The organism is Azospirillum sp. A1-3, assembly GCF_023806445.1.
Taxonomy (GTDB): domain Bacteria; phylum Pseudomonadota; class Alphaproteobacteria; order Azospirillales; family Azospirillaceae; genus Azospirillum.
The window spans coordinates 171275-228945 of record NZ_JAMSLU010000003.1 but is presented as its reverse complement, the minus strand read 5'-3'; the positions used below and the strand labels follow the sequence as shown (position 1 = coordinate 228945).

Genomic DNA, 57671 nt, shown 5'->3' with positions numbered 1-57671 from the left:
GGGGTGGCCGAAGATCGGTGCATCGCGTCGGAATCTCTCACATCGGTGTCGCCGGGGATCGGGGCGGGAATCGGAGTGTCGTGGAACGGCTGGAGGCTGATCGCCATCGTAATCGGCACCGGCACCGGATAGACCGTCGGACAGTTTCGAAATGCCCGCAGAGAATAAACGGACAAAGCGACTTCCGAAATCACACGATGGCTCTACTCCCTTCCTATGCGGAAGGTGCAGGCCGCGGCCGCCGCATCAGATGATCCTCCACGAAGTATTTCCGACGCAGAAGCGCCATCAGCCGGGTTTTCAGGACATCCATCTCCTGCGCCTTGCCAACGAAATCGTCGGCACCGGCGTTCAAACTGATCATCAGCTGTTCCTCGTCGTCCTGGCTGGTCAGGATGACGATTTGGAAGAACAGGCCGCGCTGGCGCCGGAACCTGTCGAATCGTTCGCAGAGCTGGGTGCCGCTGGTGCCCGGCATCACGAGGTCGAGGATGACGCAGTCGAGCCCGCCGCCGGCCAGCGCCGCCACCGCCTCGTCGGCGTTGCGGGCGGCGGTGACGGTGCAGCCCTCCTGCTCCAGTTCGGCGCGCAGGAACTCGCGGTAGGTCGCGCTGTCGTCGACGATCAGGATATGGGCGCGGCGGAAGATTTCCGGCACGGTCGGCGGGGCGCTGCGCCGCTCCAGCAGCACGCAGGCCTCCTCCACCAGCGCCTTGGGGTCGGAGGAGTCGTGCTCGCCATCGCCGCGGCCGAGCACCATGACGGCGGCGTCGCTGCGCGCGCGCAGGTCGGCGAGGCCGGTGGGGCCGGCAAGCTCGCCCTCGACGATCAGCAGATCCTGCGGATTGCCGGCGATCTCGGCCAGGGCCGGTTCCACGCCGTCGACGCAGACGGTCTCGACGCCTCGTTCCTCCAACAGAAGCTTCAGCAGAAGCCCCTGCGTCTGGGAACCCATGACCACCAGGCTGCGGAGTCCGTTCATGGCGCCATCTTCTCGTCGGAGGTCAGTTGCAGCAGCCGTCCGGCCACCCGGTCGAGAGGCAGTTCCTCCACGGCGCCGCCCAGGCGCACGGCGGTGCCCGGCATGCTGTGGATCACCGCCGTGGAGGCGTGTTCGGCAATCGTGTAGGCCCCCGCCCGATGCATGTCCACCAGTCCCCTCGCTCCATCCTCTCCCATGCCGGTCAGCAGCACGCCGATGCCGGAGGCGCCATAGGCGCGCGCCATCGACTGGAACAGCACCTCGCCCGACGGGCGCTGGCCGCACACCATCGGGTCGCCGGACAGGCGGATGGCGCCGTTGTCCACCAGCATGTGCCGGTCGCCCGGCGCCACATAGACCGTGCCGGGCCGCGGCTTCACCCCCGCCTCGCCCAACTGCACCGGCAGCGGGGAGACGGTGCCCAGCCAGTTGGCGAAGCCCTCCATGAAGGGAGCGCCCATATGCTGGACCACGAAGACCGGCAGCGGAAAGCCGGTCGGCAGCTCCTTCAGGACTTTCGCCAGCGCCGCCGGCCCGCCGGTGGAGGCGACGAGGCCCAGCCCGCGGAAACGGCGGATGCGGCCGTCGGCCGTCACCGCCGCCTCCGGCAGGCCGCCGTCGGGGGATGGGATTTCGCCGGAGGCATTGGAAGAGCGGGCGGCCCGCGCTGTGATGCGGTGGCGGATGACCTTCACCTGGCTCATGATGACCAGTTGGGTGCAGAGATGGTGCGCCACCGTCTGGTAGTCGGCGCGCGCCATGCTGCCCGGCTTTTCCACCACCGCTAGCGCGCCGGCCTGCAGCGCCCGCATCGGGATGTCGAGGTCGCGCACGTCGGACGCCACCACCACGATCGGCAGCGGATTCTGCCGCATGATGCGGCTGGTCACCTCGAAGCCGTCGATGCCCGGCAGGCGGATGTCGAGCGACACCACGTCGGGGGCGTTCTTCTCGATCATGCGCAGAGCCTGCTCGCCGCTGGAAGCGATGCCCGCCACCTCCAGCCGCGGGTCGGCGCCGATGACGTGGCTGAGAAGCTGCTGGATGACCGGACTGTCCTCCACCACCAGCACACGGATACGACGAGTTCCGACGGTGGGAGGTCCGGAGTGCGCCGCCCCGCTCACAGCAGCCGCCGGATGCCGGCCAGAAGCTCGTTCTGGTCGAACCGCGTCTTGACGATGTAGGCGTCCGCCCCAAGCCGCAGGCCGCGCTCGCGGTCCTCGTCGCTGGCGCGCGAGGTGACGAGGATCACCGGGATCTCCTCCAGCCGCTTGTCGGCCTTCACCGCCTGCAGCAGGGCGAAACCGTCCATCCGGGGCATCTCGACGTCGCTGATGATCAGGCCAACCTCCATCCCTTCGGAAAGGCGCTCCAGGGCCTCGCGCCCGTCCACGCACAGCGTCACCCGATAACCATGGGCTTCGAGGATGCTCTTTTCCAGCGTGCGGGTGGTGATGCTGTCATCGACGACCAGGATATGCGCCCGGGCAGGGGTAGCCTCTTCCGCCGGGCGTGCCGGGGGCGGCAGGACGCTGCCGGGCAGCGGCATCAGGCCGGAGATGTTCAGCACCAGCGCCGGCCCGCCATCGTCCATCAGCACGGTGCCGAGATAGCGGCCGCTGTCGAGCCCGGTTTCCTCCGCCGCCGTCACCACCGTTTCGCGCGTCGCGACGAAGCGGTCGACCGCCAGCGCCAGCCGCCGGTCGGCCGCGCGGACGACCACCAGGGCCAGCGAGCGTTCGGCGGTGGGCACCACCGGCGCCTCCATGCCCAGCAGGGCGGCCAGCGAGGTGACGGGAGTCTCCTCCTCGCCGATGCGGATCATCGGGGTGCCGACGCCGGAGAACAGCGATTCGGCGGTGGCGGTGCGCAGCCGGACCACGTCGGCGGACGGGATCGCCAGGATCTGATCCTGCACGGCGACGAAGACCAGACGCTGGCTGAGCAGGCTCAGCGGCACCTCGATGGTGACGGCGGTGCCGCCCTCCGGCCGGTCGGCGATGGTCAGGTTGCCCTGCAGCCGCTCCACCTCCCGCCGGGCGATGGGGAGGCCCATGCCGCGCCCGGCCAGTTCGGTGGTGCGCGAGGCGGTGGAGAAGCCGGGATGGAACAGGAACTCGGTCAGCCGCTCCAGCGGTATCTCCTCGGCGCCGGACAGCTCGTCGGCGTCGATCAGGCCGCGTTCGGCCGCCTTGCGCAGGATCGCCGCGCGGTCCAGCCCGCGGCCGTCATCCTCGATGCGCAGGTGCAGGCGCGCCCCCTCCACCGAGGCGGCGATGGTGACGCGCGCCGCCGGCCGCTTGCCCAGCGCCAGCCGTTCCGCCGGCGTTTCGATACCGTGGCTGATGGCGTTGCGGGCGATGTGGAGGATGGGGTCCTTCAGCCGCTGCAGGACGTTGCGGTCGGCCTCCACCTCCAGGCCGCGGACGTCGACCTCGACCTCCTTGCCCTCGGCCCGGCTGATGTCGCGGACCATACGGCCGAGGCCGCTCAGCTGGTTTTCGGCCGGCAGCATGCGCAGGCGCCGCATGTCCTGCTGGAAGCCGCCGCCCCAGCGCCGCATCGACCACAGCAGCCGGTCATGGCTGCGGTGCGCGCTGTCGAGCGCGCCGCCCAGCGACCGGAAGCGGCGCTCGAAAGCCATCAGGGCGGGAAGAGCGCCGCGGCCGTCGAGCGCGTCGGCTCCATCCTCCGGCCGGGCCTCCAGCCGGGCGCCGCGGCCGAGCTGCACGCGCAGATGGCGCCATGCGCGGTCGAGCGCCCGCCATTCCTGGCGCATCGCCCGGAGCTGCTCGCCGAGCCCCGCCTGCGCCTCCACCTCCGGCAGCAGGGCCGACGCGGTCTCGGACAGGCGCTCCAGCCCCTGGGCGGCGATGCGGACAAGGGCGGCGGAATCGGCGTCGACGGTGCGCTCGCGCTGGCGGGGAGGCCGGCTGCCGGCGGTACGGGCGGGGGAGGCCGGAGCGGGGGCCGGAGCGGGGCCGCCGCTGCGACCGGCGGCCAGCGCGTCGAGATCGGCGAGCACGCCGGCCGTCTCCACCTCGCCGCCGCCCTGGAGCGACCAGGCGACCAGATCCTCGATGGCGTCGAGCGCGCGGCGGAACACGCCGACATTGGCGGCATCGAGCGGGATCTCACCCTTCTGCACGGCGATGAAGGCGGCTTCCAGCCGGTGGGAGATCGCCTCCACCTCCGGCAGGTCGACGGCGCGGGCGGCGCCCTTCAGGCTGTGGGCGCGCCGGTGGATGTCGACGAGATCCGGCGCGTCGCCCGTCGCCTCCGCATCGCGGAGCGCGTTGCGGATCGCGGCGAGGTGCTCCTTGTGCTCCAGGTCGAAGGCGGCGAGCAGGCGCTGGCGGATGTCCATCAGGGGCTCCGCATCACACCCGGTAGTTCCGCACCGCCTCGACCAGACCCTGGCCGAGGTTGTTCAGGTTGGCGGCGGCGCCTTCCAGCTGGCGGGTGCCGGCCGCCGTCTGGCTGCTGGCCTCGCGGATGTTCTGAAGCGCCTGGATCACCTGCTCCAGGCCGATCTGCTGCTGGTTGGTGCCGGCGACGATCTGCTGGAAGGCCAGCACGCTCTCCTGGATGTTCTCCGCCATGGTGCGGATGGTCGATTGGGTGGCGTCGGTCTGGCGCTTGCCGGCGGCGACGCGCTTCACCGCCTCCTCCGTCAGCATCACCGAGGCGTTGATGCCGTGCTGGATCTCCGACAGGTTGGAGCGGACCTGGGCGGTCGCCTCCTTCGACTGGTCGGCGAGGCTCTTGATCTCGCCCGCCACGATGGAGAAGGTGCGGCCATGCTCGCCGGCCGCCGCCGCCTCGATGGCGGCGTTCAGCGCCAGCAGATGGCAGCGCTCGGCGATGTCGTTGACCGTCACGATGATCTCGCCGATCGCCTGGGTGCGTTCGGACAGCATGACGATGTTCTCGGCCACCGCTTCGGCCTGTTCGCGGATGGCGTCCATCGCCTGGATGGTGTCGTCCACCGCCTTCATGCCGGAATGGCTGGAGGCCGCCACCGTCTGGGCGCCGTGCGAGACGTCCTGGGCGCGGCGGTTGATCTGGGCGCCGGATTCGGTGATCTCCGACAGGGTGGCCGTGGTCTGCTCCACCGCCGCCAGCTGTTCGGCGACGCTGGCCGACTGCTGCTGGGTCGAGGCGCGGATCTGGGCGGTGGCGGCGTGGACGCTCTCCGCCGTTTCGCGGGTGGTGCGGGCCATCGACTTCAGCCGGCCGGCCATCTCGTTCAGATGCTGGCCGAGGATCGCCAGCTCGTCCTTGCCGGCGATGGCGATCTCCTGGGTCAGATCGCCGTGGCCGACCTTGGTGACGAAGTCGATGGCGCGGCCGAGCCGCCGGGTGATCGAGCTGCCGATCAGATAGGCGACCGCCACCGCGATCAGGAAGACGACAACCAGCGCGATGACCGAGGACTGGATGGCGGAGTTGTAGATCGACCGGATTTCGCTGCGGCCGGCCGTGGTCAGGTGGTCGATGGCGGTCTGGGCCTGGGCGATGCGCGCCTCCATGTTCTTGCGCAACTCGTCCACCCGCTGACGGCGCTGCAGCGCGTCGGTGATCTGGTTGCGCTCCAGCATGGTGTAGATGGTCCGTGCCTCGTCGCCGACCAGGGCGATGGCGCGGCTCATCTCGTTGACGGAGGTGTCCAGTTCGACCCAGCCCCGGCGGCGGCTGTCGGTCACGCCGGTCGAGGACCGTTCAGCCACCATCGCCCGCAGCTGGCCCAGCCGGTCGCGCAGTTGGACGCCGACCTCGTCGTAATGGCGGCGCAGCGGCGCCAGCAGGGCCGGGATTTCGGCGACCCGCCCTTCGGCATTGGCGATGGACACGGCGTTCAGCGCCGTCTCGCGCGTGCTGCGCAGTTCCGCCTGCATGTTGCCGACGTCCGTCACCATTTTGGCGGCTTCGTTGTCGTAGGTCGACACCGCCATGATGACGTCCAGCGCGTCGGAGAAGCGCGACATCTGATAGAGCGCCAGCAACGCCGTCAGGACACAGACGACGCCGAATCCCAGGACCAGCTTGTGCGCGACTTTCATGTTCATTCTTGGACTCCAGCCCCGGACGGCTCTTCAGGTGGATCGGTCGGTTTCAGGTCTTCACGAGGTCGAGCAGCGCCGCCATGTCCAGGATCGCCATGCGGTCGGCGGCGATGGCCCTGACCAGCGGCCCGGCCTCCACCGGGGCTGAGCCGCGCGGCGGCACGATGTCGGCCACCCGCTCCACCTCCCGCACGCGCAAGGCCGCCGGACGGCCGGCGCCGGTGCGCAGCACGATGGCGTAGCCGGACGGGTCGGTCCCGGCATCGGCCCTGGACAGCAGGGCGGCGGATACACTGGCCGACGGGCCATTGCACAGCCGGTCGAGGTCGAACAGCCGCATCACCCGGCCGGCAACGGCGATCACCCCCAGCACGGCGGGCGGTGCCCCCGGCACGCGGGCCAGCCGCGGCATCGGCACGATATGGCCGAGATGGCGCAGCTCCAGCCCATAGTGCGTTTCGGCCCCACGGGCGACCAGCATCGGGATGCCGGTGCTCTCCTCCCCGTGGAGCTGCGGGATTTCGGCCAGATCCTCCGCCCGGCGGGCCAGAACGGCGTCGGCCCAGGGGCCGCGGCCGGCGAAGGTCGCCTCCAGGTCGGCGTTGCGGCGGGCCAGCTTCCTGTGCACCTCGTCCCAGTCGACGGCGGCTTGGGCGGCCGCACGGGCGGCGGCACGCTCGGGGGAGGCGCTTTCGAGGGCGGCGATCAGCGGTGCGGCCCCGGCTCCACTCCCTGCGCCGGCAAGCGTGTCGTCCATCAGCCCTCCTCACCGGTCAGCCAGAGGTCCAGCATGCCGCGCAGCTCCTGAACGGTCAGGCCGCCGCCCTCCGCCACCGCCTCGTCGTCGGGACGGCTCTCCAGCGCCTCGCGCGCATTGCGGAAATGGCGTTGCGCCGGGAGCAGCCGGCCGCGCCGCCAATAGGCCAGCGCCAGATGATAGTCGGCCAGAACGAATCGCGGGTCGAGATACAGCGCGCGCTTGAAGGCCGCCACCGGGTCGCCGACGCCCAGCTCCTCCTCCACCAGACCCAGCTGGTAATGGGCGCCGGGGTCGAGCCTGCTCGCCTCCACCCGGGCGAGACAGGCTTCCAGAACGGTCGAGCGCTCGTTGGTCTCGGCGGGGTCCGGCGGGGTCGGTGCGGCGGGAGGCGTCGCGGCCGGCGCGGACTTGCGGGCGCGCGGAGCGGGCGCGGCTTCCGGCGCCGGTCCGGTCGCACGGCGGGACTTGGGCTCGGGGGCCGGCGCCGCCGCTGCCGGACCGGGGGCCGGGCTGCGAACCGCCGCGGCCGGGGCCACCGCTTCGGCCTGCTTGCGGTAGAGGGTGGCGCCGGGGACCGAGACCGGAATGAACAGCTCGTTCATCTGCGGGCCGGCCTCGGCGTGGCCGACCACCAGCCAGCCGCCGTCGGCCAGCGCCTTGTGCAGGTTGCCCAGCAGCCGGTGCCGTGTCGCCTCGTCGAAATAGATCATGACGTTGCGGCACAGGATGATGTCGAAATGCCCGATCCCGTGCGGATAGGAGGGGATCTCGCCATCCACGAGGTTGAAGGGGAGGAAGCTGGTCCATTGCCGGTATTTCGGCTTCACCGACCACAGCTTGTCCTGGCGGTCGAAGCAGGCCTCCAGCGTTTCCGGCGACAGGCCGCGCACCGCCCAGTCGCCATAGGCGCCGCGCCGCGCCTGTTCCAGGAAGGCGCCGTTGATGTCGGTGCCGATGATGTGGACCTGCCATCCTTCCAGCTGGGCGGCGAAATGCTGCTTCAGCAGGATTTCGAGCGTGTAGGCCTCCGGACCGATGGAGCAACCGGCGCTCCAGATCCGCAGCAGGCGGCTCGACTGGTTGCGGCGCAGGCATTCGGGGATGGCGACGGCGCGCAGCGCGTCGAACTGCTCGATGTAGCGGAAGAAGAAGGTCTCCCCCACCGCCAGCTCGTTGATGAGGCCCTGATATTCGGCGCCGGTCGGACCCTCCGCCTCCAGCGCGGCGAGATAGCCGCCGACCGTGGTGATGCGGCCGAAGGGCAGCCGGCGGTTGATCCGCTCGGCGAAGGCGGCATCCTTGTCGGCGTAATAGGCGAGGCCGGTGGCGTCGATCACCATCGACTTCAGGCGCAGGAAATTCGGATCGCGGCGGATCGCCTCGATCCCGGCGGCGACGGCGTTCGGCATCATGCGGCACCGTCCGCGGAAGAGGCCGGGTCCTGAGCGTGCCGCCACTGCGCCAGCCTGCGTTCCGCCACGGCGCGGAAGGCGTCGAGCAGCCGGCCTTCCGCCTCGCTGAGCAGCCGGTCGGGGTCGAGCAGGGTCACGGTGCCGCCGCGGCCGGTCACCCGGTCCGGAAAGGCGCCGGCGGCACAGCCGTTGAAGGTCAGCGACGGGTCGGAGGGGGTGCGCTCGGCGGGATCGACCGCGGTGTCGCCATAAACCCGGTCGGCCAGCAGCGCCGCCGGCCGCCCCTGCCAGGTGACGAGAAACAGCGGCGAATAGAGGTTCGGCTCGGCGGCCCCGGCACCCTCGGCGGCCAGATCCAGCAGCACGTCCAGGCGCAGGACCGGCACCACCTCCCCCTGATAGCGGAAAACGCCCTCCACCGGCAGCGGCGCCGTCGGCAGCCGGTCGAGACGCGGCAACGGCAAAAAACGCCGCACGGACTCCACCGGCAGCGCCAGCGCCCGGCCGGCAACCGAAAACACGACGCAACGGAATGGCGACGGGGTGGAGACAGTTTGCGCTGGGTTTGGTGACATCCGTCCGTCGATGGTCTGGAATCCGACCGGGAACATGCCCCATCACGACCGGAATGCGAATTACGCCAATGGTTTACGCCGTAGGGCCTATGCCCCGGCCGTGATCGTCCCTGCCCTTTGCCGGATGGACCGGGCGGGCTACTCTGTTGCGGCAAGGATAAACCGGGACCAGGGAGAGAAGAGACGATGGCCGGCCGTTATTTCGAGGATTTCCGCATGGGCGACGTGATCGAATCGGAAGGGGCGACCCTGACCGACAGCCAGATCATGGATTTCGCCCAGCGCTTTGACCCGCAGCCCTTCCATATGGACGCGGCGGCGGCGGCCGACGGGCCGTTCCAGGGGCTGATCGCCAGCGGTTTCCACACCCTGTCGCTGACCTTCCGGCTGATCCGCGACACCGGCATCATCACCGGCACCAGCCTGGGCGGGTCCGGCATGGACGAGCTGCGCTGGCTGCGGCCGGTGCGGCCCGGCGACACCATCCGCGCCCGGGTGGAGGTGGTGGAGACCATCCCGTCGCGCCGCGGCGGACGCGGCACGGTGCGGCTGGCCTACACCACGGTGAACCAGCGCGGCGAGCCGGTGATGACCTGCATCATGAACCACATCATCGCCGGACGAAGCGGCCCGCAGACCGTCGAGGTCTGAACGCCGCCTTCAGGCCCGCGCGGCCAGGGTGCGGATCGCCAGCGCGGCGGCGGAGGCGCGGTTTTCCACCCCCAGCTTGGCGAAGACCTGTTCCAGGTGCTTGTTCACCGTGCGCGGGCTGATGCCCAGGATCTCGCCGATGTCGCGGTTCGGCTTGCCGTTGGCGATCCACAGCAGAACCTCCGCCTCGCGCGCGGTCAGGCCGAGCGCGTCGCGCAGGATCGCCTCCTGCCGGCCGGCGGTCGGCTCGCTGAGGCGGAACAGGTACTCGTCGGGGTTGGCCGGGCTGAGATAGGTGAATTCCAGCCGCCGCACGCCCTCGCCGTCCGGCAGCTCCAGCGTGAAGGTCTCCGCCGAGGCGCCAGGGGATGGGGATTGGCGCAGCCGGACCAGACCGGCGGCCAGGGAGGATGCCGCTTCCGGGCGCACGCCGTCGGGGCCGGGCAGCAGGCCGCAGAGCAGCCGCTCCGCCTGCGGGGTGCACCACAGCAGCCTGCCCTCCCCGTCCGTCGCCAGCAGAAAGCGGCCGGTGGCGTCGAGCGCCGCGCGGGCGCCGTAGGCGACGCGGGCGTTGGTCAGATGGACGCGGATGCGGGCGATCAGTTCGTCCACCACGATGGGCTTGGTGACGTAATCGACGCCGCCGGCCTCCAGCCCCTTCACCACATGCTCGGTATCGCTGAGGCCGGTCATGAAGATGACGGGGATGTGCGACAGGTGGGGGATCTGCTTCAGCCTCCGGCAGGTCTCGAAGCCGTCGAGGCCGGGCATCACCGCGTCCATCAGGATCAGGTCCGGGGTGATCTGGCCGACGAGGTCCAGCGCGCTCTCGCCGTCGACGGCGACCAGCACTGTCAGGTCGGCCTGTTCAATGGCCTCCGTCAGGAATCCCAGCGTGTCGGGGGTGTCGTCCACCACCAGGATCATGTCGCGGCGCTTCATCCCGTCACGGCCCCGTCTTCTTCCAGATCATTGTCGCTCTGCGCGGCGTCGCGCTGCGCCGCCGCCTCTTCCACCGCACGCATATAGCCTTTCAGGTCGAAGGCGCGCACCAGCGTTCGCAGCCGCTCGACGAATGGAAGAGCGGCGGCATCCTCCGCCTCGATCTCGCGCAGCTTGGCCTCGATCCCGCGAATATAGCCGATCCGGCCAAGCTGGCGCAGGTCGTCGAGATGACGCAGCGCCGACTCCGGCAGGTGATTGGACGGCGTTTGATTGGATTGCTCGGGTGCTTGATCGGCCGGCGCGGGCGGCGGGGCAAGCGGTTCCGCAGGCTTTTCCGCGGCATGGAGCCATTCCAGGCCGGTCAGCGCCTGCAAGCGGTCGAGCAGCGCGTGGATTTCGATGGGCTTGGCGACGAAGGCATCATGCGGCGCCCGGCCGTCGCCCGGTCCCTGCGCCTCGTAGGCGTTGGCGGAGACCATGATGATGCGGATGCGGTCGGCGAACTGGCGGCGCAGTTCCTCGGCCAGATCCCAGCCGCTCTCGCCGGGCATCGAGATGTCGAGCATGGCGACGTCGGGCTTGCACTGCGCCGCCAGCTCCAGGCAGGTCGCGGCGTCTGACGCGGTGAACAGCACGAATCCCAGCGGACGCAGGATGTCGGTCATCAGCGCCAGATGGTCGCGGTCGTCGTCGGCCAGCAGGATGGTGATCTGCGGCCCGGCATAGCCGGTGATGGCGCGGCGCTCCACCTGCTCGCCCGGCCGGTGCATCGCCTCCGACAGCAGCAGGCGGACGGTGAAGACGCTGCCCCGCCCGGCTTCGCTGCGCACGGCGATGTCGCCGCCCATGATCCGGGTCAGCACCCGCGTGATGGTCAGGCCGAGGCCGGTGCCGGCCACCGCCCGCACCGCCGCGCCCCGCCCGCGCTCGAACGGTTCGAAGACGCGGTCGAGGTCCTCCGCCCGGATGCCGATGCCGCTGTCGGCGATCTCGAACTCGGCGATCTGGCTGCGGTAGCGGACGGTCAGGGCGACATGGCCGCTCTCGGTGTATTTCACCGCGTTGGACAGCAGGTTGATGAGGATCTGACGCAGGATCTTGCTGTCGGTGTGGACCCAGACCGGCAGATGCGGCACGCGGGCATAGCGGAACTCCAGCCCCTTGGCCGAGGCCTGGATGCGGAACATGTCGGCCAACTGGTCGAGGAAGTCGATCAGCTGCACCTTGTCGCGGCTGAGCCGGCGCAGTCCCGATTCGATCTTGGAGATGTCGAGCAGCCCGTCGATCAGGTTCGACAGATGCTCCGCACTGCGGCGGATGACGCGGACGGCATCCTGCGGGCGCTGGGTGCTGTTGCTTTCCAGAAGCTGGGCATAGCCGGAGATGGCGTTGAGCGGCGCGCGAATCTCGTGGCTGACGCCGATGATGTAACGGCTCTTGGCGGCGTTCGCGGCCTCCGCCACCTCCTTGGCCTTCTGCAGGGCGGCGTCGGTGCGTTCGTGGGCGGCGATCTCGTCCATCAGCATGGCGGTCTGGCGGCCGCTCTCCTCCTCCGCCTTGCGGCGGCTTTCATGGGCCAGCACCAGCAGCCAGGCGGCGACGCCGGACAGGATGAACAGGCAGACGAAGACGGTGACCAGCGCGGTGTGGATCGCCGCCCGCTCCGCCGCGTCGGCATTGGCGTACTGGAAGTCGATGACCAGCAGCACCCCGCCCAGCACCAGCGAGAACAGCGTCATCACCCCGATGAAGTGGCCGGTGCGGGTGTGGACCCCGGCGGCCATGCGCCTGGGCAGGATCCGTTGCAGGCTGCGGGCGATCTGGTCGGCGAAGCGGCTGTCGGTCTTGCACAGATCGTGGCAGCGCGCCTCCAGCGTGCAGCAGAGTGAGCAGATCGGCGCGTCGTAGGCCGGGCAGAAGGCCATGTCCGGCCGCTCGAAGTGGTTCTCGCAGATCGAACAGCGGACGGTGGCGCCCTCGCCGGGCAGGGGATCGGACTTGCGGGCGATGTAAAAGCGCCCCCCCGTCCTCCAGGCGATCAGCGGGGCGGCGGCGAAGGCGACGACCAGCCCGATGAAGGGGGCCAGCGCCTGGGCCACCGGACCCAGCAGCCCGAAGAAGGCGGTGGTGGAGCACAGCACCGACAGGCCCATGGCGCCGGTGCCGACCGGGTTGATGTCGTAGAGGTGGGCGCGCTTGAACTCGATCCCCGGCGGGCTGAAACCCAGCGGCTTGTTGACGGCCAGATCGGCGGCGACCGCCCCCAGCCAGCCGACCGCGACGTTGGCGTAAAGGCCGAGGATGCTCTCGATCACGCCGAGGATGCCGATTTCCATCAGCAGCAGGGCCAGCAGCACGTTGAACACCAGCCAGACGACGCGGCCGGGGTGGCTGCGGGTCAGGCGGGAGAAGAAATTCGACCAGGCGATGGAGCCGGCATAGGCGTTGGTGACGTTGATCTTCATCTGGCAGACGACGACGAAGATGCCGGTCAGCGCCAGCGCCGCGACGGGGGAGCCGAACACGTCGAGAAAGGCCATGTGGTACATGCTGTTGGGCTGCACCGCATCCTCCACCGCCAGCCCATGCTTGATGGCGAGGAAGGCCAGCAGCGACCCCGCCGCCAGCTTCAGGCTGCCGATCACCACCCAGCCCGGCCCGCCGGCCAGCAGCGCCGTCCACCAGCGCACCTTGCCGATGCGGGACTGCGAGGGCAGGAAGCGCAGATAGTCCACCTGCTCGCCGATCTGCGGCAGAAGCGAGAGCAGGACCGAGGCGGCCATGCCGAAGGGCAGCAGCGACAACCCGCCGTCGGGGGCATAGACGCCGGGCAGCGAGGTCCATTGCGCCAGGGTTTCGCGGTCGAGCAGGAAGAAATAGGCCAGCGGCACGCATTGCAGCAGGATCCACACCGGCTGCGTCGCCCATTGCATGCGGCTGATGAAGCGGATGCCGTAGACGGCGATGGGGATCACCGCCAGCGAACTGATGACATGGGCGAGAGAGGCCGGGATGCCCAGCACCATGGTCAGCCCGGCCGACATGATGCTGGCCTCGATGGAAAACAGGATGAAGGTGAAGGAGGCGTAGACCAGCGAGGTGATGGTGGAACCGAGATAGCCGAAGCCGGCGCCGCGGGCCAGCAGGTCGATGTCCACCCCGGCCTTCGCCGCGTGATAGGTGATCGGCAGCCCGACCAGGATGCTGAGCAGCGCCACCGCCAGGATGGCGGCCATGGCGTTTTCGAAGCCGTAGGTCAGGGTGACGGCGGCGCCCAGCGCCTCGCAGGCCAGGAAGGAGATGGCGCCGAGCGCGGTGTTGGCGACGCGCCACGCGCTCCAGCGCCGCGCCCGCTCCGCCGTGTAGCGGAGCGCGTAGTCCTCCAGCGTCTGGTCGGCGGCGAGCTGGTTGTATTGCCGGCGTTCACGGACGATCCGTTGCCTCGCGCTCATGCCCGTCCGCCGTTCCCGCCCGTCGCCCCTGCCGGTCCGCATCGTCGGGAGTTTCCCGGCGCTTGGCAAGGTGCAAGCGCGTTGACAGCACCGGACCCGGCCTCTAGCTGTCGACCCCCACGACCCGGACAATCGCTGAAAGCCCAAGCATGACCGTCGAGCTTGTCGTTTGTGAAACCTGCCGCCGGCCGGAAGACCCGCCCGACGCCACTCGGCCGGGGGCGGAGCTGGTGGCGCTGATGGAGCAGGCGCTGGCCGAAGCTCCCGATCTGGCGGCGCTGGTGCGGCTGCGGCCGATGCGCTGCCTGATGAGCTGCCGGCGCCCTTGCGCCGTCGCCGTGCGCTCCGCCGCGCGGATGAGCTATGTGCTGGGCGACTTCGCCCCGGACGAGATGACGGTGGAGACGCTGACCGCCTACCTGCGCGCCTATGCCGCCACCGATGACGGGATCGTTCCGTTCAAGCAATGGCCGCAGGGCGTCAAGGGTCGTTTCGTTTCCCGACTCCCGCCGCTGGAGGAGCCGGACGGTCGGGTTTGACACATCGGGGCCGCGGTCCAATTATTGTTGGCAAGACCAACGATTTTCGCCCTTACGGGCGAGGAGGAGCGCCCGATGAAGGTCGACCCCGAGGTCCTGAACTGCGCCACCGGCCTGCTGCACATGGCACGAGAGGCGGAACGCTCCAACGGCTGGGAAGCCGGCGACCTGCTGCGCACCACGCTGCGTCTGCTGGTGGTTGCCGGCGCCGACGGCCATGGCTGGGACGCCGACGATCTGTCGGAGGAAGTCCGCGATCTGGTCGAGGCGGTGCGGACGACGAACGCGGACGATGGGGCGTTCGGGGGCGCGTTCGGGGATGGGGAGATGGTGGTGCATTGAGGGGGGCGCTTGTCCCTATTTGCCCCCTTAAACCTCTTGCCCCCTCCCTAACCCTCCCCCGCTCACGCGGGAGAGGGGACTGCCGCCGCTTCGCGATTCAGTTCACTCGGACAAGCTTCCTGCCCCATCTCCCGCGAAGCTCTCGCACAAAGCTTCGCTTTGTGCTGACGCGACAGGCGGACCGTAGGTCCGCTGAGAGCGGGGGAGGGATGAGGAGGGGGCATCAAGAGTAAACGCCAAACTCACCCCTCCGAAACCTCCGGGTTCAGCTGGATCAGCACCTTGTCGATGCGGCGGCCGTCCATGTCGACGACCTCGAAACGGATGCCGTTCCAGTGGAAATGCTCCGCCGCGGTCGGAACGTGACCGAAATGATCGAGAAGGAAGCCGGCGATGGTGTGGAAATCGCCCTCCCCCTTCATGTTCTTCACGCCGACCAGCGCCTCGATCTCCTCGACCGGGGTCATGCCGTCGACCAGCCAGCTGCCGTCCTCGCGCTGGACGGCGGCGGTGTCGCCTTCGTGGCTGCTGTCAGGCAGTTCGCCGGCGATCGCCTCCAGGATGTCGGTCATGGTGACCAGACCCTCGACGCTGCCGTACTCGTCCACCACCACCGCCATGTGGACGCTGGCCTGCTTGAACAGGTCGAGCAGGCGGAAGACCGGCGTGCCATCGTGGACGACCAGCGGCTGGACCATCGCCGCCCGGATGTCGAAGGAAACCCCCTTCAGCGACTGGTCGAGCAGCGCCTTGGCCGCGACGATGCCCTGCAGCTCGTCAACGTCGCCGCGGCAGACCGGGAAGCGGGAATAGCCGCTGTCGCAGATCTCGCGGCCGATGGCGTCGGGACTGTCGTCGATGTCGAGCCAGATCAGGTCGGGGCGCGGCGTCATGATCGACCGCACCGTGCGGTCGGACAGATGCATCACCCCCTCGATCATCTGGCGCTCGGCCGGCTCGAAGACGCCGCTCTGGGTGCCTTCGGCGATCAGGGTCTTGACCTCCTCCTCCGTCACCGTCTGCTCGCGCGAGGTCGGCAGGCGCAGAAGCTTCAGCACCGCGTCGCTCGACACGCCGAGAAGCCAGACCACCGGAGCCGACAGGCGCGACACCGTCCGCATCGGGGCGGCGACCATGGCGGCGATCCGCTCCGACGAGATCAGGGCGACGCGCTTTGGCACCAGTTCGCCGATGATGAGGGAGAAATAGGTGATGGCGGCGACCACCAGGGCGAACGCGACGGTGTGGCCGTAGGGGGCGATCCAGGCGACCTGCTCGTCCAGCACGCCGCCGAGCCGTTCGGCCAGGGTGGAGCCGCCATAGGCACCGGCAATGATGCCGGTCAGGCTGATGCCGACCTGCACGGTGGACAGGAAGCGGCTCGGATCCTCCGACAGCTCCAGCGCGGCGCGGGCGCCCGCGCCGCCTTTCTCCTCGGCCATCTGCTGAAGCCGGGCGCGGCGCGCCGACACCAGCGCCATCTCCGACATCGCGAAGAAGGCGTTGAGCAGGATCAGCAGGACGATGACCAACAGTTCCCAGATCATGGCGTTGTGCCCTTAGGGCGCTCCCTCAACCGATCAATTGTTGCGCCACGGCGACCGCCGCCTGCCCGAGACTGAGCAGGACGGCGGCGATGATGGCGATGGACAGAAGGCCGGCGATCAGGCCGGCCGAGACGAAGGCACCGTCGGATTCCATCAGCCCCAGCGCGATCAGCGCGATGGCGAAGGCGGGGGGCTGGTTTCCGAAAACGATGGGAAGGGACAGGATGCCGGCCAGAATCATCACCGCCAGCCCCAGCATCCGTTCGGCGGTGGGACCGGCCAGCGCCGGCATGCGTGGCCGCAGATGGCGCTCCACCCGCTCCACCCAGGGCTTGGCCCGGCGGATCACGCCCAGGAAGGCCTTGCGGTCGAAACTGGCCGCCAGCATGCGGCGCGGCAGCCAGGGGCCATGCCGGCCCAGCGCCATCTGGGCGCCGAGCAGGATCATCGGCACGCCGGTGGCGGTCGACAGGCCGGGAACCGGCAGCACGTTGGGAATGGAAAGGATCAGCAGCAGCGCGCCGAAGGCACGGTCGCCCAGCGCGTCCACAATCTCGCCCAGCGAGATTCGCGAAGATGTCTCGCCGAGAGAGATTCGAGAAGACGTCTCGCCTAGCGGGATGCGGGAGAGGGCGGCCGGATCGTTGGAAAGTGGATCGCCGGTGGCGGCGCCGCGCGTCAGGAAGTCGTCCAGCAGGTCCGAAACGCGCGCACAACTCCCTTCCGCACTGGGATGGGGTGCGTCGTACGACCTGGGGGACGACCCGGGAGGTCGATCTTTGCTCACGGCTCTCCCCGATGCCGGAAACGGGATCGGAGCGGGCCGGGCGAAGGATGGCAGGAACCCATGGACCTTTCGCGTCGCGGCGGTAGCGATCTCCCTTCTACAGGAAGGGCGGCAAAAGCGCCAGCGCCGGTTGAGGTCGGACCGCGGAACGGACAGCAGGGTGGCCCCTGCCCGTCCAGGCTATTGCCGCTTCTGCATGACGAAGGCCAGGCGCTTCGTCAGGTCGGCCTTCGAGACCGGTTTCACCAGATAGCCGGAGATGCCGTAGGCGATGGCGCGCTTCACCACATCCGCCTCGCGGTGGCCGGTCAGCACCAGCACCGGCAGGTCGGCCAGCGGGTTGCCGGTGGCGGTGCGCAGGGCGTGCAGCAGGTCCAGCCCGGTCATCCGCGGCATTTCCAGGTCGCAGATCGCCACGTCGACGTCCTCGCCGTTCTTGCGCAGGATGTCGAGCGCCTGGACGCCGTCCGCCGCCTCGAACACCGTCCGCAGCCCGATGTCGTGCAGCAGCCGGTAGATCAGCTTGCGGGTGAAGTCGTCGTCCTCGACCAGAAGCACACCGAGATCATGTATCGTCCGGACCTGGCGGGTCCGCCCACCTGCCTCCACCACCATGACGCTCTCCGCTCCGCCTGTGTTCACCCGGACGCTGGCCGCGCGACCGGACAACACAGTTTTCTGGATGTATTGTTGCGCAGTCGTTAACGGAATCGCCATTGCCGGACCGCGGACACCCGGATCCCGCCGACGGGGAATGGCAATCCGGCACGCAACGTCCTATCCTTGCCACCCGCCGCAAGGCCAGCCCTTCCGAACCGATCAGGACCGCTCCTCCCTTGACCCCGCCGCCCGCCGCCCCCCTGTCCCCCTTCGGCAGTTCGCCCGACGCGGCGATGCTCGCCGCCGTGGTGGAGGCCAGCGGCGGCGGCATCGCCGTGTCCGACGCCACCCTTCCCAACCACCCCATCGTCTATTGCAACCGCGCCTTCCTGAAAATGGTCGGCTATGCGGCCGACGAGGTGATCGGCCAGGACGGCAGCTTCCTGCAGGGGCCGGCCACCGATCCGGAGACGGCGGCGGCGATCCGCGCCGCGCTGGCCGAGGCGAGGCCACTGTCGGTGGAGGTGCTGAATTACCGCAAGGACGGCACCGCCTTCTGGAACGCGCTGAGCCTGCGGCCGGTGCCGGGGCCAGGGGGAGAGTCCGATGGGCGGGCGCGCTGGATCGCCGCCTCCTGCGCCGACGTCACCCACAGCCGCCGGTCGCAGGAGGAACTGCGCGCCGCCGAGGAGCAGCTGACCAAGCTGGCGGCCGAGACCTTCGCCCTGGCCGAAAAGCTGGACGGCGCGCGGGAGGAGGCGGAGGCCGCCCGCATCGCGGCGGAGAACGCCAGCCGCGCCAAGTCGCGCTTCCTGGCGATGATGAGCCACGAGCTGCGCACACCGATGACCGCGGTGATCGGCATGGGCGACCTGCTGATGGGCAGCGGGCTGAACGACCAGCAGAAGGCCTTCGTCAAGACGCTGCGCTCGTCGGCCGATACGCTGATGACGATCCTGAACGACGTGCTCGACTTCTCCAAGATCGAGGCGGGACAACTGACGCTGGAGGAGATCGACTTCTCGCTGCCCCGGCTGGTGGAGGACGTGGTCCAGCTGTTCCTGGTGCGGGCGGCGGCCAAGGGGCTGAGCCTGTCGGCCTCCATCGCCGAGGACACACCGCGCCACATCCGCGGCGATCCCACCCGGCTGCGGCAGGTGCTGTTCAATCTGGTGTCCAACGCCATCAAGTTCACCGACCGCGGCGCGATCGAGATCGCCGTGTGGTCGCCGGACCCTCCTGTCGGCCCGCCGGGGGACTTGGGCGCGCCAGGGGACTTGGGCGCGCCGGATGGCTCCGTGATCCTGCGGTTCGAGGTGCAGGATCACGGCATCGGCATGACGGCGGAGCAGCGCGCCCGCCTGTTCGACGCCTTCGTCCAGGCCGACGTGTCGACCAGCCGCAAATATGGCGGCACCGGGCTGGGGCTGGCGATCTGCAAGCGGCTGGTGGAGGCGATGGGCGGCGAGATCACCGTCTCCAGCGCGCCCGGCCGCGGCTCCACCTTCCGCTTCTCGATCCGCAGCCGGCTGGCGGAGGCGCAGCCGGCCGCCGACCTCGGTTCCCGGCCGGCCCTGTCGGCGGCGGAGATGCCGGAGCCGACGCGGGTGCCGCTGCGGCTTCTGCTGGCCGAGGACAACGACATCAACCGCATGCTGATCGTCGCCATGATGACCCGCATCGGCCACCAGATCGACGCGGTGACCGACGGGCGGGCGGCGCTGGCCGCGGTCACGGCGGCCGATTACGACGCGCTGATCCTGGACATGGAGATGCCGGTGCTGGACGGGCGGTCGACGGCGCGGGCGATCCGTCGGATGGACGGGCCGGTGGCGCGCATCCCCATCGTCGGGCTGTCGGCCGACGCCCTGCCGGAGCATCGCGACGGCCATATGGCGGCCGGGCTGGACGCCTATCTGACCAAGCCGATCGACTGGGAGCAGCTGAACGCCGTGCTGATCGATCTGGCGACGCGCCCGCAAGACGGGCGGGTGGTGCCGATGCCCAGCCGCCCAGCGGTGGAGGGCGGCCAGTTCTCGGCATTGCCGCTGGTCGACCGGGTCAAGCTGGCGGAGCTGCGACTGGCGCTGGGCGGCGAGGCGCTGGACGGCATGCTGCTGCTGCTGCCGGAGACGGCCCTGCGCGAGCTGACGGCGATCCGCTCCGCCCTGCAGGCCGGCCGGCCGAAGGAGCTGAAGCAGGCGGCCCACACGCTGACCGGGCTGGCCGCCAATTTCGGCGCCCCCCGCATGGCCGCCATCGCCCGCGCCATCAACGACAGCCCGGCCGACACCGAGAAGGTCGCGGCATTGCTGCCGCTTCTGGAAACCACCGTCGCTGCCACCAGCAGCCTGGTGCGCGACCCGGCAGAAAGTATCCCCTCTCCCCCCGGGGAGAGGGAGATTACGCGCGGTTGAGCGGCGCGGGATCGATCTGCTAGAGACTCCAGGGATGAAGAAAGCAACGCCGAAGCGGCGCGGCGGGTCGCCGCGCGTCACCCATCCCGACCAGTTCGATCTGCTCGACGTGCCCGAGCCGACGGCGGTGATGATCACCTATTCGGGCCGGACGGTGGATCTGGAGCGGCCGGACTTCGGCCCCTTCGACATCGAGGACATCGCCCGGCCGCTGGCCTACCAGTGCCGCTTCGTCGGCAATACCCAGCGCTTCTTCAGCGTGGCCCAGCACTGCGTCCTGGCCAGCCGGCTGGCGCCGCAGGGCTATGCCTACGACGCGCTGATGCATGACTGCGAGGAGGCCTTCACCGGCGACTGGCCGACGCCGTGGAAGGTGCGGATCGGCCGCGACGCCATCCGGCAGGCGGTGGAGCCGATCAAGAGCGCGCTCGCCCTGCGCTTCGGCTTCCGCCATCCGGAGCCGAAGGCGGTCAAGCTGGCCGACCAGCGGGCGCTGGCGACCGAGCTGCGCGACCTATGCGCGCCGCACCGCGTCAACTGGCGCGACCTGCCCGACCCGGACGAGGCGGCCATCGTGCCGCTCGGCCCGGAGGAGGCGCTGGCCGATTTCCTGGAGCATTACCGGCGGCTGAAGCCGGCCTGAGACCCCAGTCGGAATCAGGCGTGGCCGCCCTGCTCCGCCCGACGGCCACGGCCGCGCTTGGGCGCCGGCGCCGCGCCGGTGGAGGCCCCGTCGGCCTGCTGCTCGGCGCAGCGCTCGGCAAGCTCGCGGATGGCCGCGCGGATCTGCGGGTCGCGGATGCTCTGGAAATAGCGCGCCAGCATCAGCGCCTCGCGCGATTGCAGCGTGTTCTCCTGCTCCTCGCCGCCGGCCGCCGCCGGCATCTCGCCGCCCTCGCCCGCCTGCTGGCGGTTCTCCAGCCCTTCGAAGAAGACGGAGACGGGCACACGGAAGAACTGGCCCAGCTTGAACAGGCGGCTGGAGGACACGCGGTTGAAGCCGCGCTCGTACTTCTGCAATTGCTGGAAGGTCAGCCCCAACGCCGCGGCGACGTCGCTCTGGCTGAGGCCGGCGAGCATGCGCAGCTCCCGCAGGCGCTGGCCGACGAACACATCGACCTCGTTCAGGCCTTCCTTCTTTTCGCGCCCACGCCGTTTCATGGCTTTTCCCCTTCGATCCTGTACTGGCCCGCACTGGTCCCGGCAGCCGACTCCTCCCGCCGCCATCCGGAACGCCTACACTGGCGCCGAAGCTTAGGAACACGTCGCCGGGAAGACGAATCGGCCGGTCACGGGGACGGAATGCAACTCAGCTATGACCGCGACCTGCCGATGTCAACCGCCGCTGGACCAGTTACCTCTTTTGGGCAGGGCGGTTTTCGCGGGAATCAGCCGGTTGGTCATAGGACCGCACTCTTTTCGCGCATTGAGCGGTATCGTCCTACCCACAGTCGCGTCCGGCGGGCGGCTCCGCTCACGCCCGGAGCCGGCTGCGTCATTGTGACCCAAGGTTGCGAGCGAAGCCGTTGCACAGCCGCCGCAGGGCTGCAACATTTGCGGGGCACTAGGCATATTTTGCCGGGCGCCCGGCAAAAACTGCCGCCGATTAACCCTCTCTTCATCAAGACACCGCAGCATGCCCCAACATAGGCATGCCCGGCGCGGAACTTGCACAAACCGTCTCGCAATCGCGAAACGGAGACGTGTGGAGAGTATGCCGGGAAGATTTCCGATCGGGGACCGCGCGTGAACAACCTGCTGCAGACCTTGCGCAATCTCGGACCCGCACGCCTTGCGGCGATCGGCGGCGTCGGGCTGTTGCTGATCGGATTCTTCGTCTATCTGACCACCCGGCTGTCCACGCCGGAAATGGAACTGCTCTATTCCGACCTCCAGCAGTCGGAGGCGGCGGCCATCGCCAAGAAGCTGGAGGAGGCCAAGGTCCCCTACAGCGTCGACAAGTCTGGCTCCAAGATCACCGTCCCCGCCGATCAGGTTGGGCCGATGCGCATGCGCATGGCGGCCCAGGGCCTGCCGTCGGGCGGATCGGTGGGCTACGAGCTGTTCGACAAGGGCGAGGGGTTCGGCGCCACCAGCTTCATGCAGAACATCAACCACCTGCGCGCGCTGGAAGGCGAGATGGCGCGCACGGTGCAGACACTGAACGGCGTCATGCAGGCCCGCGTGCATCTGGTGCTGCCCAAGCGCGAGCTGTTCGCTCGCCAACAGAACCCGGCGACCGCCAGCGTCTTCCTGAAGCTGCGCCCCGGCGCCAAGCTGAGCCGCGAGAACATCCAGGCGATCCAGCAGCTGATCGCCGCCTCCGTCCCCAACCTGGATCCCAACCGCATCTCCATTGTCGACGACAAGGGCAACCTGCTGGCGCGCGGCACCGGCAGCGACACCGCCGAAGCGATGATGGCGAGCGCGGAGGAGAAGAAGCAGGCCTATGAGGGGCGGATGGCCCGCACCATCGAGGATCTGCTGGGCCGCACGCTGGGCTACGGCAAGGTCCGGGCGGAGGTGTCGGCCGACCTCGACTTCGACCGCATCACCACCCAGTCGGAGATCTTCGATCCGGAAAGCCAGGTCGTCCGCTCGACCCAGACCGTCAACGAATCGAACGAAAGCAGCGACCGCGACCCGCTGGCCCCGGTGACTGTGGACCAGAACCTGCCGACGGCCCAGGCCAGCAGCAGCGCCAGCCCGCTGTCCTCCAACAAGTCGTCCCGCGCCGAAGAGACGATCAACTACGAGATCACCAAGACCACCAAGTCCCATGTCCGCGAGGCGGGACAGGTGCGCCGCATGTCGGTCGCCGTGCTGGTCGACGGCACCTATCAGAACAACAAGGACGGCGCGCCGACCTACCAGCCGCGCAGCGAGCAGGAGATCGAGAGCATCAAGGCGCTGGTGCGGTCCGCCGTCGGGCTGGACGCCGTGCGCGGCGACTCGCTGGAAGTGGTGAACATGCGCTTCTGGTCGCCCGAGGACGACATCCAGAAGCCGGAAGAGCTGTTCATGGGCATGACCAAGGACGACCTGTTCCGCATCGCGGAGATGGTCGTGCTGGGCATCGTCGCCGTCCTCATCATCCTGCTGGTCATCCGCCCGCTGATCTCCCGCGCCTTCGAGAAGGCGGAGATGCAGGAGGAGGACGAGATGGACCGCCTGCTGACCGATCAGGCCGGCATGCCGGCCGCGCTCGCCGCCCCCACCGGCGCGCTGGCCCAGGATCTGGCGCTGGAAGCGGCGCAGGCCGACGAGGAACTGGAGCAGATGATCGACATCAACCGGGTGGAAGGCCGCGTCCGCGCGTCCTCCCTGCGCAAGGTCGGCGAGATCGTCGACAAGCATCCGGAAGAGGCGGTCTCCATCCTGCGCAACTGGCTGTATCAGGAGAGCTGAGCGATGCCGGCCTCCGTTTCCACTGAATTCGAGGAAGGAACGCGGCGATGAGCGTGCGCAAATTCCTCTTCGACGAGTCCTTCGACGTGGACGCCGTTCCCCGCATGACCCATGTGGAGGACGACGACCTGCTGCCCGAGGACGAGCTGTCGGCCCATCCGGAACCCGAGCCGGAGCCTGAACTGCCGCCTGCCCCGACCTTCGGCGAGGAGGAACTGGCCGCCGCCCGCGCCCAGGGCTACGAGGAGGGCATGGCCGCCGGCAAGTCCGAAGGGACCGCCGCCGGCTACGGCAAGGGCTTCACCGACGGCATGGCCGCCGGCCAGAACACCGGCTACGAGCGCGGCAAGACGGAGATCGAGGCGACGGTGAACAACCGCATCGCCAACGCCCTGTCGCAGATCGCCGACGGGGTGCAGCGGCTGCTGGCGGAGCGCGAGGCGGGCAACGCCGCGCGCGGCGAACAGCCGGTCCATCTGGCGCTGGCCATCGTCCGTAAGCTGCTGCCGGAATGGGCGCGGCGCGGCGGCATGGTCGAGGTCGAGGGCATGGTCCGCACCTGCCTGACCGACCTGATCGACGAGCCGCGGCTGGTCATCCGGGTGGCCGAGGACACGATGGGTCTGGTGCGCGACCATCTGGACGAAACGGTGGGCTCGCGCGGCTTCGGCGCCAAGCTGATGGTGATCGGCGACCCGTCGATCGCCCCCGGCGGCTGCCGCATCGAATGGGCCGAGGGCGGCATGGAGCGGGACACCGCCCAACTGCTGGCCGAAATCGAACGCCGCGCCGCGCACATGCTGGAGGCTCCGGCCCCCGTCTAAGGGGTGTCCGGAATGAAGGAGGTCCGAGACCGACATGCCGAGCGACAATTTCTCGCTGAACGATCTGCAGGGTGGCGATGGCGACGACTACGCCAGCCCCGGAATCACCAAGGATCTGGAGGCGGTGTACGACATCCCCGTCCAGATCTCCGCGGTGCTGGGCAAATCGACCATGCAGGTGGCGCAGCTGCTGAAGCTGGGCCGCGGCGCGGTGGTGGAGCTTGACCGCAAGGTCGGCGAGGCCATCGACATCTACGTCAACAACCGCCTGGTCGCCCGCGGCGAGGTGGTGGTGGTGGAAGACCGGCTGGGCGTGACCATGACGGAAATCATCAAGTCGGACCGGGGCTGATGGCGATTTCGTCCGACAGCGCCGCGTCCCGCGCGAAGGCCACCCCGGCCGGCGGTCCCCGTGCCGCCGCGGCCCAGGGCGAGCCGGCTGCCGCCCATACCGGCGCGACCGCGCCGGGGCGGAGCGTGCGGCTGCGCGGCGGGCTGGACGTGGCGACGCTGGTCGGGCTGGCCGCCGCCGCCGGGGTGATCCTGATCGCCATCACCACCGGCGGGTCGGCCCGCGCCTTCCTCGATCCGCCCTCGCTGCTGATCGTGCTGGGCGGAACGCTGGCGGTCACCACCGCCTCCTTCTCGCTGGGCGACGTGGCGGTGGCCTGGAGGAACGCGGCGGCGGTGCTGGTCCACCAGACGCTGGACCCCAAGGGCGTGGCCCGGCAGGTGATCCTGCTGGCCGAGGCCGCCCGCCGGGCCGGGCCGGAGACCCTGCGCAATGTCCTGCCGGAACTGCGCGGCGAACCCTTCCTGCACCGCAGCGTCACCCTGATCACCGAAGGGCTGCCGCCCGACGCCATCGAGCGGATGCTGACCGGCGAGGTCGAGGCGACCGCCGGCGGCCACGGCAAGAGCGCCGGCGTGCTGCGCCGCGCCTCGGAAGTGGCGCCGGCGATGGGGCTGATCGGCACGCTGGTCGGTCTGGTGCAGATGCTTGGCAGCCTGAGCGACCCGTCGGCCATCGGGCCGGCGATGGCGCTGGCTCTGCTGACGACCTTCTACGGGGCCGTGCTCGGCAACGTCGTCCTCGCCCCGCTCGCCGCCAAGGTGGAGCGGGCGGCGGAGGAGGACGCGCTGGTCAAGACCCTCTACACCATTGGCGCCGTGTCCATCGCGCGCCAGGAGAATCCGCGGCGTCTGGAGATGCTCCTGAACGCCGTCCTGCCGCCTGGAAAGCGGATCCAGTATTTCGACCGGGAAGCCCCGAGAGTGGGAGCGTAAGGCTATGCGTCTGCTGATCGTTGGAACGTTGGAAGGCTACATCACCGCCGCCGGCAAGATTGCCATGAAGCGGGGGGCCAAGGTGTCGCACACCGACAGCATCGAAGGGGCGCTGAACGCCTTGCGTGCCGCCGCCGGCGCCGATCTGGTGATGATCGACGTCAAGCTGGACATCGCCACCTTCATCGACAGCCTGAAGTCGGAGCGGATCACCATCCCGGTGGTCGCCTGCGGCATCGGCACCGATGCGGCCGCGGCCGTGCGCGCCATCCGCGCCGGCGCCAAGGAATACCTGCCGCTGCCGCCCAACGCCGAGCTGATCGCCGCGGTGCTGGAGGCGGTGGCCGAGGAAAGCCACTCCATCGTCTGCAGCGACCCGGCCATGCTGGCGACCCTGCGGCTGGCCGAGCAGGTGGCGCCCAGCGACGCCTCGGTCATGATCACCGGCGAGAGCGGCACCGGCAAGGAGCTGATGGCCCGCTTCATCCACCGCAAGAGCCGGCGGTCCAACGAACCGTTCGTCGCGGTGAACTGCGCCGCCATTCCGGAGAACCTGCTGGAATCGGAGCTGTTCGGGCATGAGAAGGGCGCCTTCACCGGCGCCGTTGCCCGGCGTCTCGGCAAGTTCGAGGAGGCCAACAACGGCACCCTGCTGCTGGACGAGCTGTCGGAGATGCATCCGCGCCTGCAGGCCAAGCTGCTGCGCGCTATCCAGGAAAAGGAGATCGACCGCATCGGCTCCAGCCAGCCGGTGAAGGTCAATGTCCGCCTGATCGCCACCTCCAACCGCAATCTGGAGGCGGAGGTCCGCTCCGGCAATTTCCGCGAGGATCTGTATTTCCGCCTGAATGTGTTCAGCGTGGCGATCCCCAGCTTGCGCGAACGCCCGGCCGACATCCCGATGATCGCCGAGCATTTCCTGAAGAAATACGCGGAGGCCAACGGGCTGGGCGACAAGCGCCTGACCGAGGACGCCATGCTGATGCTGAAGTCGCATCACTGGCGCGGCAACGTGCGCGAGTTGGAAAACACCATGCACCGCGCCGTCCTGCTGTCCCGTGGCGAAGAGGTCGGGCCGGAAGCGATCATGCTGACCAGCAAGCTGCTGGCCCCGGAAGGCAGCGCACAGGCCTCCATCCCCAGCGATTCGCCGGTCGCCAACCCGTTCGCCGGTCCCGGCGGCACCGTGCCGGCTGCGCCGTCCCAGCCGCAGCAGCCCTCCGCTCCGCTGGTGATGCCGCCGCAAGGCACTCTGCCGACCAGCTACGGCCCGCCGAAGGGCGGCAAGCCCGGCCCCTACGGCATGGCGGCCAACAGCAGCGCGGCGGCCACGGCCAGCGCCGGGACCAGCGGCGCCGGTCTGGCGGCGCTGATCGGCCGCACGGTGGCGGACGTCGAGCGCGACCTGATCCTGGAGACGCTGACCCACTGCCTGGGCAACCGCACCCATGCCGCCAACATCCTGGGCATCTCGATCCGCACGCTGCGCAACAAGCTGAAGCAGTATGGCGACGAGGGCCGCAGCGTGCCCACCCCGGGCAACGACGAGCGGGCGACGGCCTGACGGCCCGTCCGGTACGGAGCCTTGAGGGGCGGGAGCATCGATGGCGCTGACGGAGCAGAATAGCGGCGGGGGTGGGCCCGGTGGCGGGGGCGGCCCCGGCAACATGGCCGCCTTCGGCGAGATGTGGTCGGTCGCCAAATCGTCGCTGAAGCGCGGCGACGTGGCGATGGCCATCGGCATCCTGATCGTCGTGGTCGGGCTGATCATGCCGTTGCCCAGCGTCATGCTCGACATGATGCTGGGGCTGAACGTCACCATCTCCATCCTGATCCTGATGGTGGTGCTGTTCATCGAAAAGCCGCTTCAGCTGTCGTCCTACCCGACGATCCTGCTGATCACCACGCTGTTGCGCCTGTCGCTCAACATGGCGTCCACGCGCCTGATCCTGACGCATGGCCATGAGGGCACGTCGGCCGCCGGCCATGTGATCGAGGCCTTCGCCAGCCTGGTCATGGGCGGCGATTTCGTCATCGGCGTGATCATCTACGCCATCCTGACCATCGTGAACTTCAAGGTCATCACCGCCGGTTCGGGCCGCATCGCCGAAGTGGCGGCGCGCTTCACCCTGGACGCCATGCCCGGCAAGCAGATGGCCATCGACGCCGACCTGTCGGCCGGCATGATCGACGAGGGCACGGCCCGCGCCCGCCGCAAGGAGCTGGAGGACGAAAGCGCCTTCTTCGGCTCGATGGACGGTGCGTCGAAGTTCGTGAAGGGCGACGCCGTCGCCGGCTTGATGATCATGTTCATCAACATCCTCGGCGGCGTGACCATCGCGGTGCTGCGCCACGACATGCCGGTGATGACGGCGCTGGACACCTTCACCAAGCTGACCATCGGCGACGGTCTGGTGTCGCAGATCCCGGCGCTGGTGATCTCGATCTCCGCCGGCTTCCTGGTGTCGAAGGCCGGCATGGGCGGCTCGACCGACAAGGCGGTGGTCGGGCAGCTGACCGGCCACAGCCAGGCGCTGGCGCTGGCGGCCGGCGCCGTCGGCGTGCTGGCCCTGCTGCCGGGCATGCCGATCCTGACGCTGGCGCCGGTCATCGGCGCCGTGGGCTTCGCCGCCTGGTACATGCCGCGCCTGCGCGCGAAGAAGGACGCGGAAGAGGCCGCGGCGGCGGAGGAAGCGGCGGCGGCCGGCGGCGCGGGCGGCGGCATGCCTGGCGGCGGGCCGGCGCCGGACGAACCGATCTCCACCGCGCTGTCCATCGACCTGATCCGGCTGGAGCTGGGCTATGGCCTCTTGTCGCTGATCAACCAGCCGCAGGCGGGCAGCCACCGGCTGACCGACCAGATCAAGGGCCTGCGCCGGCAGATCGCCGGCGAGGTCGGCTTCGTCATGCCGGCGGTGCGCATCCAGGACAATCTGCAGCTTCCGCCCAACACCTACATCATCCGCGTGAAGGAGATCGAGGCCGGGCGCGGCGACATCCGGCCCAACATGCTGCTGGTGATGGACCCGCGCGGCGACGCCATGAGCCTGCCGGGCGAACAGACGGTGGAGCCAACCTTCGGCCTGCCCGCCATCTGGATCGAGCCCGGCTATCGCGAGGAGGCGCTGTTCAAGGGCTACACCGTGGTCGACCCGTCGACCGTGGTCACCACCCACCTGACCGAGCTGATCAAGGACAACATGCCGGAGCTGCTGTCCTTCACCGAGACGCAGAAGCTGCTGGACGAGACCGACAAGGAACACCAGAAGCTGATCGCCGATGTGGTGCCCAGCCAGATCACTGTGGGCGGTTTGCAACGGGTGTTGCAGAATCTCCTTGCCGAACGGGTCTCGATCCGAGATCTTCCCACCATATTGGAAGGGGTATCCGAAGCGACCAGCCAGACCCGCAGCATCACCCAGATCACCGAGCATGTGCGGTCCCGCCTTGCCCGGCAGATTTGCGACGCGAACACGAACGAGATGGGCTTCATCCCGCTCGTCACCCTGTCGCCCGAATGGGAGCAGGGGTTCGCCGAATCGTTGGTGGGCGACGGCGACGACCGGCAGCTGACGATGGCCCCGTCCCGCCTGCAGCAGTTCATCACCTCCGTCCGTCAAACCTTCGAGCGACATGCCATGATGGGCGAGAGCCCCGTACTGTTGACCAGCCCGCTGATCCGGCCCTTCGTCCGCTCCATCGTCGAGCGGTTCCGGCCGGCGACCGTGGTCATGTCGCAGAACGAGATCCACCCGAAGGCCCGCATCAAGACCCTGGGGCAGATCTGATGGTGCGTGCCGTTCCCCCCTCCTTAGCTGACGGAAGGCGCTGCCGATGCGGCTGAAGTCCTTCCATGCCAAGACCATGTCCGACGCCATGCGGATGGTGCGCCAGTCGCTGGGCGACGACGCCATCATCGTCGCCACGCGCGAGGAGGAAGGCGGCGGCGTGCGCGTCACGGCGGCGGTGGAAGAGGACGACCTGCCGCCGGCCCAATCCTCCGGCACCGCGCGCGGCGGCCGGGGCAAGGCGCCGCCGAAGCCGGTGGAACCCGAGATCGACGTGGGCGAGGTGGTGGCCGACGCCCTGCAGCGCCATGGCGTGCCGGCCGCGCTGGCCGAGCAGCTGATCGACGCGGCGTCCGGGCTGGACACCGAGGATCCGCGGCTGGCACTGGGCTCGGCGCTCGATTCCTTCTTCACCTTCAATCCGTTGCCTGACGGCCGGTCGCCGGTGAAGCCGTTGGCCCTGGTCGGCCCGCCGGGATCGGGCAAGACCCTGGTCGCGGCCAAGCTGGCGGCGCGGGCGGTCTTCCGCAAATGCTCGGTCGGCGTCATCACCACCGACACGGTGCGGGCCGGCGGTGTCGACCAGCTGGCCGCCTTCACCCGGCTGATGAAGCTGAAGCTGGCGACGGTGGAGGACCCCGACGCGCTGGCCGGCGCCTTCGAGGTGCATCGCCGCACCGACCTCGTGCTGGTCGACACCGCCGGGCGCAACCCGTTCGACGCCGAGGACATGCAGGATCTGCGCGCCATGCTGTCCGCCGGCGACGTCGAGCCGGTGCTGGTGCTGCCGGCCGGGCTGGACGCGATGGAGGCCGCCGACATGGCGCTCGCCTTCAAGGCGGTCGGCGTGCGGCGCATGCTGGTGACCCGGCTGGACATCGCCCGCCGGCTGGGCAGCGTCCTGGCGATTGCCGCGCGCGCCCGGCTGTCCTTCTGCGACGCCAGCATCTCGTCCAAGGTGGCGGAGGGGCTAACGGCGTTGAACCCGCTGGCGCTTGCCCGCATGATGATCCCGGCCGAGGAGAAGGCGCCCGCCGTCAAGGAGCCGGCGCCGCGCCGCGCCGCCCGCACCGCGGCGTGGGACGAGGACGACGACATCGGCGAAGGCGGCCAGCCGGATCATGAGCCGGACCATACGCCCGAGCGCAAGCCGAAGTTCGGACGGGGCTATGAGCCGGAGGACGACGGGCCGGAGATCGAACCGGCGCCACCGCCGCCACCACCGCGCAGGGCCGCCGCCGCCAAGCCGACGAAACCCGCAGCCCAGAAATCCGCAACCAAGGCTAAGGCCGCCAGTTCCCCCTCGTCGAGGACCCTGCCATGACCGATCCGGTGTTCCCGGCCGCCCTCAAGAACGTTCGCCCGCTGCGCGGCGCCAACGTCATCGCCGTGGCCAGCGGGAAGGGCGGCGTCGGCAAGACGTGGTTCTCCATCACGCTGAGCCACGCCCTGACCAAGGCGGGCATGAACACCCTGCTGTTCGACGGCGATCTGGGCCTCGCCAACGTCGACATCCAGCTGGGCTTCTCACCCAAGAACGATCTGGGCGCCGTCATCAACGGTGAGGTGACGCTGTCCAAGGCGGCGCAGCGCTTCCCCGACACCGGATTCGACATCATCGCCGGCCGGTCGGGATCAGGCACGCTGGCGCAGCTGCCGAGCCAGCGGCTGTCGTCCTTGCGCAACGACCTGCTGGAACTGGCGAAGAGCTATGACCGGGTGGTGATGGACATGGGCGCCGGCGTCGACCGCACGGTGCGCACCCTGTCGGGTCCGGCCGGCACCACGCTGGTGGTGACGACGGACGAGCCGACCTCGCTGACCGACGCCTATGCCTTCATCAAGCTGACCCACGCCACCAACCCGTCGGCAGATCTGCGGATCGTGGTGAACATGGCGCAGAGCGTGAAGGACGGCGAGCGCACCTACGGCACCATCCTGAAGGCCTGCCAGAACTTCCTGAAATACAAGCCGGCGCTGGCGGGCATCATCCGCCGCGACCTGAAGGTGCGCGACGCCATCCGCAACCAGACCCCGCTGCTGACCCGCTCGCCCTCCAGCGACGCGGCCCGCGACGTCGAGGCGATCGTGCAGCGGCTGCTCGCCAGCGCCAAGTAACGGCCGGGAGTAGGGCCAAGGATGGGCGGGGCGATCCCACCGTCGGTCACGCCTGCCGCCGCCACCGCCGCGGCAGCCCCCGCCGCGCCCGCCCCCGTTACGGCCGAGGCCACGGTCGTCCAGCTTCCCGAACGGCTGCCGGAGGTGACCCGCCCGGTGGTGCTGACCGGCACCGTCGCCGGCCAGACGCCGGAGGGGCTGACCCGCGTGCGCACCGCGGCGGGCGAACTGCTGCTGGACAGCGCGGCGGAGCTGCCGCCGGACAAGCAGATCACGGTGCAGATCACGCCGGGAAGCACGCCCTCGACGGGGGCGCCCACCACCGCCCTGCCGGCCAAGCCGACGGCGCTGATTCTGCTGCAATCGCTGGGCAATCCCACCGTGGGCAATCCGGCCGCGCCGCAGACCGGCGGGACGACAGCGCCCCCGGCGGCCGGAAGCGGAGCGGCACCCGCCGTCCTGCTGCCCACCCCGACAGGCACGACCATCCCGACCAACCTGCCGCCGCTGCTGCCGGGCACGGTCGTGCCGGCGCTGGTGCTGGCCGGCGGATCGGGCGCCAAGCCGCTGGCTCCTGCGGCGACGCCGACGCAGGGCACGCCAGCGACTCCGGCCGCGGGCACTCCCGGTTCGGCGAAACCAGAGGCTCCGGCCGCCGGAACGCCTGCCGCGCCGATGGCCGCTTCGCCGACGGCCAATTCGCCTATGCCTGCCCCCACGATGGGCGGCGGCAGCGCCACCTTCGGCACGCCGGTCCAACTGGGCGGCGACGCGGCCCATCCCGGTGCCGAAACGCCGACAATGCCGAACCAGCCCGGCGAGACCGCCGGCAATGCCGAGCCCCCCGACCTGCCGCGCGGCGCCACCGTGGCGCTGAAAATCCTGACCGTTACGCCGCCGCCGCAACAGCCGCGCCCGCCCGGCGATCCGGAGGCCGGCAGACGCAACGGGCAGGCCGGGAACCAGCCGGGCCAGCAATCCGGCGGGCAGCCCCTCACTGAGCCCGACGAGGCGGCGCTGCCGCCCGACACGCCCATCCTGCGCGGCACGGTGGCCGGCAGCACGCCGCAGGGGCAGCCGATCCTGGCGACCAAACAGGGCATGCTGGCGCTGAACGTCCCGGCAAGCCTGCCGCCGGGGGCCAAGGTGACGGCGGCGCTGACCGACCTCGCCCAGGCGATGCAGGCGGCGGCCCCCACCCTGCCCGGCCCGCCGGGTCCGCTGGACGGGCGCGACTGGCCGGCGATGCGGCAGCTGATGGCGACGCTGGCGGCGGCCGATCCGGCGCTCGCCAAGTCGATGCTGGCGACGATGCCGCAACCGAACCGCAAGCTGACCGCCGCCATCGGCTTCTTCCTGGCGGCGATGCGCGGCGGCGACGCGGCTGGCTGGCTGGGCGACGATGCGACAGGCGCCCTGGACAAGGCGGGGCGCCGCGACCTGCTGGAACGGCTGGAGAAGGATTTCGACGGGCTGCGGCGTGAGGCGGCGGAGCCGCTGCCCGGCGACTGGCGCAGCTACACCATCCCGCTGATGGACGCGAACGGGCCGAAGCCGATCAAGCTGCACGTCCATCCGCTGAAGGAGGACGAGGAGGGCGGCGGCAAGGAACGGTCGAAGCCGGGCAGCCGCTTCGTCATCGATCTGGACCTCAGCCGCTTCGGGCCAATGCAGCTGGACGGTCTGGTGCGGCCCAACCATTTCGACCTGATCCTGCGCAGCCATGCCGCCCTGCCGCCGGAGCTGCGGGTGGAATTGATCCAGGTCTTCGCCGACAGCGTGCGGGCCGTCGGCTACAGCGGCGGATTATCCTTCCAGTCGGGGGCGCGCAGCTGGGTGAAGCTGACCCGCGCCGGCCAAGCGGGGCTGGGGGTGTCGGCATGAGGCGCGAGCGTCTGACCACCCGCCCCTCCCCCGACGCCCGCCACGACTTCCTGGTCGAACTGCGTGGCGAGCCGCTGCCGGGGGTGCGGCTGACCTTGCGGCTGGTGCCGGACCTGCTGGTGCCCGATCCGGTGTCGGTGGTGGCCTATCTGGCGGAGTTCGCCGGTTTTGCGGATGGGCTGGAGGCGCTGGCGGTCGCCATTCTGGACGACGTCAACAACGAGCTGGTCCCCCGCTGGGTCGAGGTGGCGGTGGAGAGCGACACGCCCCTGCCCCACCGCGTGGTGATCGAGGATCGCCAGCCGACCTGGGACAACCCGCGGCTGATCGGGCGCCTGCGTCCGCTGTAAGCGGGCTCAGTCATCCTCGTAGAGCCCCTGCGCGGCGGTGCGGTGGCAGGCTTCGCAGTTGCTCTTGGCGGCGACCGACTTGCGCGTCCAGATCGAGGGCGCGAAATCATGCTTGTGCAGCCACCAGCGCTGTTCGGTGATGCGGATCAGCCGGCCGTCGCCGCTGCCGGCATTCTGCGTCAGATAGTTGCGGATGGCCGCGGCGGTGTCGGCCGGCAGGCTGGCGTTCTCGCCGAAATGGTCCTGCAGATTGTCCATGATGCGGCTCCAGGACGCCGCCGGCAGCAGGCCCGGCTGAAAGGCCATGTGGCACTCGCCGCATTCCTTCTGGGTGGCGGCGTGGGTGACGGGCCGGACCCGTTCGAACTCGCTGGCTAAAGCCGCACCGGCGGTCACGGCGAGCATGGCGAGCACGGCGATGCCGGTGAGCGGGCGGAGGCTGCGGTTGGGGGACATCGGCGGCTCGCTATTGGTTCGACAGGAAGGTGATGAAGTCGCCCTTTTCCTGCGCCGTGCAGGCGCGGCCGAGGACGTTGACGCAGTCGCGCTCAAAGCGCTTTTCGACCTCGGCGGGATCGGTGAAGCGCTTGGGGTTGGCGGACACAGCCATCGGCAGGATGTCGCGCCCGGTCTTGTAATGGCGGCCGGTTGCGGCCGGATCGCGGGTGTGGCAACTGGCGCAGCCGGGGGTGTCGGCCACCTTGCCGCCGGCATGCGGCCCGAGATAGAGCACGCGCCCACGCTCCGCCGAGAAGCCGGCGAAGCCGGGCGTCTGCGCTTTCGCCTGGGCGGCATAGCCGTCGAGGATGCGGGCACGCTCCGGATCGCCGGAGGCCGCCAGGGCGACGCCGGCGCCCAACGATACCGCGGCGGCGAGCAGGAGGATCGGTTTGGTCGGTCTGGTCGGTCTCATGGGATCACCCGGTTGGAAATGGTGGACAGCCACGCGGTGCAGCGGGACGCGATATCGGACGGAATCCGCTTCAGGCCGTGCAGCGCGAAGACCAGGGCGATGTGCGCCAGGATGAGGAAGAGGGAGGCCTCGCCGATCTCCTTGTGCAGATGCTCGACCTTGACGAAGAAGTCGGCGAGAGCACCGGTCGCCGCCGCGATCCCGACGCCGATCAGAAGGGCGGCGGACATCCAGGCGGTCAACGGGCTGCGCTCTGTCCGGGCCTTCGCATCGCCGGTGAACAGGCGGCGGAGCCATCCGGCGACCGCCGTCAACGAGGGTCGGGGGAGGCGCAGCGGGCTTCCCGCCGGGGCCAGCACGCCGGCCGCCACGCGCAGGCCGATGACGCCAAGGACGGCATAGCCGGAGAAGACATGCATGCCGTAGGTGTCCTCGTCGCCGGTGAGATAGGCGACGATGAAGGCGCCCGAGACGATGGCATGGAAGGCCAGCAGGGCGGTCATCTCGGCGCGGGAAGGTTTGCGGGCTATCGGCTTGCAGGCGGACATGGCGGTCTCCCTTTCCGAAGGCGGCTCAGTCGTCGTGGCTGGCGTCGTGGGTGAGGCCGCCGGTCAGCAGGGCGGCGATGCCGGCGGCGCCGTCCGCCCTGGCCTGATAGGCGGTGGCGAGGGCACCGACGACCAGGGCCGTCAGCAGGGTGTGGAGGATCATCTTCTTCAGCATGGCGCGGACCCGGTTCGGGGGTGGACGGGTGGTGGCGGAGCGGACCGGGAGCGGATCACCGGCCGGCTCCGCGGCTCCGGTCAGTCGTCGTCGCGGTCGCTGTCACGACCGCCATCACGGCCGCCATCACGGCCGTGACGACGACCCTCATGCTTGCCCATGGCGTCGCGGCCGAAGGCGGTGCCGTCCTGGCGGATGATCTGGCCGGCCTGGATCGCGCCCTGGCGGACACCGCCGACGACGGTGATCTGGTCGCCGCTCTGGATGCCGTCGGGCAGGAAACCGCGGCTGGCGACGTCGATGCGGTCGCTGCCGTCGGTCATGACGAACCAGTTCGCCGCGACCTTCTCCACGGTGCCGGTCACGGTGCCGCCGCCGGCCTTCACCACGTCGGCGATCGGCTGTGGGCTGGTCGGCTGGATGGCCGCGCCGCGGTGGTGGTCGCCGGCGAAAGCGGCAGTACCGGCGGTCGCGAGAGTGGCGGTCAGGAGGGCGGCGAGGGAAACGGCTTTCAACATGGCATCACCCGTGGTGCGGAGGAGAGCGTCGAAGCGCCCGATGAACCGCACTCTGCCCCACCGTGGCTGAGCCGAGCCTGAACGGGCCGTTCATCCGCCGTTCAGGATGGAAAAAACGATGCCCCGGCATTCAGCTGCCGTTTGGGGACCATTCAGCGGCGGTTCAGGGATGCGACGATATGCTGGTTCGATCGCGCGGCCCCGGTGCGCGATGCTGTTCAGACAGAGAGGTCGATCATGAGGACCGGTCCCGCATTGCTCCTTCTCCCCATCCTGCTGTTCGCGGCGGGGACGGGTGCCCACGCCGGCGACGACCACGAGCGCGCCCGCGACGCGCTGCGGGAGGGGCGCATCCTGCCGCTGGAGCGGATCGTCGAGAGCGCCAAGCAGCAGTTCGGCGGCGACGTGCTCGACGTCGATCTGGAGGATGAGGAGGACGGCTTCCACTATGAACTGAAGCTGATAGCGCCGGACGGCCGGATCCTGAAGCTGGACTATGACGCCGCCACGGGGGACCTGCTGCGGACCAGAGGCCGCCACCGGTCCCACGGCGAAGGGAGATAAGGCCATGCGCGTGCTGGTGGTGGAGGACACGCCGGAACTGGCCCGGCAGCTGAAACAGCGGCTGGAGGGCGAAGGCTATGCCGTCGATACCGCCGCCGACGGCGAGGAGGGCCGCTTCCTGGGCGAGACGGAGGCCTATGACGCGGTGATCCTGGATCTGGGGCTGCCGAAGGTCGATGGGCTGACGGTGCTGCGGTCGTGGCGGCGGGCGGGCATGGCCGTGCCGGTGCTGATCCTGACCGCGCGCGACGCCTGGAACGAGAAGGTGCAGGGCATCGACGCCGGCGCCGACGATTATCTGGCGAAGCCCTTCAGCATGGAGGAGCTGCTGGCCCGCGTCCGCGCGCTGATCCGCCGCGCCAAGGGCCATGCCACCGCCGAGATCGCCTGCGGCGGCGTCGTGCTCGACACCCGCACCGGACGGGTCACGGTGGATGGCGAGCCGATCGAACTGACCGCCTTCGAATACCGGGTCCTGTCCTACCTGATGCACCGCAAGGGGCAGGTGGTGTCGCGCACCGAGCTGATCGAGCATGTCTATGCCCAGGATTTCGACCGCGATTCCAACACCATCGAGGTCTTCGTCGGACGCCTGCGCCGCAAGCTGGGGACCGATATCATCAAGACGGTGCGCGGGCTGGGATACCGGGCGGACGAGCCGTAAGGACTGGCCATAGGAGCGGGCGATGAGATGGACGGAGTCGCTGCGCTTCCGGCTGTTGGCCGGCGCGGCCGTTTGGGTGGCGCTGGCGCTGATGCTGGCGGGCTGGATCATCGCCGACCTGTTCCAGACCCATGTCCGCCAGCGCTTCGAGGCGGAACTCAGCAACCATCTGGAACAGCTGGCGGCGGTGCTGGAAATCGGCCCGGAGGGCAGGCCGGCGCTGCGCCAGCCATTGAGCGACCCGCGCTTCCGCCGGCCGCTGTCGGGCCTGTATTGGCAGGTGGGAGAAAGCGGGGACGCGCCGCTGCGCTCGCGCTCGCTGTGGGACAGCGTGCTGCCCCTGCCCGACGACCGGGTGGAGGATGGGGTGCTGCACCGGCACGACGTGACCGGGCCGGCGAACCAGTCGCTGTTCGTGCTGGAGCGCTTCGTCCTGCTGCCTGAGCGGGCGGAGCCGATCCGCATCGCCGTGGCCGCCGACCGGGCCGAGCTGGCCGGCGTCACCCGCGCCTTCAACGCCACGCTGGCGCTGTCGCTGGCGGTGCTGGCGGCGGCGCTGATCGTTGCGGCGCTGATCCAGGTACAGATCGGGCTAAGGCCGCTGTCCCGCCTGCGCGGCGCGCTGGTCGAGGTGCGGGCCGGGCGGAAGAAGCGCTTCGACGTGGCGATGCCGACGGAGATCCGGCCGCTGGTGGAGGATCTGAACGCGCTGCTGGCCCATGCGGAGGAAACCGTCGGGCGCGGACGGCTGCAGGCCGGAAATCTGGCCCACGCGCTGAAGACCAACCTCGCGGTGCTGGCGAACGAGGCCGCCACGCTTGACGAGCGCAACGCGCGCGAGGTGGGGGCGACGATGGTCCGGCAGGTGGAGCTGATGCGCCGGCATGTCGATCATCACATGGCCCGCGCCCGCGCCGCCGCCGCCCGCGGCGTGCCGGGCATCAGCACGCCGGTGCCGGACTGCGTCGCAGCGCTGGCGCGGGTGATGCGCAAGCTGCATTCGGACAAGGGGCTGGACATCCGCGTCGATGCCGCCGACCGCCTGCTGTTCGCCGGCGAGCGCGAGGATCTGGACGAGATGCTGGGCAATCTGCTGGACAATGCCTGCAAATGGGCGCGCGGCCGGGTCGATGTGACGGGCCGAGTGGAGGTTGGCGGCATGCTGTCCGTCACGCTGGACGACGACGGCCCCGGCTTGCCCGACGACTGCCGCGAGGCGGCGCTGGAGCCGGGGGTGCGGCTGGACGAGAGCACGCCGGGGACCGGGCTCGGCCTTGCGGTGGTGCGGGATGTGGCGCGGCTCTATGGCGGCGACATCCAGCTCGGCGCATCGCCGCTGGGCGGGCTGCGCGCGACGCTGCGGCTGCCGGCGGCGTAACGGGGGTGCGGCATTGCGCCGGGGGCATCGCGGCCATGCGTCGGCCGACACCGTAGCGTCACGGAATCGGGCCGGCTCAGGGCGTTGCGCTGCGTGTTGGGCGCATTCCAAATCCAAGGCTCCGCCAGCCCCGGATCTGCGACAAGCTGGCGTGCTCGCCCTTTTATCAGATGGGGCTAATGTCACGGTGGGGGTGCTGATTTCCGACGGGAGGTTCCGATGAAACGCTTCCTCATTGCTGCGCTTTGCACCGGGTTGCTGGTCGGCGGCTCAGCTCTCGCCCAGACCGGACCGGGTCCCGGCATGGGTCAGGGAATGGGTGGTCAGGGTATGGGCGGCCAAGGAATGGGCCAGGGTATGGGTCCGGGTAAGGGCATGGGCGGCACCGGTGCGATGCACCAGCAGATGTTCGACCAGCTCGACACCGACAAGGACGGCGCCATCAGCCGGAAGGAGTTCGTCGATGCGCCGCGCGGCGGTCCCGGTTCGATGACCGACGTCGCCAAGACGCACCGCGGCGCCCGGTTCGACCAGTTCGACAAGAACAAGGACGGCAAGCTGACGCCCGAGGAATGGGGCGCCTGGACGCCGGCCAAGACTAAGTAAGCCCAGCCAAACAAGCACACCGGCAGGAACCCGGCCAACGCCCCTCCGACGCCATTTCCATCCTGTTGGGAATGACGGCCGAGGGGCATTGGCGTCTCGGCATCATGCACCGCTTCCCCGGCCTGCGGCAAACTGTCCGGCGGGAGTTCGGGCTGCGAATGCGATTTGCCTTTCACTCTAATATATTAGTATAATAATCTCACGATCCATCCGGTGAGGCCCCATCATGACCGCGGATCCATTGGAGACGGCGCTGCTCCTGCGCGTGGTGATGATCCTGGGGCTGCTGCTTCTCGGTTTTTACTGACCACTTCCACAGGGATGCCTGGACCATGGCGACCGACCTCAAGCGTGAGAATTTCTCCGCCACCATCGACGGCAAGCCGGTGGATCTGTTCACCCTGCGCAACCGCCGCGGCATGGTGGTGCGCATCACCAATTACGGCGCCAAGATCGAGCAGATCCTGGTCCCCGACCGCGACGGCGTGATGGGCGATGTCGTCCAGGGCTATGACGGGATCGAGGGCGTGATGGGCGGGCAGGCGTCGATGGGGTCCTTCATCGGGCGCTATTGCGGGCGCATCGACGGCGGGCGCTTCACGCTGGACGGCGTCGCCCATCAGGCCGCGGTGAACAGCCCGCCCAACACCCTGCATGGCGGCCAGCGCGGGTCGCGCTTCCGCGTCTTCGACGCCCGGCAGCTGGACGAGGCCAGCCTGGAACTGACCTATGTCTTCCAGGATGGCGAGGAGGGCTTTCCCGGCACCCTGCCGCTGCGGCTGGTCTATACGGTCGGCCACGACAACGCCCTGACCATCGCCTGGACCGCGGTGGCGACCGACAAGACCACCATCGCCAACTTCACTGACCATACCTTCTTCAACCTGTCGGGCGATCTGGGATCGTCGATCCTCGACCATGTCGCCACCGTCCAAGCCGGCCGCTATCTGGCGCTCGGCGAGACGGCGGTGCCAACGGGGGAGATCGTGGACGTCACCGGCACCCCGCACGACTTCCGCACCCCGGCGGCGCTGGGCGCCCGCATCGACGCCGACGACCCTATGCTGGCGCTCGGCAAGGGCTATGACCTGCATTACGTGATCGACAAGCCGCCAGGGGAGGCGGAAGCCGGGGCGGCGCCGGTCCTTCATGCCCGCTTCCTGCACCCGGCCAGCGGCCGGACGCTGGAGGTGCTGTCGACCGAACCCGGTCTGCAGCTCTACACCGGCAATTTCCTGGAGGGCAAAGCTCCGCGGGACGGCGGCAAGGGCGGCATCCTCTACACCAAGCACAGCGCCTTCTGCGCCGAGCCGTCGAAATTCCCCAACGCCGTCAATATCCCCTCCTTCCCGTCGACGGTGCTGCGTCCCGGCCAATGGTCCGCCGGGTCCATCGTTTATCGATTCGGGGTCGCCTGAGGCGGCGCCACGCCGCCCGCCCCCCATCCTCCCCTCGGAGTCCCTATCGCCATGAACACCGCCAAGCCGATCCGCCGTTACCGGCAGACGAAAGTCGTCGCCACGCTGGGTCCGTCCTCCTCCTCGCCGGAGATGATCAGCCGCCTGTTCGAGGCCGGCGTCGACGTCTTCCGCCTGAATTTCAGCCACGGCAGCCACCAGGACCATGGCGAGCGCGTCCGCGCCATCCGCGCGCTGGAGGAGGAGACCGGCCGCCCCATCGCCATCATGGCCGACCTGCAGGGGCCGAAGCTGAGGCTCGGTCGCTTCGCCGACGGGCCGGTGATGCTGACCGCCGGCCAATCCTTCTGCCTCGACCTGCTGGCGGAGCCGGGTGACGCCCGCCGCGTCGGCATGCCCCATCCGGAGATCTTCGCCGCCCTGGTGCCGGACGCCGAACTGCTGCTGGACGACGGCAAGGTGCGGCTGCGGGTGACCGCCTGCGGCGCCGATTTCGCCGAGACCGTGGTGGTGTCGGGGACGAAGCTGTCGGACCGCAAGGGCGTCAACGTCCCCGGCGTGGTGCTGCCGCTGTCGCCGCTCACGCCCAAGGACCGCGCCGATCTGGACTTCGCGCTCGACCAGGAAGTCGACTGGGTGGCGCTGAGCTTCGTCCAGCGGCCGGAGGATGTGGCGGAGGCGCGCAAGCTGATCGCCGGCCGCGCCGCCCTGCTGTCGAAGCTGGAGAAGCCGCAGGCGATCCAGCATCTGGATCGCATCGTCGAGATGTCGGACGGCGTGATGGTGGCGCGCGGCGACCTGGGCGTCGAGATGCCGCCGGAGGACGTGCCGTCGATCCAGAAGCGCATCATCCGCGCCGCCCGCATGGCCGGCAAGCCGGTGATCGTCGCCACCCAGATGCTGGAATCGATGATCTCCGCCCCCGCCCCGACGCGGGCCGAGGCGTCGGACGTCGCCACCGCGGTGTTCGACGGCGCCGATGCCGTCATGCTGTCGGCGGAGACCGCGTCGGGCGAGTATCCGGTGGAAGCGGTGTCGATCATGGACCGCATCGCGCGGCGGGTGGAGGGCGATCCGCTGTACCGCGGGCTGATGGATGCCCAGCATGCCGATCCGGAACAGACGGAATCCGACGCCATCACCGCCGCCGCCCGGCAGGTCGCCCATACGGTGAAGGCGGCGGCCATCGCCACCTACACCACCAGCGGCTCCACCACCCTGCGGGCGGCGCGCGAGCGGCCGGAGGTGCCGATCCTCTGCCTGACCGAAAATCCCGCCATCGCGCGGCGGATGGTGCTGGCCTATGGCGTCCATGCGGTGCTGACGGAGGATGTGCAGAGCTTCTCCGACATGGTGCACAAGGCGGCCCGGCTGGCCTATGTCCACGGGCTGGCCGAAGAGGGGCAGCGGCTGGTCATCACCGCCGGCGTGCCGTTCGGCATGCCGGGATCGACCAACGTCCTGCGCATCGCCTGGGTCGAGCCGCCCAGCCGTCTGAACCGCGAGCGCGATGACCGCGAGCGCCAGCCGATGGCCTTCGCCGACGCCTGAGTGTCGGGAGCCAAATCCAACCGGGGCAGTGCGGCTTTCCAGCCACCCTGCCCCCGGTTCGAATCGCACCTTTCGCAGGCCTCCAACCTTCCAATCCGAACAAAGGGCGGCTTGGCAAAGTACCAAACATATGATTGCTCGGCCTTGCGACCTATCGACTTCTGTGGCCTTGACATCGATCAAATAAAGATAGTTTTTTAGCTAACTACCGAACGTTGCCGGGTGCCAGCCGGTGCCCGACCACCGCAGTCGGGGTTTCCCCCTTCTTGAAGCCGTCCGGTGGAGCGGGCAATCAGGAAGACCGGCGGTCGGGTGTTGCAGGAGAGCTGTTGGATGTCGATCGAACTGGCCGGGCTTTGTTTCACGTCGGCGTCCGGCCTGCCGTTCTCCCATGACCATTGGCTGGTGGCGCTGTCCTATGCCGTCGCCGCCTTCGCCTCCTACTCCGCGCTCGACATGGCGGAACGGATGCACCGGACCGCCGGAATCGCCCGCATCATGTGGCAGGGCTGCGCCGCGGCGGCTCTGGGCGGCGGCATCTGGGCGATGCACTTCATCGCCATGCTGGCACTGACCATCGACACGCCCGTCGCCTACGACCCGGTGAAGACCCTGCTGTCGCTGGTAACGTCGGTTTCCTTCGTCGCCATCGGCTTCCGCATCATCCAGGGCCGCCGGTCGCCGGCCGCGATCGCAGCGGCCGGCAGCATCGTCGGGCTGGGGGTGGCGGCGATGCATTATCTCGGCATGGCGGCGATGGTGCTGCCGGCCCGGATCGCCTACCAGCCCGGACTGTGGAGCCTGTCGGTCGCCATCGCCATGGCGGCGGCGACCGCGGGGCTGTGGCTGTCCACCCGCATCCACCACCGTCTGCGCGACCGCGTGCTGGCCGCCCTGGTGATGGCTGTCGCCGTCTGCGGCATGCATTACACCGGCATGGCCGCCCTGGTGGTGCAGGTCGACCCGATGCTGATGCCGGCGGACGGCCCGTTGGCGGTGGGGGCGCTGGCGGATGGGGTGTCGAGCGGACCGCTGGCCGCAGCGGTGGCGATCGGCAGCTTCGGCCTGCTGCTGCTGGCGCTGGTCTCCACCGCCGCCGACCGCCGGATCTCCGCCGCCGCCGCACGCGAGGCCGCCGCCCTGCGCATCGCCAACATGGAGTTGGAGGCCGCCCGCCTGCAGCTGGAAGCGACCCAGCGCGAGATCATCCGCCGCCTGTGCAGCGCCGGGGAGTTCCGCGACAACGAGACCGGCCAGCATGTGGCGCGCATGGCGCAGATCGCCCATCATCTGGCCCTGTCGGCCGGCTGCGCGCCGGGGTTCGCCGCACAGTTGCTGGAGGCGGCGCCGCTGCACGACATCGGCAAGATCGGCATTCCCGATCATGTGCTGCTGAAGGCCGGACGGCTCGACGCCCAGGAATGGGTGACCATGCGCCAGCATGCGGTCATCGGCCAGCGGCTGTTGGGCGGCAGCGGATTGCCCCTGCTCGACCTTGCCGCCGAGATCGCCGGGACCCACCACGAGAAATGGGACGGCACCGGCTATCCCGCCGGCCTGCGCGGCACCGACATCCCGCTGTCCGGCCGCATCGTCGCCATCGCCGACGTGTTCGACGCCCTGCTGTCCGCGCGCCCCTATAAGGAGCCCTGGCCGCTGGAGGCCGTCGTCGCCCACATGCGCGAGCAGGCCGGCCGCCATTTCGACCCGGATCTGGTGACGGTCTTCCTCGGCCGGCTCGACGCCATGCTGGAAATCCGCAGCCGCTTCGTCGACGCCGGGACCACACCGCAGCTTTTGTCACAGTCGGACGCCGCCGAGTGAGTATTGGGGTTTTCCCCTATGGAGTCCCTTGAAAACAGCCGATCCCGGCCACCGATGTTCTGGAAATGCTTCACAATTACCGCGACTGGATTGGCAAGAACCGCCATCCGCCATTAACTTTTTCTTCGGCGATACAGGAATAATCGTGTGATCCGGCCGTCTTCACGCCGGACGTCGCCATCCTTATCGATCCGGGACAATGCACCAAACCCTGAGCGCCGAGTTCGACTGGCTCCCGGACCGCAAGCCAGTGCGGATCAACGCGATCTACGACGCGATCCCGGTGGGGATTGCGTTCCTCGACCGCCAACTCCGCTGCCTGCGGATGAACCGGCGCATGGGCGCGCTGGCGGGACTTCCTGCGACCGCCGCGACGGGACTTCCCTTCACCGATGTCTGGCCGGAGGCGGAGGACGCGCTGCTGGCCGCCGCATCGCTCGCCCTGGCCGGCACGGTGGTGGAGGACATTGCCCTGACCGGTCCCCTCACCGGTGCGGAACGGGCGCTGGTCGCCAGCCTGCATCCTCACAGCGATGAAAATGGGGACGGCGCCGCCCTGCTCTGCATCGTGGAGGACCGGACCGCGTTGCGGCGGTGCGAGGCCGAGCTGCGCCACTTCAAGGAGATGCACCGCCAGACGCTGGAACTGAGCGACCTGTATCCATGGTACGGCGCCCCGGACGGCACGCCGCGCACCACCCGGCGCTGGCGCGAGCGCACCGGTCTCAGCGCGGCCGACGTCGCGACGCCGCAGGGCTGGATCGCGGCGCTCCACCCCGACGACCGCGCGCCCTTCGAGGCCGCCTGGACCTGCAGCCTGACCGGCGGTGCCGCGCTGGAGATCGACCTGCGCCTGCGTGTCGCCGGGGACGGAGAGCCGGGCAGCGAGTATCGCTGGTTCCGCCGCCGCGCCGCCGCCCAGCGCGACGCGGAGGGACGCATCGTCCAGTGGCATGGAACCGACGAGGACATCCACGAACGCCGCCTTGCCGAAGACGCCCTGCGCGAGAGCGAGGACCATTACCGCCATTCGGTCGAGCTGAACCCGCAATTCCCCTTCACCCTCGATGCCGACGGGAACCTTCTGGAGGTTTCATCGCGCTGGCGCACCATGGTCGGGCTGAGCCATGAGGAGACGCTGGGGCATGGCTGGATGTGCGCCGTCCATCCCGACGACCTGAACGGCACCCGGCAGAACTGGGCCGACGCCATCGCCACCGGAATTCGCATCGACAACGAAAAGCGCATCCGCATGGCGGACGGCAGTTACCGCTGGTTCCGCGCGCGCGCCACCGCACGCCGCGATGCGACCGGCCGGGTCGTCCGCTGGTACGGCTCGACCGAGGATATCCACGAACGCAAGCTGACCGAGGCGGCCCTGCGGGAGAGTGAAAGCTACGCCCGCCAGATCCTGGACAATATCCCGGAATGCGTGAAGGTGCTGGACATGGAGGGGCGGCTGACCTTCATGAACATCCCCGGCGTCCGACTGATGGAACTGGACAGCTTCGACTGTCTGAAGAACCAGCCTTGGGAGGCCAACTGGCCGGAGGAGCGCCGGCCGCAGCTGCGCGCGTCGATCGACATTGCGAAGCGGGGCGGCACCGGCCGTTTCCTCGGCTTCTGTCCGACGGCCAAGGGCACGCCGAAATGGTGGGACAATCTGGTCTGCCCCCTGCCCGGCGCCGACGGACGGCCGCAGCGTCTGCTCGCCATCTCCCGCGACGTCACCGACATCCAGCTCGCCCGGCAGGCGCTGGAGGAGACCACCGCACTGTTGTCCGGTGTGCTGGAAAGCACCACCGACGCCGTGGTGTTCGTCGACCGCGACTGGCGCATCACCTACCGCAACCCGACCGCCGCCGCCGTCCATGCGGGCCAGGGCATCCGGCTGGGCGATGATTTCTTCGGCGCCTTCCCACAACAGACCGAGAGCCGCAGCCTGTTCCGCAAGGCGATGGCCGACCAGACGCCCGCCGTCTTCGAGGAATTCGTCACCGCTCTTGGCCAATGGACGGAAATCCACGCCTTCCCGACCGCGCAGGGACTGTCCGTCTTCTTCCGCAACGTCACCGAACGCCGACGGGTGGAGGAGGAGCGGCGCGCCGCCCAGGAGAAGATCGCCCAACTCGCCCGGCTGGATTCGCTGACCGGCCTGTCCAACCGGCTCTATTTCCAGGAGCGGCTGGAACAGGCGCTGCGCGAGGCGTCCGACGAGGGCGTGATGGCGGTCCATTACATCGACCTCGACCAGTTCAAGGCCGTCAACGACACGCTGGGCCACCATGCCGGCGACGCGCTGCTGCGGCAGGTCGCCGAGCGGCTGCGCAGCTGCATCGGCGCCGCCGATCTGGTTTCCCGCTTCGGCGGCGACGAGTTCGCCGTCCTGCAGCCCAACCTGTGGGGACCGGCGGAGGCGGAGGATCTCGCCCGCTGCATCATCTCGGCGCTGGCCGAGCCGATCGAGATCGACGGCGCCCAGGTCCGGACCGGCACCAGCATCGGCATCGCCCTGTCCCGGCGCGACGGCGTCGAGGCCGATGCGCTGCTGAAGGCGGCCGACATCGCGCTCTACCGCGCCAAGGCCGACGGCCGCAACACCCACCGCTTCTTCGCGCCCGAGATGGCGGAGCGGCTGAAGTCCTTCCACGACCTGAAGCTGGGCCTGCACGAGGCGCTGCGGCAGGGAGAGTTCGAGCTGCATTACCAGCCGCTGGTCTGCACCGGCGAGTCCCGCATCCGCGGCTTCGAGGCGCTGATCCGCTGGCGCCGTCCCGGCCGCGGCCTGATCCGCCCCGCCGACTTCATCCCCGTCGCGGAGGAAACCGGCCTGATCGGCCCGATCGGCGAGTGGGCCCTGCGCGAAGCCTGCCGCGAGGCGACGCGCTGGCCCGACGGCATCGGGATCAGCGTCAACGTGTCCTCCGTCCAGTTCCACGACAAGGGGCTGGTGGAGTCGGTGCGCCAGGCGCTGGCCGACACCGGGCTGGCACCGGAGCGGCTGGAGCTGGAGATCACCGAATCCGTCCTGCTGCAGGACGACGACGCCAATCTCGGCACCCTGCGCGAACTGCGGGCGCTGGGCGCGCGGATCGTCATGGATGATTTCGGCACCGGCTATTCGGCGCTGGGCTATCTCTGCCGCTTCCGCTTCGACAAGGTGAAGATCGACCGCAGCTTCGTCGCCAACCTGCCGCGCTGCGACGGCTCCACCGCCGTGGTGCAGGCGGTGGCCGGGATGGGCCGCAACCTGGGCATCGTCATCACCGCCGAGGGGGTGGAGGAGCAAACCCAGCTCGACGCCGTCCGCCGGCTGGGCTGCCACGAGGCTCAGGGCTATCTGTTCTCGCGCCCGGTCCCGGCGGCGGAGGTGCCGGCGCTGATCGCGCGGCTGCAGGACGACAGCTGAGACCTTCCGGATTCCATCCGAAACGCAACGCCTTCCGGTGACGGCTGTTCTGGTACGGGAACGCATCCTGCCAGGACACCGACCCGCCAGGATACCGATTCGGAGGACCACATGGCCAAGACCACCACCGACCACGACGAGATCCGCCGCTGGGCCGAAAGCCACGGCGGCAAACCGGCCGTCGTCCGCAGCACCCATGACGAGGCGCATGGCGCCGGCAAGAAAAGCCGCAAGACCGGCGTCGGCCTGCTGCGCCTGATGTTCCCCAAGGCCCGCCAGTCCGACCATGGCGAGCTGGAGGAAATCGACTGGAACCAGTTCTTCCAGCAGTTCGAGGACTCCAAGCTCGCGCTGCTCTATGAAGAAGACTCCAACTTCAACAAGCTGATCGGCCGCGATACCGCGGAAAAGCGCGAGCATGGCGACCACAAGGCGGCGCGCCATTGACCGGCATGCGATTGCCCGACCCGCCCGTCTCCCGCCCAAACGCGTAATGGATATCGAAGGGAACGCCCCCGCGGGACGTTCCCTTTTCTCTTTCGTCAGCCCTTTATCGGAGGTTCCGCCCGTGCCCGACTCCAGCGATACCCGCCTGAACCAGGATGAGCGGGACGAGGTCAAGGAACGCTCCAACCCGCCGGCGCTGATCCTGCACGAGGCCATCCGCCTGGAGGGGCAGGAGGAGCTGAAGCGCCCGACCTCCTCCCTGCTGTGGTCGGGTCTGGCGGCCGGGCTGTCGATGGGCTTCTCGATGGTGGGCGAGGCGCTGATGACGACCCATCTGCCGGACGAGCCGTGGCGGCCGCTGATCGCCAGTTTCGGCTATTGCTTCGGCTTCCTGATCGTCATTCTGGGGCGCCAACAGCTGTTCACCGAGAACACGCTGACGGTGATCCTGCCGCTGCTGCATCGCTGGTCGACCCATACCCTGATGAAGGTGGTGCGGCTGTGGGCGCTGGTCTTCGCCGCGAACATCGTCGGCACGCTGCTGTTCTCCGCCTTCGCCGCCGGGACGGAGGCCTTCTCCCCGCAACTGCGCGCCGCCTTCGTCGAGTTGGGCACGACGGCGGCGCGGTCCGGATTCACGACGACGCTGCTTCACGGGGTGCTGGCCGGCTGGCTGATCGCGCTGCTGGTCTGGATCACGCCGTCGGTCGGGCAGGCGCGCTTTTTCATCATCGTCGCCCTGACCTGGCTGATCGCGCTGGGCAAGTTCGCCCACGTCATCGCCGGATCGGTCGAGGTGTCCTTCGCCGCCATGTCGGGCGAGATCGGCTGGGACCGCTACGCCTTCGGCTTCCTGCTGCCGTCGCTGATCGGCAACGTGCTGGGCGGAGTCGGGATGGTGGCGCTGATCAACCACGCGCAGGTGCGGCAGGACCAGTGAGGGGGGTTAAGAGGCACCAAAACGAAAAGGGCCTAGCCGATAAAACGGCTAAGCCCTTGAATTCGTGGCGGACCCGACGAGATTCGAACTCATGACCTCTGCCTTCGGAGGGCAGCGCTCTATCCAGCTGAGCTACGGGTCCATCGCTGGTGGAGGCGCAACATAGCCTAAGGTCTGCGGGGACGCAAACACTAAAATCGCTGTTTTTTCGACGGCTTGCGGACGCCGCTCCGATCCCCATGACCGCTGCTTTCGGAGAGCCGCACTCCCGCAATAAGCCCGGATGGAAACGTTTCCATTCTTCACGAAACCGTTTTCACGGCGTCACGCGATTGCAACACGCCGTCGCCACTCTGCGCCCACGCCGGATCGGCCGGCGCCGGGAACAAGGGCTGCGGATGGTGCGGGGCGGCATGAGGATTACGGACGGGAGGGCGATGGACCGCCAGACCATGGACCGGGTGGCGACGATCCGCGACGTGGCGGCGCTCGCCGGGGTGTCCATTGCCACCGTGTCGCGCGTCCTCAACGGCAGCGGCAACGCCACGCCGGAAACCATGGAGAAGGTGCGCGCCGCCGCCTCCGACCTGTCCTTCCGGCCCAGCACCATCGGGCGCAGCCTGAAGGCGGCGCGCACCCGCACCGTCGGCGTGCTGGTGCCGTCGCTGACCAATCCCGTCTTCGCCGAAAGCGTCGCCGGCATCCAGGACGCGGCGGCGGAGGTCGGGTACAGCGTGCTGATCGCCTCCACCGACTATGATCCGGCCCGCGAATCGCGCGCCATCGAAGGGCTGCTGTCGAACCGGGTCGAAGGGCTGGTGCTGACCGTCGCCGATGCCGACCGCAGCGGCTCGCTCGATACGCTGGACGAGGTGCGGCTGCCCTATGTGCTGGCCTACAACCAGCCGGAACGGGCGCCGCGTGCCCATGTGTCGGTCGACAATGTCGCCGCCTCCCGCGCGGTGGTGGAGCGGATGGCGGAGCTGGGACATCGGCGCATCGGCATGATCGTCGGGCGCTTCCGCCAGTCCGACCGCTCGCGCCGGCGCCATGCCGGCTGGCTGGCGGCGCTGGCCGATGCCGGGTTGCCGCCGGGGCCGGTGGTGGAGGTCGATTTCAACGAAATGCGGCTGGCCCACCGGCTGACCCCGCATCTGGAAGGGCTGGAGCGGCCGACGGCCTTCTTTGCCTCCAACGACATGCTGGCGCTCGCCACCATCCGGGCGCTGCGCGACCTCGGCCTGTCGGTGCCGGACGATGTTTCGGTCTGTGGATTCGACGGCATCGAGGTCGGACGGCTGATGGCCCCCAGCCTCGCCACCCTGGTGCAGCCGGCCCGCGCCATGGGCGCCACCGCCTTCGAATGTTTGCGCACCGGCTTTTCCGGCGAGCTGCAAGGCCGCGCCGTGATGCTGCCCTTCACCCTGCGTCCGGGCGAATCGCTCGGCGCCGCACCGTCAAAATCCTCATAAGCGCTTCCCGAACGGAGACACACGCCATCATGTTCAAGCCGTTCCTGCTCGGCGCCGCACTCGGCGCCGTCTCGCTGGCCGCTACCCTCACCGCAACGGTCGCTCCCGCCATGGCGGCGGAGCAGACCGCCATCTGCTACAACTGCCCGCCGGAATGGGCCGACTGGGCATCGCAGTTGAAGGCGATCAAGGCCGATCTCGGTATCGCCGTGCCGTTCGACAACAAGAATTCCGGCCAGTCGCTCGCCGCCATGCTGGCGGAAAAGGACAAGCCGGTGGCCGACGTCGTCTATCTCGGCGGGCCGGTCGGCATCCAGGCCAAGGCGGCCGGCGTCGTCACCCCCTACAAGCCGACGGCCTGGGCCGAAATCCCCGACGGGATGAAGGACGCCGACGGCAACTGGTTCGCCATCCACAGCGGCACGCTGGGCTTCTTCGTCAACACCGAGGCGCTGGGCGGCAAGCCGGTGCCGCAGAGCTGGGCCGACCTGCTGAAGCCCGACTATTCGGGCATGGTCGGCTATCTCGACCCGACCAGCGCCGCCGTCGGCTATGTCGGCGCGGTGGCGGTCAACCAAGCGCTGGGTGGCGATTACGGCAGCTTCGACAAGGCCATCGGCTGGTTCAAGGATCTGCAGAAGAACCAGCCCATCGTGCCGAAGCAGACCTCCTACGCCCGCGTGCTGTCGGGCGAGATTCCGATCCTGATCGACTATGACTTCAACGCCTACCGCGCCAAATACACCGACAAGGCGCCGGTCGCCTTCGTCATCCCGAAGGAAGGCACAGTGTCGGTCCCCTATGTGGTGGCGCTGGTCAAGAACGGCCCGAACCCGGAGAACGGCAAGAAGGTTCTGGACTACGTCCTGTCCGACAAGGGCCAGACCCTGTGGGCCAACGCCTTCATGCGCCCGGTCCGCGCCGAGGCGATGTCGCCGGAGACCGCCGCCAAGTTCCTGCCGGCCGCCGATTACGCCCGCGCCAAGCCGGTGGACATGGTGCGCATGGCCGAGGCGCAGAAGGGCTTCATGGACCGCTATCAGGCGGAGGTGAAGTGAGCGCCTGCGCGCAGGACGCTCCCCTCCCCCACCGGCCGGCGGCGCGTCCGTCGGCCGGGCCGGGGTGGGCACGCGAACCGCTGCGGCTGGCGGCCCTGCTGGCGCCGGCGGCGGCGGTGTTCGCGGCCTTCTTCCTGCTACCGCTTGTCCGCCTGATCCTGATCGGCGCCGGCGGGGCGGAGGGGTGGAGCGCCTATGTGACCACGCTGGTCGATCCCGGCCATCTCGACAGCCTGATCTCCACGTTGGCGCTGTCGGCAGGGGTGACGTTGGTAACGCTGGCGGTGTCCACCGTCGCCGGGCTGTTCCTGGTGCGACACCATTTTCCAGGCCATGCCCTGCTGGTGGCACTGCTGACCTTCCCGCTGGCCTTTCCCGGCGTGGTGATCGGCTTCATGGTCATCATGCTGGCCGGGCGCCAGGGGCTGATCGGCACGATCACCCAGGCGCTGACCGGGGGGAAGCTGGTGTTCGCCTACTCGATGGCCGGGCTGTTCCTCGGCTATGTCTATTTCTCGATCCCGCGCGTGATCCTGACGGTGATGGCGGCGGCGGAGAAGCTGGACCCGCGGCTGGAGGAAGCGGCGCGCTCGTTGGGCGCGGCCCCCTGGCGGGTGGTGGCCGACGTGATCCTGCCGGCGCTGAAACCGGCGCTGATCTCGGCCGGTGCGCTGTGCTTCGCGACCTCAATGGGCGCGTTCGGCACCGCCTTCACGCTCGCCACCCGGATCAATGTGCTGCCGATGACGATCTATACCGAATTCACGCTCCAGGCAAACATCGCGGCGGCGGCGGCGCTCAGCGTCCTGCTCGGCCTCATCACCTGGGTTGCCCTGGCGGTGGCGCGCAGCGTCGCCGGCACCTCCGTTGCGGCGGCGGGGTGAGGGCGATGCACAGTCTGTCGAATCGCCGGGGCTGGGGGTTCTGGCTGCAATTGGGCTTCACCCTGCTGGTCTGCGCCCTGCTGACCGTGCCGATGGTGATGTCGATGCTGGCCGGGCTGACCGCCAATTACTTCGTGGGATTTAAGAGCGGCCTGACCCTGCGCTGGGTCGATGAGGTGCTACGGGTCTATTCCGGCACCATCCTGTTGTCCTTGCAGATCGCCTTCGCCTGTCTCGCCTGCACGCTGGTGCTGGGCGTTCCGGCTGCCTATGCGCTGGCGCGCCGTCCCGGCCGGATCGCGCGGCTGGTGGAGGAGATGCTGATGATGCCGGTGGCCATTCCCGGCCTCGCCACCGCGCTGGCGCTGATCGTCACCTATGGCGGCGTCGGGGATCTGCGCAGCAGTTGGCTGTTCATCCTGATCGGCCATGTGCTGTTCACCCTGCCCTTCATGGTCCGTGCCGTGCTGGCGGTGATGGGCGCCATCGACCTGACGACGCTGGAGGAGGGAGCGGCCAGCCTCGGCGCCGGATTCCTGCGCCGCTTCGTCACGGTGGTGCTGCCCAACTGCCGCTCCGGCATCCTGGCCGGATCGCTGATGGTGCTGACCCTGTCGGTGGGCGAGTTCAACCTGACCTGGCTGCTGCACACGCCGCTGACCAAGACGCTGCCGGTCGGGCTGGCCGACAGCTATGCCTCGCTGCGGATTGAGATCGGCAGCGCCTACACCCTCGTCTTCTTCGTGATGATCGTGCCGAGCCTGATCCTGCTGCAGGGTCTGGCCAAGCGCGGCCGTCCGTCCGTTTGAGGCCATTTCCAGATGCCCGACAGCTTCCACCTTGACGCCGTGCCGATCCGCCTGGAGCGCTGCGGCAAGACCTTCGCCGGCAGCGCCCGCGCGCTGGAGCCGCTGGACCTGACCATCCGCGGCGGCGAGACCGTCGTCTTCCTCGGCCCAAGCGGCTGCGGCAAGACCACGACGTTGCGCATCATCGCCGGGCTTGAAAGCCCCGATCCCGGCGGCCGCGTGCTGTTCGGCGAGGAGGACGTCACCGCCCTGCCGATCGAGCGGCGCAATGTCGGCATGGTGTTCCAAAGCTACGCCCTGTTCCCCAACATGACGGTGGCGGAGAACGTCGCCTACGGCCTGAAGGTGCGCAAAGTTGCCCGGCCCGAGCGCGCCCGCCGGGTGGAGGAGATGCTGGACCTGATGCATCTCGGCGAGTTCGCCGGGCGGCGGATCGACCAGCTGTCCGGCGGTCAGCGGCAGCGTGTGGCGCTAGCCCGTGCGCTGGTGGTGCGGCCGCGCGTTCTGCTGCTGGACGAACCGCTGACGGCGCTCGACGCCAAGCTGCGCGACAGTCTGCGGCTGGAGATCGATCGGCTGCTGCGCGGGCTGGGCATCACCGCCGTCTATGTCACCCACGACCAGGGCGAGGCGATGGCGCTGGGCGACCGCATCGTGGTGATGGCCAAGGGGCGGGTGGCGCAGGTCGGCACGCCGCGGGAGATTTACTATCAGCCGGCCGACGGCTTCGTCGCCGACTTCATCGGCACGATGAACCGGTTGGGCGGGACGGTGCGCGGTGGGACGCTGTCCATCGGCGGGGCGACGCTGCCCTGGTCCGGGGCGGACGGTGCGGTGGAGTTGCTGGTGCGGCCGGAGGATCTGGCGCTGGTTGGGGAGGCCGACGGGCATCTCGGCGGCACCGTCGCCGCCGTGGTGTTCCTGGGCGACCGCACCCGGCTGGTGGTGGAGTCGGCGGACGGGCCGGCGCTGACGGTGGACACTCTTGGGCGGAGCGAGTTGGGGCGCGGCGACCGGGTGTGGCTGCGCGTCGATCCGGCGCGGGTGCTGGCGGTGCCGTAAGTCTGGTCGTCGCGACGCTGTGCCCCCTCCCCATCCCTCCCCCGCCTTTGGCGGGAGAGGGGGCAGGATGCTTGCAGGAGTGATGCAAAGGAGCGGCGGCAGTCTCCTCTCCCGCGTTAGCGGGGGAGGGTTAGGGAGGGGGCATTGGCCTCCAAATCAACCACTTATGCCCAAGGCCCACCCATGATCATCGTCCAGATCACCGACACCCACATCAAGCCCCCCGGCCGCCTCGCCTACCGCCGCGTCGACACCGCGCCCTTCCTGGAGCGCGCGGCCGCCGCAATCCTGGCGCTCACCCCGCGCCCCGACGTGATCCTCGCCACCGGCGACCTCGTCGATGCCGGCCATGCGGAGGAGTACGAGCGGCTGCTAGGCCTGCTGCGCCCGCTCGACATCCCGCTGTTCGCCGTGCCCGGCAACCATGACGAACGCGCCGGTCTTGCCGAAGCCTTCCCGGACCTCAAGGCCCGCGTGGGCGACAGCCGCTTCTTCCACTACACGGTGGATGATTGGCCGGTGCGGCTGGTCGCCATGGACACCGTCCTGCCCGGTTCCGGCGCGGGAGAGGTCTGTGCCGAGCGGCTGTCCTGGCTCGACGCGCGGCTGGCGGAGCAGCCGGAGCGGCCGACCATCGTCTTCCAGCACCACCCGCCCTTCGCCACCGGCATCGGCCATATGGACCGGCTGGGCTTGAACGGCGCCGACGCGATGGCCGACGTGGTCCGCCGCCATCGCCAAGTGGAGCGGGTGCTGTGCGGGCATCTGCATCGGCCGATCCAGGTGCGTTGGGCCGGGACCATCGCCTCCACCGCGCCGTCGACCGCGCATCAGGTGGCGCTCGACCTGCGCGACGATGCGCCGTCCGCCTTCGTGATGGAGCCGCCGGGCTATCAAATCCACATGTGGCGCGCCGACACCGGCGTGGTCAGCCACACCGCCGTGATCGGCGACTATGACGGCCCCTATCCCTTCTTCAAGGACGGGAAGCTGATCGACTGACTGGGTCATTCGACCGGTCGTCACATGCCTGTCACGGGCTTGGGCTAAGACACACCTCACCGCCGATCCAACGGAGATGACAGAGATGAAGGCGTTTCTCGCCACCCTCGCCACGGTGCTGACGCTGGCGCTCGGCCATGCTGCGCAGGCGGACGGTGCCACCGGCAAGCTGGTGCTCTACACCTCGCAGCTGGAGCCGGACGCCCGCCAGATGGTCGAGGCCTTCAAGGCGAAGAATCCCGGTGTCGAGGTGGAGTGGATCCGCAACGGCACGACCGAGCTGATGAACAAGCTGCGCGCCGAGTTCACCGCCGGGGCGCCGCAGCCCGACCTGCTGCTGATCGCCGACGCGGTGACGATGGAATCGCTGAAGGCGGAGAAGCGGCTGCAGCCCTATGAGGGCGCGCCGGTGGCCGGCTACCGGCCAGGCACGCACGATGCGCAGGGCTATTGGTTCGGCACCAAGCTGATCACCACCGGCATCGTCTACAACACCGCCGCCCCGATGAAGCCGACCTCCTGGCAGGATCTGCTGAAGCCGGAGGCCAAGGGCACGACGGTGATGCCGAGCCCGCTCTATTCCGGCGCCGCCGCCATCCACATGGCGTCGATCAAGGCGCAGCCGACGCTGGGCATGGCCTATTACGAGGCGTTGCAGCGCAACGGCGTCACGGCGGCCAAGGGCAACGGCGGCATCCTGAAGGACGTGGCCGGCGGGGCGAAGCTCTACGGCATGGTCGTCGATTACCTGCCGATCCGCGAGCATCTGAAGGGCGCGCCGGTGGCCTTCGTCTTCCCCAAGGAGGGCGTCAGCGCGGTCAGCGAGCCGGTGGCGATCCTCAGCACCGCGAAGAACCCGACGGCGGCCAAGGCCTTCATCGACTTCCTGCTGAGCCGCGAGGGACAGGAGCTGGCCTCGGCCCAGGGCTTCCTGCCGGCGCTGCCGGGGGTGAAGCCGCCGGCGGGTTTTCCCGATCCGGCGACGATCACCCTGCTGCCCTACGACCCCGCCAAGGCGCTGGCCGAGGACGACGCCAACAAGCGCGCCTTCGCCGACCTGTTCGGCGGGTGAGTGGGCTGGTGCGGACCGGGACGGATCCCCTCTCCCCCCCGGGGAGAGGGTTAGGGTGAGGGGGACGCGTTGCGAGGACTTTCAAGAATCGCGCACGTGGACCCACCTGTGAAAATCCACGCCATGCGTCCCCCTCACCCCGACCCTCTCCCCGGGGGGGAGAGGGGGATCGCCCCGGGTGGTTGGAGGGCGGGAAAAGGCGCTTTGCCCGCACTCTCCGGCTGGCCCCTGCTCATCGGCCTGCCCGTCCTTCTGCCCGTCCTGCGCCTGCTGTGGGAGGCCGGCGACACCACGGTGCTGGCTCGCGTGCTCGAATCCCCCGCGACATGGCGGGCCACCGGCAACAGCATCGCCATCGCGGCAGGCGCCACGCTGACCGCGGCGCTGATCGGCGGGCCGTTCGCGCTGCTGATCGGACTGACGGACTTGCGTGCCCGCACCGCGATGACCTTCGCCCTGATCCTGCCGCTGATGATCCCGCCGCAGATCGTGGCGATGGCTTGGACGCATCTGGCCGGGTCGGGCAGCCCGATCCTGAAGCCGCTGGGGCTGGCTCCCCCGGTCGGCACAGCCAACCCGGTGCAGTCGGCGGCGGGCATGATCCTGGTGATGGGGATCGAGCATGCGCCGCTGGTCTTCCTCGCCCTGCGCGCCGCATTGCGCGCCATTCCCGGCGACGTACTGGAAGCGGCGCGGGCGTCGGGGGCCGGGCCGTGGCGGGCGGTGCGCGGCGTGGTGCTGCCGCTCTGTCTGCCGGGGCTGGTCGCGGGGCTGGCGATGGCCTTCGTCGCGGCGCTGGGGAATTTCGGGGTGCCGGCGCTGCTGGGCATTCCGGCGGGGATCCCGATGCTGCCGACGCTGATCTACCGGCGGCTGGCCGGCTTTGGGCCGTCGGCGCTGCCGGAGGTGGCGGTGCTGGCCGCCCTGATCGGCATCATCGCCTGCCTGGGCATCGCCACTCAGACCATCCTGCAAGCCCGCATCGCCAGCCGCCTGCCCGGCGGCGCCCGGCCGCTGGCACCGGTGGCGCTCGGGTCCGCCGGTGTGGCTGTCGAGGCGCTTTCCTGGGGCGTGCTGGCGCTGATGGTCGCGGCGCCGCTGACGGCGCTGCTGGCGACCAGCCTCGTCAGCGTCTATGGCCTGCCGGTCGGCTTCGGCACGCTGACGCTGGCCCATTACCGCGAGGTGCTGGCGCTCGATCAGGTCGGGCGGGCCTTCGCCAATTCGGTGCTTTTGTCGGGATCGGCGGCGGGGTTGCTGGCGCTGCTGGCGGTGCCCCTGGCCCATGCGATGGCGCTGGGTGGCAAGAGCGGGCGGATCGCGCGGGCGGTCGGCGTGCTGGTGGAACTGCCGCATGCCGTGCCGGGGGTGGTGCTGGGCATCGGCTGCATCCTACTGTTCCTGAAGCCGTTGCCGGGGCTGGGCGTCAGCCTTTACGGCACGCTGTGGATCATCCTGGTGGCCTATCTGGTCCGTTTCCTGCCGCTGGCGCTGCGGCCGGTGCAGGCGGCTTGCGCCGCGCTCGACCCGACGGTGGAGGAGGCCGCCCGCGCGCTGGGCGCCGGGCCGCTGCGGCGGCTGGTCACGGTGGTGGCGCCGCTGGTGGCGCCTGCGGCTGCG

General features: G+C 69.4%; 51 protein-coding genes and 1 tRNA gene (1 of these 52 cut by a window edge). 33 read left to right on the top strand and 19 right to left on the bottom strand.

Going from position 1 to position 57671, the window contains the following annotated elements:
• Positions 1–214: 214 nt before the first annotated feature.
• Genes M5E06_RS18965 through M5E06_RS18935 form a run of 7 tightly spaced genes read right to left on the bottom strand, consistent with a single transcriptional unit; the run spans position 215 to position 8744 of the window.
• Entirely contained in the window at positions 215–982 is a 768-nt protein-coding gene (locus M5E06_RS18965; protein ID WP_252139534.1) for a response regulator transcription factor, read from the bottom strand.
• Positions 979–2055 carry a chemotaxis protein CheB gene (locus tag M5E06_RS18960; RefSeq protein WP_252139932.1) on the bottom strand — a complete coding sequence of 359 codons (1077 nt, stop codon included), beginning with the start codon at positions 2053–2055 and terminating at the stop codon, positions 979–981. The genes M5E06_RS18965 and M5E06_RS18960 overlap by 4 nt, the downstream gene beginning before the upstream one ends.
• 50 nt (positions 2056–2105) lie before the next feature.
• The gene (locus tag M5E06_RS18955) at positions 2106–4352 is read right to left on the bottom strand and encodes a hybrid sensor histidine kinase/response regulator (RefSeq protein WP_252139533.1); all 2247 of its coding nucleotides are present in this window, start codon (positions 4350–4352) and stop codon (positions 2106–2108) included.
• A gap of 13 nt (positions 4353–4365) precedes the next feature.
• Entirely contained in the window at positions 4366–6054 is a 1689-nt protein-coding gene (locus M5E06_RS18950) for a methyl-accepting chemotaxis protein (protein WP_252139532.1), read from the bottom strand.
• A 46-nt stretch (positions 6055–6100) separates the two neighbouring features.
• Complete coding sequence (locus M5E06_RS18945; protein WP_252139531.1) at positions 6101–6808, bottom strand: chemotaxis protein CheW; 708 nt, start codon at positions 6806–6808, stop codon at positions 6101–6103.
• A complete protein-coding gene (locus M5E06_RS18940; protein WP_252139530.1) occupies positions 6808–8223 on the bottom strand; it encodes a CheR family methyltransferase in 1416 nt (471 codons plus the stop codon). Before M5E06_RS18940 ends, M5E06_RS18945 begins: the two co-directional genes overlap by 1 nt.
• Positions 8220–8744, bottom strand: a complete 525-nt coding sequence (locus tag M5E06_RS18935; RefSeq protein ID WP_252139529.1) for a chemotaxis protein CheW — start codon at positions 8742–8744, stop codon at positions 8220–8222. The genes M5E06_RS18940 and M5E06_RS18935 overlap by 4 nt, the downstream gene beginning before the upstream one ends.
• Before the next feature lie 240 nt (positions 8745–8984).
• Between M5E06_RS18935 and M5E06_RS18930 the strand changes: the two genes are divergently transcribed.
• A complete protein-coding gene (locus tag M5E06_RS18930) occupies positions 8985–9449 on the top strand; it encodes a MaoC family dehydratase (RefSeq protein ID WP_252139528.1) in 465 nt (154 codons plus the stop codon).
• Positions 9450–9458: 9 nt separating this feature from the next.
• On the opposite strand, the gene M5E06_RS18925 is transcribed toward M5E06_RS18930, so the two are convergent.
• Both M5E06_RS18925 and M5E06_RS18920 read right to left on the bottom strand, forming a co-directional pair.
• On the bottom strand, positions 9459–10391 hold the full coding sequence (locus M5E06_RS18925) for a response regulator (protein ID WP_252139527.1): 933 nt from the start codon (positions 10389–10391) through the stop codon (positions 9459–9461).
• Positions 10388–13846: a hybrid sensor histidine kinase/response regulator gene (locus M5E06_RS18920; protein ID WP_252139526.1), complete on the bottom strand. Its 3459-nt coding sequence runs from the start codon at positions 13844–13846 to the stop codon at positions 10388–10390. The genes M5E06_RS18925 and M5E06_RS18920 overlap by 4 nt, the downstream gene beginning before the upstream one ends.
• A gap of 149 nt (positions 13847–13995) precedes the next feature.
• On the opposite strand from M5E06_RS18920, the gene M5E06_RS18915 reads away from it, so the two are divergent.
• Positions 13996–14385, top strand: coding sequence for a DUF1636 domain-containing protein (locus tag M5E06_RS18915; protein WP_252139525.1), 390 nt, complete (start codon positions 13996–13998; stop codon positions 14383–14385).
• 75 nt (positions 14386–14460) lie between these two features.
• Positions 14461–14727 (top strand): hypothetical protein, encoded by a 267-nt coding sequence (locus M5E06_RS18910; RefSeq protein ID WP_136703734.1) that lies wholly within the window; start codon positions 14461–14463, stop codon positions 14725–14727.
• Between the two features lie 242 nt (positions 14728–14969).
• Here the strand turns inward: M5E06_RS18910 and M5E06_RS18905 are convergent, their stop codons facing one another.
• The 3 genes from M5E06_RS18905 to M5E06_RS18895 all read right to left on the bottom strand — a co-directional run bounded on the left by M5E06_RS18905 (position 14970) and on the right by M5E06_RS18895 (position 17730).
• Positions 14970–16274, bottom strand: a complete 1305-nt coding sequence (locus M5E06_RS18905; protein WP_252139524.1) for a hemolysin family protein — start codon at positions 16272–16274, stop codon at positions 14970–14972.
• A gap of 25 nt (positions 16275–16299) precedes the next feature.
• Positions 16300–17061 (bottom strand): exopolysaccharide biosynthesis protein, encoded by a 762-nt coding sequence (locus tag M5E06_RS18900; protein ID WP_252139523.1) that lies wholly within the window; start codon positions 17059–17061, stop codon positions 16300–16302.
• Positions 17062–17241: 180 nt separating this feature from the next.
• A complete protein-coding gene (locus M5E06_RS18895) occupies positions 17242–17730 on the bottom strand; it encodes a response regulator (RefSeq protein ID WP_252139522.1) in 489 nt (162 codons plus the stop codon).
• Positions 17731–17897: 167 nt separating this feature from the next.
• Here M5E06_RS18895 and M5E06_RS18890 point away from each other — a divergent pair, with 167 nt between their 5' ends.
• Positions 17898–20078: an ATP-binding protein gene (locus M5E06_RS18890; RefSeq protein ID WP_252139521.1), complete on the top strand. Its 2181-nt coding sequence runs from the start codon at positions 17898–17900 to the stop codon at positions 20076–20078.
• Positions 20079–20112: 34 nt separating this feature from the next.
• The gene (locus tag M5E06_RS18885; protein ID WP_136703731.1) at positions 20113–20721 is read left to right on the top strand and encodes a transcriptional regulator; all 609 of its coding nucleotides are present in this window, start codon (positions 20113–20115) and stop codon (positions 20719–20721) included.
• A gap of 14 nt (positions 20722–20735) precedes the next feature.
• On the opposite strand, the gene M5E06_RS18880 is transcribed toward M5E06_RS18885, so the two are convergent.
• Positions 20736–21239 carry a helix-turn-helix domain-containing protein gene (locus M5E06_RS18880; protein ID WP_109149696.1) on the bottom strand — a complete coding sequence of 168 codons (504 nt, stop codon included), beginning with the start codon at positions 21237–21239 and terminating at the stop codon, positions 20736–20738.
• 585 nt (positions 21240–21824) lie between these two features.
• Between M5E06_RS18880 and fliF the strand changes: the two genes are divergently transcribed.
• Genes fliF through M5E06_RS18830 form a run of 10 tightly spaced genes read left to right on the top strand, consistent with a single transcriptional unit; the run spans position 21825 to position 33737 of the window.
• Entirely contained in the window at positions 21825–23486 is a 1662-nt protein-coding gene (fliF, locus tag M5E06_RS18875; RefSeq protein WP_252139520.1) for a flagellar basal-body MS-ring/collar protein FliF, read from the top strand.
• A 47-nt stretch (positions 23487–23533) separates the two neighbouring features.
• Positions 23534–24310 (top strand): FliH/SctL family protein, encoded by a 777-nt coding sequence (locus M5E06_RS18870; RefSeq protein ID WP_252139519.1) that lies wholly within the window; start codon positions 23534–23536, stop codon positions 24308–24310.
• Positions 24311–24344: 34 nt separating this feature from the next.
• Complete coding sequence (gene fliN / locus M5E06_RS18865) at positions 24345–24662, top strand: flagellar motor switch protein FliN (protein WP_085083374.1); 318 nt, start codon at positions 24345–24347, stop codon at positions 24660–24662.
• Positions 24662–25597, top strand: a complete 936-nt coding sequence (locus tag M5E06_RS18860) for a motility protein A (RefSeq protein ID WP_252139518.1) — start codon at positions 24662–24664, stop codon at positions 25595–25597. Before fliN ends, M5E06_RS18860 begins: the two co-directional genes overlap by 1 nt.
• Positions 25598–25601: 4 nt before the next feature.
• Positions 25602–27161: a sigma-54-dependent transcriptional regulator gene (locus tag M5E06_RS18855; RefSeq protein ID WP_252139517.1), complete on the top strand. Its 1560-nt coding sequence runs from the start codon at positions 25602–25604 to the stop codon at positions 27159–27161.
• A 40-nt stretch (positions 27162–27201) separates the two neighbouring features.
• Complete coding sequence (flhA, locus tag M5E06_RS18850; protein WP_252139516.1) at positions 27202–29385, top strand: flagellar biosynthesis protein FlhA; 2184 nt, start codon at positions 27202–27204, stop codon at positions 29383–29385.
• A gap of 46 nt (positions 29386–29431) precedes the next feature.
• Positions 29432–30709 (top strand): flagellar biosynthesis protein FlhF, encoded by a 1278-nt coding sequence (locus M5E06_RS18845; protein ID WP_252139515.1) that lies wholly within the window; start codon positions 29432–29434, stop codon positions 30707–30709.
• On the top strand, positions 30706–31503 hold the full coding sequence (locus M5E06_RS18840) for a MinD/ParA family protein (RefSeq protein WP_252139514.1): 798 nt from the start codon (positions 30706–30708) through the stop codon (positions 31501–31503). Before M5E06_RS18845 ends, M5E06_RS18840 begins: the two co-directional genes overlap by 4 nt.
• Before the next feature lie 21 nt (positions 31504–31524).
• On the top strand, positions 31525–33387 hold the full coding sequence (locus M5E06_RS35590; protein ID WP_286208869.1) for a hypothetical protein: 1863 nt from the start codon (positions 31525–31527) through the stop codon (positions 33385–33387).
• Positions 33384–33737, top strand: a complete 354-nt coding sequence (locus tag M5E06_RS18830) for a hypothetical protein (RefSeq protein ID WP_252139513.1) — start codon at positions 33384–33386, stop codon at positions 33735–33737. The genes M5E06_RS35590 and M5E06_RS18830 overlap by 4 nt, the downstream gene beginning before the upstream one ends.
• 6 nt (positions 33738–33743) lie before the next feature.
• Here the strand turns inward: M5E06_RS18830 and M5E06_RS18825 are convergent, their stop codons facing one another.
• The 5 genes from M5E06_RS18825 to M5E06_RS18805 all read right to left on the bottom strand — a co-directional run bounded on the left by M5E06_RS18825 (position 33744) and on the right by M5E06_RS18805 (position 35891).
• On the bottom strand, positions 33744–34193 hold the full coding sequence (locus tag M5E06_RS18825) for a diheme cytochrome c (protein WP_252139512.1): 450 nt from the start codon (positions 34191–34193) through the stop codon (positions 33744–33746).
• A 10-nt stretch (positions 34194–34203) separates the two neighbouring features.
• A complete protein-coding gene (locus tag M5E06_RS18820) occupies positions 34204–34650 on the bottom strand; it encodes a DUF1924 domain-containing protein (protein ID WP_252139511.1) in 447 nt (148 codons plus the stop codon).
• Positions 34647–35198, bottom strand: coding sequence for a hypothetical protein (locus tag M5E06_RS18815; protein ID WP_252139510.1), 552 nt, complete (start codon positions 35196–35198; stop codon positions 34647–34649). The genes M5E06_RS18820 and M5E06_RS18815 overlap by 4 nt, the downstream gene beginning before the upstream one ends.
• 25 nt (positions 35199–35223) lie before the next feature.
• A complete protein-coding gene (locus M5E06_RS18810; RefSeq protein ID WP_252139509.1) occupies positions 35224–35373 on the bottom strand; it encodes a hypothetical protein in 150 nt (49 codons plus the stop codon).
• An 80-nt stretch (positions 35374–35453) separates the two neighbouring features.
• Positions 35454–35891 (bottom strand): cytochrome c maturation protein CcmE domain-containing protein, encoded by a 438-nt coding sequence (locus M5E06_RS18805; protein ID WP_252139508.1) that lies wholly within the window; start codon positions 35889–35891, stop codon positions 35454–35456.
• Positions 35892–36128: 237 nt separating this feature from the next.
• On the opposite strand from M5E06_RS18805, the gene M5E06_RS18800 reads away from it, so the two are divergent.
• The 10 genes from M5E06_RS18800 to M5E06_RS18755 all read left to right on the top strand — a co-directional run bounded on the left by M5E06_RS18800 (position 36129) and on the right by M5E06_RS18755 (position 48692).
• Complete coding sequence (locus tag M5E06_RS18800; protein WP_252139507.1) at positions 36129–36455, top strand: PepSY domain-containing protein; 327 nt, start codon at positions 36129–36131, stop codon at positions 36453–36455.
• A gap of 4 nt (positions 36456–36459) precedes the next feature.
• Entirely contained in the window at positions 36460–37119 is a 660-nt protein-coding gene (locus tag M5E06_RS18795; RefSeq protein WP_252139506.1) for a response regulator, read from the top strand.
• Between the two features lie 22 nt (positions 37120–37141).
• Positions 37142–38497 (top strand): sensor histidine kinase, encoded by a 1356-nt coding sequence (locus tag M5E06_RS18790; protein WP_252139505.1) that lies wholly within the window; start codon positions 37142–37144, stop codon positions 38495–38497.
• A 219-nt stretch (positions 38498–38716) separates the two neighbouring features.
• Complete coding sequence (locus tag M5E06_RS18785) at positions 38717–39103, top strand: EF-hand domain-containing protein (protein WP_252139504.1); 387 nt, start codon at positions 38717–38719, stop codon at positions 39101–39103.
• A gap of 332 nt (positions 39104–39435) precedes the next feature.
• Positions 39436–40521, top strand: a complete 1086-nt coding sequence (locus tag M5E06_RS18780; RefSeq protein WP_252139503.1) for an aldose epimerase family protein — start codon at positions 39436–39438, stop codon at positions 40519–40521.
• A 51-nt stretch (positions 40522–40572) separates the two neighbouring features.
• On the top strand, positions 40573–42072 hold the full coding sequence (pyk, locus tag M5E06_RS18775; protein WP_252139502.1) for a pyruvate kinase: 1500 nt from the start codon (positions 40573–40575) through the stop codon (positions 42070–42072).
• A gap of 333 nt (positions 42073–42405) precedes the next feature.
• Complete coding sequence (locus M5E06_RS18770; RefSeq protein ID WP_252139501.1) at positions 42406–43896, top strand: MHYT domain-containing protein; 1491 nt, start codon at positions 42406–42408, stop codon at positions 43894–43896.
• Between the two features lie 199 nt (positions 43897–44095).
• Positions 44096–47305 carry an EAL domain-containing protein gene (locus M5E06_RS18765; RefSeq protein ID WP_252139500.1) on the top strand — a complete coding sequence of 1070 codons (3210 nt, stop codon included), beginning with the start codon at positions 44096–44098 and terminating at the stop codon, positions 47303–47305.
• A 111-nt stretch (positions 47306–47416) separates the two neighbouring features.
• Positions 47417–47752 (top strand): hypothetical protein, encoded by a 336-nt coding sequence (locus tag M5E06_RS18760; protein WP_252139499.1) that lies wholly within the window; start codon positions 47417–47419, stop codon positions 47750–47752.
• A gap of 121 nt (positions 47753–47873) precedes the next feature.
• Entirely contained in the window at positions 47874–48692 is an 819-nt protein-coding gene (locus tag M5E06_RS18755) for a formate/nitrite transporter family protein (RefSeq protein ID WP_252139498.1), read from the top strand.
• A gap of 65 nt (positions 48693–48757) precedes the next feature.
• Here the strand turns inward: M5E06_RS18755 and M5E06_RS18750 are convergent.
• Positions 48758–48834, bottom strand: a tRNA-Arg gene (locus tag M5E06_RS18750).
• Positions 48835–49129: 295 nt separating this feature from the next.
• On the opposite strand from M5E06_RS18750, the gene M5E06_RS18745 reads away from it, so the two are divergent.
• From M5E06_RS18745 to M5E06_RS18710, 8 genes are all read left to right on the top strand, one after another.
• Positions 49130–50164, top strand: coding sequence for a LacI family DNA-binding transcriptional regulator (locus tag M5E06_RS18745; protein ID WP_252139497.1), 1035 nt, complete (start codon positions 49130–49132; stop codon positions 50162–50164).
• Between the two features lie 29 nt (positions 50165–50193).
• A complete protein-coding gene (locus tag M5E06_RS18740) occupies positions 50194–51222 on the top strand; it encodes an ABC transporter substrate-binding protein (RefSeq protein WP_252139496.1) in 1029 nt (342 codons plus the stop codon).
• The gene (locus M5E06_RS18735) at positions 51219–52106 is read left to right on the top strand and encodes an ABC transporter permease (protein ID WP_252139495.1); all 888 of its coding nucleotides are present in this window, start codon (positions 51219–51221) and stop codon (positions 52104–52106) included. Before M5E06_RS18740 ends, M5E06_RS18735 begins: the two co-directional genes overlap by 4 nt.
• A 5-nt stretch (positions 52107–52111) precedes the next feature.
• Positions 52112–52915 carry an ABC transporter permease gene (locus M5E06_RS18730; protein ID WP_252139494.1) on the top strand — a complete coding sequence of 268 codons (804 nt, stop codon included), beginning with the start codon at positions 52112–52114 and terminating at the stop codon, positions 52913–52915.
• A 12-nt stretch (positions 52916–52927) separates the two neighbouring features.
• Positions 52928–53977 carry an ABC transporter ATP-binding protein gene (locus tag M5E06_RS18725; protein ID WP_252139493.1) on the top strand — a complete coding sequence of 350 codons (1050 nt, stop codon included), beginning with the start codon at positions 52928–52930 and terminating at the stop codon, positions 53975–53977.
• 183 nt (positions 53978–54160) lie between these two features.
• Positions 54161–54979 carry a phosphodiesterase gene (locus tag M5E06_RS18720; RefSeq protein ID WP_252139492.1) on the top strand — a complete coding sequence of 273 codons (819 nt, stop codon included), beginning with the start codon at positions 54161–54163 and terminating at the stop codon, positions 54977–54979.
• An 85-nt stretch (positions 54980–55064) separates the two neighbouring features.
• A complete protein-coding gene (locus M5E06_RS18715; RefSeq protein ID WP_252139491.1) occupies positions 55065–56051 on the top strand; it encodes an ABC transporter substrate-binding protein in 987 nt (328 codons plus the stop codon).
• A 204-nt stretch (positions 56052–56255) separates the two neighbouring features.
• Positions 56256–57671, top strand: partial view of an ABC transporter permease gene (locus M5E06_RS18710; RefSeq protein ID WP_252139490.1) — the 5' portion only. 237 nt of this gene lie beyond the right edge of the window; 1416 of the gene's 1653 nt are visible here — the first part of the coding sequence; its start codon is at positions 56256–56258; the stop codon falls past the right edge of the window.

Coding starts and splice junctions, on each gene's coding strand:
- M5E06_RS18805 (WP_252139508.1), bottom strand. CDS start 35,891: ATGTTGAAAGCCGTTTCCCTCGCCGCCCTCCTGACCGCCACTCTCGCG.
- M5E06_RS18905 (WP_252139524.1), bottom strand. CDS start 16,274: ATGATCTGGGAACTGTTGGTCATCGTCCTGCTGATCCTGCTCAACGCC.
- M5E06_RS18740 (WP_252139496.1), top strand. CDS start 50,194: ATGTTCAAGCCGTTCCTGCTCGGCGCCGCACTCGGCGCCGTCTCGCTG.
- M5E06_RS18915 (WP_252139525.1), top strand. CDS start 13,996: ATGACCGTCGAGCTTGTCGTTTGTGAAACCTGCCGCCGGCCGGAAGAC.
- M5E06_RS18855 (WP_252139517.1), top strand. CDS start 25,602: ATGCGTCTGCTGATCGTTGGAACGTTGGAAGGCTACATCACCGCCGCC.
- M5E06_RS18790 (WP_252139505.1), top strand. CDS start 37,142: ATGAGATGGACGGAGTCGCTGCGCTTCCGGCTGTTGGCCGGCGCGGCC.
- M5E06_RS18720 (WP_252139492.1), top strand. CDS start 54,161: ATGATCATCGTCCAGATCACCGACACCCACATCAAGCCCCCCGGCCGC.
- M5E06_RS18785 (WP_252139504.1), top strand. CDS start 38,717: ATGAAACGCTTCCTCATTGCTGCGCTTTGCACCGGGTTGCTGGTCGGC.
- M5E06_RS18845 (WP_252139515.1), top strand. CDS start 29,432: ATGCGGCTGAAGTCCTTCCATGCCAAGACCATGTCCGACGCCATGCGG.
- M5E06_RS18745 (WP_252139497.1), top strand. CDS start 49,130: ATGGACCGCCAGACCATGGACCGGGTGGCGACGATCCGCGACGTGGCG.
- M5E06_RS18955 (WP_252139533.1), bottom strand. CDS start 4,352: ATGGACATCCGCCAGCGCCTGCTCGCCGCCTTCGACCTGGAGCACAAG.
- M5E06_RS18800 (WP_252139507.1), top strand. CDS start 36,129: ATGAGGACCGGTCCCGCATTGCTCCTTCTCCCCATCCTGCTGTTCGCG.
- M5E06_RS18870 (WP_252139519.1), top strand. CDS start 23,534: ATGAGCGTGCGCAAATTCCTCTTCGACGAGTCCTTCGACGTGGACGCC.
- M5E06_RS18770 (WP_252139501.1), top strand. CDS start 42,406: ATGTCGATCGAACTGGCCGGGCTTTGTTTCACGTCGGCGTCCGGCCTG.
- M5E06_RS18825 (WP_252139512.1), bottom strand. CDS start 34,193: ATGTCCCCCAACCGCAGCCTCCGCCCGCTCACCGGCATCGCCGTGCTC.
- M5E06_RS18950 (WP_252139532.1), bottom strand. CDS start 6,054: ATGAACATGAAAGTCGCGCACAAGCTGGTCCTGGGATTCGGCGTCGTC.
- M5E06_RS18795 (WP_252139506.1), top strand. CDS start 36,460: ATGCGCGTGCTGGTGGTGGAGGACACGCCGGAACTGGCCCGGCAGCTG.
- M5E06_RS18880 (WP_109149696.1), bottom strand. CDS start 21,239: ATGAAACGGCGTGGGCGCGAAAAGAAGGAAGGCCTGAACGAGGTCGAT.
- M5E06_RS18965 (WP_252139534.1), bottom strand. CDS start 982: ATGAACGGACTCCGCAGCCTGGTGGTCATGGGTTCCCAGACGCAGGGG.
- M5E06_RS18940 (WP_252139530.1), bottom strand. CDS start 8,223: ATGATGCCGAACGCCGTCGCCGCCGGGATCGAGGCGATCCGCCGCGAT.
- M5E06_RS18885 (WP_136703731.1), top strand. CDS start 20,113: ATGAAGAAAGCAACGCCGAAGCGGCGCGGCGGGTCGCCGCGCGTCACC.
- M5E06_RS18725 (WP_252139493.1), top strand. CDS start 52,928: ATGCCCGACAGCTTCCACCTTGACGCCGTGCCGATCCGCCTGGAGCGC.
- M5E06_RS18840 (WP_252139514.1), top strand. CDS start 30,706: ATGACCGATCCGGTGTTCCCGGCCGCCCTCAAGAACGTTCGCCCGCTG.
- M5E06_RS18830 (WP_252139513.1), top strand. CDS start 33,384: ATGAGGCGCGAGCGTCTGACCACCCGCCCCTCCCCCGACGCCCGCCAC.
- M5E06_RS18760 (WP_252139499.1), top strand. CDS start 47,417: ATGGCCAAGACCACCACCGACCACGACGAGATCCGCCGCTGGGCCGAA.
- pyk (WP_252139502.1), top strand. CDS start 40,573: ATGAACACCGCCAAGCCGATCCGCCGTTACCGGCAGACGAAAGTCGTC.
- M5E06_RS18945 (WP_252139531.1), bottom strand. CDS start 6,808: ATGGACGACACGCTTGCCGGCGCAGGGAGTGGAGCCGGGGCCGCACCG.
- M5E06_RS18780 (WP_252139503.1), top strand. CDS start 39,436: ATGGCGACCGACCTCAAGCGTGAGAATTTCTCCGCCACCATCGACGGC.
- M5E06_RS18715 (WP_252139491.1), top strand. CDS start 55,065: ATGAAGGCGTTTCTCGCCACCCTCGCCACGGTGCTGACGCTGGCGCTC.
- M5E06_RS18765 (WP_252139500.1), top strand. CDS start 44,096: ATGCACCAAACCCTGAGCGCCGAGTTCGACTGGCTCCCGGACCGCAAG.
- M5E06_RS18860 (WP_252139518.1), top strand. CDS start 24,662: ATGGCGATTTCGTCCGACAGCGCCGCGTCCCGCGCGAAGGCCACCCCG.
- M5E06_RS18910 (WP_136703734.1), top strand. CDS start 14,461: ATGAAGGTCGACCCCGAGGTCCTGAACTGCGCCACCGGCCTGCTGCAC.
- M5E06_RS18820 (WP_252139511.1), bottom strand. CDS start 34,650: ATGAGACCGACCAGACCGACCAAACCGATCCTCCTGCTCGCCGCCGCG.
- flhA (WP_252139516.1), top strand. CDS start 27,202: ATGGCGCTGACGGAGCAGAATAGCGGCGGGGGTGGGCCCGGTGGCGGG.
- M5E06_RS35590 (WP_286208869.1), top strand. CDS start 31,525: ATGGGCGGGGCGATCCCACCGTCGGTCACGCCTGCCGCCGCCACCGCC.
- M5E06_RS18930 (WP_252139528.1), top strand. CDS start 8,985: ATGGCCGGCCGTTATTTCGAGGATTTCCGCATGGGCGACGTGATCGAA.
- M5E06_RS18920 (WP_252139526.1), bottom strand. CDS start 13,846: ATGAGCGCGAGGCAACGGATCGTCCGTGAACGCCGGCAATACAACCAG.
- M5E06_RS18810 (WP_252139509.1), bottom strand. CDS start 35,373: ATGCTGAAGAAGATGATCCTCCACACCCTGCTGACGGCCCTGGTCGTC.
- fliN (WP_085083374.1), top strand. CDS start 24,345: ATGCCGAGCGACAATTTCTCGCTGAACGATCTGCAGGGTGGCGATGGC.
- M5E06_RS18925 (WP_252139527.1), bottom strand. CDS start 10,391: ATGAAGCGCCGCGACATGATCCTGGTGGTGGACGACACCCCCGACACG.
- M5E06_RS18815 (WP_252139510.1), bottom strand. CDS start 35,198: ATGTCCGCCTGCAAGCCGATAGCCCGCAAACCTTCCCGCGCCGAGATG.
- M5E06_RS18730 (WP_252139494.1), top strand. CDS start 52,112: ATGCACAGTCTGTCGAATCGCCGGGGCTGGGGGTTCTGGCTGCAATTG.